Annotated in this window: 58 protein-coding genes and 1 tRNA gene (2 of these 59 only partly in view); 15 read left to right on the top strand and 44 right to left on the bottom strand. The window is 53.2% G+C overall.

Going from position 1 to position 57,297, the window contains the following annotated elements; all coding sequences use genetic code 11:
- The 3 genes in view from JFN93_RS19215 to JFN93_RS19205 are tightly spaced (at most 42 nt apart) and all read right to left on the bottom strand, a layout consistent with a single transcriptional unit that may run on beyond the window.
- On the bottom strand, nt 1-132 hold the 5' end (the start) of the coding sequence (locus JFN93_RS19215; protein ID WP_199385752.1) for a tetratricopeptide repeat protein. The gene continues 1,182 nt to the left of window position 1, outside the view; only the first 132 of its 1,314 coding nucleotides appear in the window; it begins with the start codon at nt 130-132; its stop codon lies beyond the left edge, outside the window.
- A gap of 25 nt (nt 133-157) precedes the next feature.
- Entirely contained in the window at nt 158-718 is a 561-nt protein-coding gene (locus JFN93_RS19210) for an Hcp family type VI secretion system effector (protein WP_199385751.1), read from the bottom strand.
- Between the two features lie 42 nt (nt 719-760).
- Entirely contained in the window at nt 761-1,591 is an 831-nt protein-coding gene (locus JFN93_RS19205) for a sel1 repeat family protein (RefSeq protein ID WP_199385750.1), read from the bottom strand.
- Nucleotides 1,592-2,170: 579 nt separating this feature from the next.
- On the opposite strand from JFN93_RS19205, the gene JFN93_RS19200 reads away from it, so the two are divergent.
- Nucleotides 2,171-2,521 (top strand): response regulator, encoded by a 351-nt coding sequence (locus JFN93_RS19200; RefSeq protein ID WP_199385749.1) that lies wholly within the window; start codon nt 2,171-2,173, stop codon nt 2,519-2,521.
- A gap of 90 nt (nt 2,522-2,611) precedes the next feature.
- Here the strand turns inward: JFN93_RS19200 and JFN93_RS19195 are convergent, their stop codons facing one another.
- The 10 genes from JFN93_RS19195 to JFN93_RS19155 all read right to left on the bottom strand — a co-directional run bounded on the left by JFN93_RS19195 (nt 2,612) and on the right by JFN93_RS19155 (nt 9,480).
- Nucleotides 2,612-3,085 (bottom strand): hypothetical protein, encoded by a 474-nt coding sequence (locus tag JFN93_RS19195; RefSeq protein ID WP_199385748.1) that lies wholly within the window; start codon nt 3,083-3,085, stop codon nt 2,612-2,614.
- 658 nt (nt 3,086-3,743) lie between these two features.
- Nucleotides 3,744-3,935, bottom strand: coding sequence for a hypothetical protein (locus JFN93_RS19190; protein ID WP_199385747.1), 192 nt, complete (start codon nt 3,933-3,935; stop codon nt 3,744-3,746).
- 16 nt (nt 3,936-3,951) lie between these two features.
- On the bottom strand, nt 3,952-4,086 hold the full coding sequence (locus JFN93_RS25835) for a hypothetical protein (RefSeq protein ID WP_268898843.1): 135 nt from the start codon (nt 4,084-4,086) through the stop codon (nt 3,952-3,954).
- A 381-nt stretch (nt 4,087-4,467) separates the two neighbouring features.
- Nucleotides 4,468-4,644, bottom strand: a complete 177-nt coding sequence (locus JFN93_RS19185) for a DUF1328 domain-containing protein (protein ID WP_199385746.1) — start codon at nt 4,642-4,644, stop codon at nt 4,468-4,470.
- A 106-nt stretch (nt 4,645-4,750) separates the two neighbouring features.
- A complete protein-coding gene (locus tag JFN93_RS19180; protein WP_199385745.1) occupies nt 4,751-5,080 on the bottom strand; it encodes a hypothetical protein in 330 nt (109 codons plus the stop codon).
- A gap of 88 nt (nt 5,081-5,168) precedes the next feature.
- Nucleotides 5,169-5,576: a thioredoxin domain-containing protein gene (locus JFN93_RS19175; RefSeq protein WP_199385744.1), complete on the bottom strand. Its 408-nt coding sequence runs from the start codon at nt 5,574-5,576 to the stop codon at nt 5,169-5,171.
- Nucleotides 5,577-5,711: 135 nt separating this feature from the next.
- Nucleotides 5,712-6,107: a response regulator transcription factor gene (locus tag JFN93_RS19170; protein ID WP_199385743.1), complete on the bottom strand. Its 396-nt coding sequence runs from the start codon at nt 6,105-6,107 to the stop codon at nt 5,712-5,714.
- A gap of 3 nt (nt 6,108-6,110) precedes the next feature.
- On the bottom strand, nt 6,111-7,658 hold the full coding sequence (locus JFN93_RS19165) for a sensor histidine kinase (protein ID WP_199385742.1): 1,548 nt from the start codon (nt 7,656-7,658) through the stop codon (nt 6,111-6,113).
- A 13-nt stretch (nt 7,659-7,671) separates the two neighbouring features.
- Complete coding sequence (locus tag JFN93_RS19160) at nt 7,672-8,709, bottom strand: ABC transporter substrate-binding protein (protein WP_199385741.1); 1,038 nt, start codon at nt 8,707-8,709, stop codon at nt 7,672-7,674.
- 321 nt (nt 8,710-9,030) lie between these two features.
- The gene (locus JFN93_RS19155; RefSeq protein WP_199385740.1) at nt 9,031-9,480 is read right to left on the bottom strand and encodes a hypothetical protein; all 450 of its coding nucleotides are present in this window, start codon (nt 9,478-9,480) and stop codon (nt 9,031-9,033) included.
- Nucleotides 9,481-9,766: 286 nt separating this feature from the next.
- Between JFN93_RS19155 and JFN93_RS19150 the strand changes: the two genes are divergently transcribed.
- On the top strand, nt 9,767-10,426 hold the full coding sequence (locus JFN93_RS19150) for a hypothetical protein (protein ID WP_199385739.1): 660 nt from the start codon (nt 9,767-9,769) through the stop codon (nt 10,424-10,426).
- 145 nt (nt 10,427-10,571) lie between these two features.
- On the opposite strand, the gene JFN93_RS19145 is transcribed toward JFN93_RS19150, so the two are convergent.
- Both JFN93_RS19145 and JFN93_RS19140 read right to left on the bottom strand, forming a co-directional pair.
- Nucleotides 10,572-10,943 (bottom strand): SpoIIAA family protein, encoded by a 372-nt coding sequence (locus JFN93_RS19145; protein ID WP_199385738.1) that lies wholly within the window; start codon nt 10,941-10,943, stop codon nt 10,572-10,574.
- 185 nt (nt 10,944-11,128) lie between these two features.
- The gene (locus JFN93_RS19140; protein WP_199385737.1) at nt 11,129-12,049 is read right to left on the bottom strand and encodes a radical SAM/SPASM domain-containing protein; all 921 of its coding nucleotides are present in this window, start codon (nt 12,047-12,049) and stop codon (nt 11,129-11,131) included.
- 430 nt (nt 12,050-12,479) lie between these two features.
- On the opposite strand from JFN93_RS19140, the gene JFN93_RS19135 reads away from it, so the two are divergent.
- The 7 genes from JFN93_RS19135 (at nt 12,480) to chrA (ending at nt 20,164) form a co-directional block, all read left to right on the top strand.
- A complete protein-coding gene (locus tag JFN93_RS19135; protein WP_199385736.1) occupies nt 12,480-12,926 on the top strand; it encodes a hypothetical protein in 447 nt (148 codons plus the stop codon).
- A gap of 894 nt (nt 12,927-13,820) precedes the next feature.
- Nucleotides 13,821-14,504: a response regulator transcription factor gene (locus tag JFN93_RS19130; RefSeq protein WP_199385735.1), complete on the top strand. Its 684-nt coding sequence runs from the start codon at nt 13,821-13,823 to the stop codon at nt 14,502-14,504.
- Nucleotides 14,501-15,862: a sensor histidine kinase gene (locus JFN93_RS19125; protein ID WP_199385734.1), complete on the top strand. Its 1,362-nt coding sequence runs from the start codon at nt 14,501-14,503 to the stop codon at nt 15,860-15,862. The genes JFN93_RS19130 and JFN93_RS19125 overlap by 4 nt, the downstream gene beginning before the upstream one ends.
- Before the next feature lie 27 nt (nt 15,863-15,889).
- Entirely contained in the window at nt 15,890-17,128 is a 1,239-nt protein-coding gene (locus tag JFN93_RS19120) for a hypothetical protein (RefSeq protein WP_199385733.1), read from the top strand.
- 78 nt (nt 17,129-17,206) lie between these two features.
- Nucleotides 17,207-17,935, top strand: a complete 729-nt coding sequence (locus JFN93_RS19115; protein WP_199385732.1) for a LamG domain-containing protein — start codon at nt 17,207-17,209, stop codon at nt 17,933-17,935.
- A gap of 188 nt (nt 17,936-18,123) precedes the next feature.
- Nucleotides 18,124-18,987 carry a DUF1259 domain-containing protein gene (locus JFN93_RS19110; protein ID WP_199385731.1) on the top strand — a complete coding sequence of 288 codons (864 nt, stop codon included), beginning with the start codon at nt 18,124-18,126 and terminating at the stop codon, nt 18,985-18,987.
- A gap of 46 nt (nt 18,988-19,033) precedes the next feature.
- Nucleotides 19,034-20,164 carry a chromate efflux transporter gene (gene chrA / locus JFN93_RS19105; protein WP_199385730.1) on the top strand — a complete coding sequence of 377 codons (1,131 nt, stop codon included), beginning with the start codon at nt 19,034-19,036 and terminating at the stop codon, nt 20,162-20,164.
- A 54-nt stretch (nt 20,165-20,218) separates the two neighbouring features.
- On the opposite strand, the gene trhA is transcribed toward chrA, so the two are convergent.
- Nucleotides 20,219-20,875, bottom strand: a complete 657-nt coding sequence (gene trhA, locus JFN93_RS19100; RefSeq protein WP_199385729.1) for a PAQR family membrane homeostasis protein TrhA — start codon at nt 20,873-20,875, stop codon at nt 20,219-20,221.
- 281 nt (nt 20,876-21,156) lie between these two features.
- Between trhA and JFN93_RS19095 the strand changes: the two genes are divergently transcribed.
- Nucleotides 21,157-23,016: an NRAMP family divalent metal transporter gene (locus tag JFN93_RS19095; protein WP_199385728.1), complete on the top strand. Its 1,860-nt coding sequence runs from the start codon at nt 21,157-21,159 to the stop codon at nt 23,014-23,016.
- A gap of 111 nt (nt 23,017-23,127) precedes the next feature.
- Here the strand turns inward: JFN93_RS19095 and JFN93_RS19090 are convergent, their stop codons facing one another.
- The 4 genes from JFN93_RS19090 to JFN93_RS19075 form a co-directional block, all read right to left on the bottom strand.
- The gene (locus JFN93_RS19090; RefSeq protein ID WP_199385727.1) at nt 23,128-25,554 is read right to left on the bottom strand and encodes an amidohydrolase family protein; all 2,427 of its coding nucleotides are present in this window, start codon (nt 25,552-25,554) and stop codon (nt 23,128-23,130) included.
- A 64-nt stretch (nt 25,555-25,618) separates the two neighbouring features.
- Nucleotides 25,619-28,426, bottom strand: a complete 2,808-nt coding sequence (locus tag JFN93_RS19085) for a hypothetical protein (protein WP_199385726.1) — start codon at nt 28,424-28,426, stop codon at nt 25,619-25,621.
- A 205-nt stretch (nt 28,427-28,631) separates the two neighbouring features.
- The gene (locus JFN93_RS19080; RefSeq protein ID WP_199385725.1) at nt 28,632-28,895 is read right to left on the bottom strand and encodes a group II intron maturase-specific domain-containing protein; all 264 of its coding nucleotides are present in this window, start codon (nt 28,893-28,895) and stop codon (nt 28,632-28,634) included.
- 108 nt (nt 28,896-29,003) lie between these two features.
- Entirely contained in the window at nt 29,004-29,732 is a 729-nt protein-coding gene (locus JFN93_RS19075; protein ID WP_199385724.1) for a hypothetical protein, read from the bottom strand.
- Nucleotides 29,733-30,533: 801 nt separating this feature from the next.
- On the opposite strand from JFN93_RS19075, the gene JFN93_RS19070 reads away from it, so the two are divergent.
- From JFN93_RS19070 to JFN93_RS19050, 4 genes are all read left to right on the top strand, one after another.
- The gene (locus JFN93_RS19070; RefSeq protein ID WP_199385723.1) at nt 30,534-30,749 is read left to right on the top strand and encodes a hypothetical protein; all 216 of its coding nucleotides are present in this window, start codon (nt 30,534-30,536) and stop codon (nt 30,747-30,749) included.
- Between the two features lie 366 nt (nt 30,750-31,115).
- Nucleotides 31,116-32,003, top strand: coding sequence for a DUF4062 domain-containing protein (locus tag JFN93_RS19065; RefSeq protein WP_199385722.1), 888 nt, complete (start codon nt 31,116-31,118; stop codon nt 32,001-32,003).
- 22 nt (nt 32,004-32,025) lie between these two features.
- Nucleotides 32,026-32,187 carry a YodC family protein gene (locus JFN93_RS26125; protein WP_199385721.1) on the top strand — a complete coding sequence of 54 codons (162 nt, stop codon included), beginning with the start codon at nt 32,026-32,028 and terminating at the stop codon, nt 32,185-32,187.
- Between the two features lie 851 nt (nt 32,188-33,038).
- Nucleotides 33,039-34,763, top strand: a complete 1,725-nt coding sequence (locus tag JFN93_RS19050; RefSeq protein WP_199385720.1) for a SulP family inorganic anion transporter — start codon at nt 33,039-33,041, stop codon at nt 34,761-34,763.
- A 204-nt stretch (nt 34,764-34,967) separates the two neighbouring features.
- Here JFN93_RS19050 and JFN93_RS19045 read toward each other — a convergent pair whose 3' ends face one another.
- From JFN93_RS19045 to JFN93_RS19010, 8 genes are all read right to left on the bottom strand, one after another.
- Entirely contained in the window at nt 34,968-35,306 is a 339-nt protein-coding gene (locus JFN93_RS19045; RefSeq protein WP_199385719.1) for a nucleotidyltransferase family protein, read from the bottom strand.
- Complete coding sequence (locus JFN93_RS19040) at nt 35,293-35,724, bottom strand: nucleotidyltransferase substrate binding protein (RefSeq protein ID WP_199385769.1); 432 nt, start codon at nt 35,722-35,724, stop codon at nt 35,293-35,295. Before JFN93_RS19040 ends, JFN93_RS19045 begins: the two co-directional genes overlap by 14 nt.
- 243 nt (nt 35,725-35,967) lie before the next feature.
- Nucleotides 35,968-36,993, bottom strand: a complete 1,026-nt coding sequence (locus JFN93_RS19035) for a tyrosine-type recombinase/integrase (protein ID WP_199385718.1) — start codon at nt 36,991-36,993, stop codon at nt 35,968-35,970.
- Nucleotides 36,994-37,343: 350 nt separating this feature from the next.
- Nucleotides 37,344-37,700, bottom strand: coding sequence for a hypothetical protein (locus JFN93_RS19030; RefSeq protein WP_199385717.1), 357 nt, complete (start codon nt 37,698-37,700; stop codon nt 37,344-37,346).
- Between the two features lie 76 nt (nt 37,701-37,776).
- Complete coding sequence (locus tag JFN93_RS19025) at nt 37,777-38,652, bottom strand: ArdC family protein (RefSeq protein WP_215907816.1); 876 nt, start codon at nt 38,650-38,652, stop codon at nt 37,777-37,779.
- 299 nt (nt 38,653-38,951) lie between these two features.
- A complete protein-coding gene (locus JFN93_RS19020) occupies nt 38,952-39,554 on the bottom strand; it encodes a hypothetical protein (RefSeq protein WP_199385716.1) in 603 nt (200 codons plus the stop codon).
- A gap of 108 nt (nt 39,555-39,662) precedes the next feature.
- A complete protein-coding gene (locus JFN93_RS19015; protein WP_199385715.1) occupies nt 39,663-40,034 on the bottom strand; it encodes a hypothetical protein in 372 nt (123 codons plus the stop codon).
- Between the two features lie 58 nt (nt 40,035-40,092).
- Entirely contained in the window at nt 40,093-40,929 is an 837-nt protein-coding gene (locus JFN93_RS19010; RefSeq protein WP_199385714.1) for a hypothetical protein, read from the bottom strand.
- Nucleotides 40,930-41,245: 316 nt separating this feature from the next.
- On the opposite strand from JFN93_RS19010, the gene JFN93_RS19005 reads away from it, so the two are divergent.
- Entirely contained in the window at nt 41,246-42,025 is a 780-nt protein-coding gene (locus JFN93_RS19005) for a ParB/RepB/Spo0J family partition protein (protein WP_199385713.1), read from the top strand.
- A gap of 69 nt (nt 42,026-42,094) precedes the next feature.
- Here the strand turns inward: JFN93_RS19005 and JFN93_RS19000 are convergent, their stop codons facing one another.
- The 16 genes from JFN93_RS19000 to JFN93_RS18925 all read right to left on the bottom strand — a co-directional run.
- Nucleotides 42,095-42,865 carry a hypothetical protein gene (locus JFN93_RS19000; RefSeq protein WP_199385712.1) on the bottom strand — a complete coding sequence of 257 codons (771 nt, stop codon included), beginning with the start codon at nt 42,863-42,865 and terminating at the stop codon, nt 42,095-42,097.
- Nucleotides 42,866-43,459: 594 nt separating this feature from the next.
- Nucleotides 43,460-45,034: a hypothetical protein gene (locus tag JFN93_RS18995; RefSeq protein WP_199385711.1), complete on the bottom strand. Its 1,575-nt coding sequence runs from the start codon at nt 45,032-45,034 to the stop codon at nt 43,460-43,462.
- Between the two features lie 455 nt (nt 45,035-45,489).
- On the bottom strand, nt 45,490-45,858 hold the full coding sequence (locus tag JFN93_RS18990) for a hypothetical protein (RefSeq protein WP_199385710.1): 369 nt from the start codon (nt 45,856-45,858) through the stop codon (nt 45,490-45,492).
- Between the two features lie 165 nt (nt 45,859-46,023).
- On the bottom strand, nt 46,024-46,497 hold the full coding sequence (locus tag JFN93_RS18985) for a hypothetical protein (protein WP_199385709.1): 474 nt from the start codon (nt 46,495-46,497) through the stop codon (nt 46,024-46,026).
- A gap of 545 nt (nt 46,498-47,042) precedes the next feature.
- The gene (locus tag JFN93_RS18980) at nt 47,043-48,320 is read right to left on the bottom strand and encodes a site-specific integrase (RefSeq protein ID WP_199385708.1); all 1,278 of its coding nucleotides are present in this window, start codon (nt 48,318-48,320) and stop codon (nt 47,043-47,045) included.
- Nucleotides 48,321-48,405: 85 nt separating this feature from the next.
- Nucleotides 48,406-48,482: transfer RNA gene (locus JFN93_RS18975), tRNA-Arg, on the bottom strand.
- 277 nt (nt 48,483-48,759) lie between these two features.
- Nucleotides 48,760-49,275, bottom strand: a complete 516-nt coding sequence (locus tag JFN93_RS18970) for an adenine phosphoribosyltransferase (RefSeq protein ID WP_199385707.1) — start codon at nt 49,273-49,275, stop codon at nt 48,760-48,762.
- Nucleotides 49,276-49,292: 17 nt separating this feature from the next.
- Entirely contained in the window at nt 49,293-50,306 is a 1,014-nt protein-coding gene (locus JFN93_RS18965) for a sigma-70 family RNA polymerase sigma factor (protein ID WP_199385706.1), read from the bottom strand.
- Nucleotides 50,307-50,351: 45 nt separating this feature from the next.
- Nucleotides 50,352-50,999 carry a protein-L-isoaspartate(D-aspartate) O-methyltransferase gene (locus tag JFN93_RS18960; RefSeq protein ID WP_199385705.1) on the bottom strand — a complete coding sequence of 216 codons (648 nt, stop codon included), beginning with the start codon at nt 50,997-50,999 and terminating at the stop codon, nt 50,352-50,354.
- Nucleotides 51,000-51,058: 59 nt separating this feature from the next.
- A complete protein-coding gene (gene surE, locus JFN93_RS18955) occupies nt 51,059-51,805 on the bottom strand; it encodes a 5'/3'-nucleotidase SurE (RefSeq protein WP_199385704.1) in 747 nt (248 codons plus the stop codon).
- A 693-nt stretch (nt 51,806-52,498) separates the two neighbouring features.
- Entirely contained in the window at nt 52,499-52,810 is a 312-nt protein-coding gene (locus JFN93_RS18950) for a SemiSWEET family sugar transporter (protein ID WP_199385703.1), read from the bottom strand.
- Nucleotides 52,810-53,547 carry an RNA methyltransferase gene (locus JFN93_RS18945; protein ID WP_199385702.1) on the bottom strand — a complete coding sequence of 246 codons (738 nt, stop codon included), beginning with the start codon at nt 53,545-53,547 and terminating at the stop codon, nt 52,810-52,812. The genes JFN93_RS18950 and JFN93_RS18945 overlap by 1 nt, the downstream gene beginning before the upstream one ends.
- Before the next feature lie 165 nt (nt 53,548-53,712).
- A complete protein-coding gene (locus JFN93_RS18940; protein WP_199385701.1) occupies nt 53,713-54,345 on the bottom strand; it encodes a DedA family protein in 633 nt (210 codons plus the stop codon).
- Nucleotides 54,346-54,518: 173 nt separating this feature from the next.
- Nucleotides 54,519-55,352: a L,D-transpeptidase gene (locus JFN93_RS18935; RefSeq protein WP_199385767.1), complete on the bottom strand. Its 834-nt coding sequence runs from the start codon at nt 55,350-55,352 to the stop codon at nt 54,519-54,521.
- Nucleotides 55,353-55,446: 94 nt separating this feature from the next.
- Nucleotides 55,447-56,391, bottom strand: coding sequence for a methylmalonyl Co-A mutase-associated GTPase MeaB (meaB, locus tag JFN93_RS18930; RefSeq protein ID WP_199385700.1), 945 nt, complete (start codon nt 56,389-56,391; stop codon nt 55,447-55,449).
- Between the two features lie 543 nt (nt 56,392-56,934).
- Nucleotides 56,935-57,297: the 3' portion of a cobalamin B12-binding domain-containing protein gene (locus JFN93_RS18925; protein ID WP_199385699.1), read on the bottom strand. 45 nt of this gene lie beyond the right edge of the window; 363 of the gene's 408 nt are visible here — the last part of the coding sequence; its start codon lies beyond the right edge, outside the window; its stop codon occupies nt 56,935-56,937.

The following is a 57,297-nucleotide window of genomic DNA, read 5'->3' as shown; positions in this document are numbered from 1 at the left end:
ATCGAGGTGATCCGGAGCGGCATCGAGTACGCGACGGTAGAGCTTTTCCGCCTCGACACCCGCCTCGTGATCTTGCAGCAGCCGGGCCAGGTCGAGCGCCTCGGCAATGGACAGGTTGATTCCTGCGGTCACGGCCCCTCCCCCCTCGGGATTTCCCCTAGTGCCCAGCGAGGGTGCCGGTGGTGGTCACGGCCGCATCCAGCGTGCCATCCTTTTTCTCCGGGCGGTATTCGAAGGTGTAGCGCGAAAAGGTGAGAGAGACGTTTTCGGTCAACCGCTCCTGCCCCCCGCTGCCGCCGGTAGTGATCGAGGAGATAAAGCAGTCCTCGAGCCTGATTTTGAGAAATTCGTTTTGCTGCTTGCCGGCCTTGCGGACCACGAAGACCGCGTTTTTGATGGGGATGCCGGAATGGGTGTTTTTGATCAGGATCGGCGAGGAGCGGTCCACGTACTTGGTGAAGGTGATGTCCTTCACGTCGGCGGAACCGGCCCCCCCGCCGCTGCCAATGTGCGAGGTGGCGGCTTGGGTTATCCCCCAGCTCCAGGAGAGGACGTCGATCTCGTCCCGGTGCTTGTCATCGGCGGACTCCCCCCTGATGCCGTCCATTTTGAGGAACATATCCGTTGACGCAGCAACGGAATATCCGGTGAGGGTCAATGACAGCGCGGCGATGATCGTTGCACTCTCAACAAATTTGCGTAGTTGTCGTTGTGACATGTGGCGCCCCCTTGAAAACTCGTGTGGTTGACCGTTATCGGATCACGGACTGCTTTGCGCGTTAACAACCAGCTGTTCGGCGATGGATTTTGCCACGACCCGGGTGATGCGGCACCACCCCTGGCAGGTGAGGGTCAATTCAAGCGACCGGGGCGACTCGGCGGAAGCGCCGCCGGCGGGGCGGTCGGGCACGGCCTGGTAGGCGATGGATTCGGTCCGGTCCGGCGCTGCCTCCCCCGCGGCACCGGCATCGGCGACCCGGGCGCCCAGGGCCGCAGCAACCTCACGGGTGCGGTCGGCGAGATCGGAGCAGCGGTCCGGACAGGCGACGATGAGCCGGTACTTGTCGTCGTGGGAAGAGCGGAAATGGACCCCCTTGAGGGAGGCGATCACCTCGAGGGGGATCTCGATGACCCCTTGGTCGCCGGTAGACGAAGCTGCGGCAGGCACCGCCGCGACGGCCGCGGCGGCGATGGGAAGAGCGGGAGGCGGGGCTTTCTGCCCGCCGGTCGCGGCCGAAGAATACATGGTGGTGAGCCGCTCGTGCGCCTGCTCGTTGCCGTTTTTCCAGGCTCCCCGGTAGTAGCGCGCCGCCTCGACTTCGTTCGCCGAAGTCCCCTCCCCCCGCTCGCACATCAGGCCGATCAGGTAGGGATATTCGCCCGATTCCGGGCTTGCCTCGGCAGCCTCGCGAAACGAAGCGAGTGCCTCGGCGAATTTCCCGGCGCGGTACAGATCCGCACCACGGGCCGCGGCAGCAGAGCCGGCATCGTCAGCGGCAAAAACAGAAGGGATGGGGAAGGCGCACAGGGAAAGGAGAAAGGCGAGCAGAAACAGCCTTCGGGCAGGTTCAAGGTATTTACGGAGACGCATGTTACCTCCTTACTACCTGAATCTCACTGTCATAGCTGCGAAGAACAAGACAAGGAGCGGTCAGTATATATGATCAATTGTTGAAGGTCAATCATGAGCAGATACTCCTTATGGATCTTTTTATCAGATTACGCCAGCAAGATCACCTCAATGCCAGTAAATCACCCATCGGGAACCTCACAGGTCAGCTTGGCCTTCATCAAACTACACCGTCGTCCCCTGCTGAGAGGGCCGTGGGGAAATTATTACCGTAGCATCTCGCCAAAGTGGAAAGTTTTCCGACACAACCGGTTGGCATTGAAAAATTTTGTGGTAAAAGATTCTGGATTGAGGAATGCAGCAACCAGAAGTAACCGCCGCAGTGACAGTTTCCCCCATGTGGCAATCCCTGCGTTGCTTTTAAGTCACCGTCAGCTTGCCTGATTCATCCGGCTGGGACCAATATCAGTGAGATAATGAGGGAAGAGCCCCAAGGCCCCTTCCCTGCCGCGGTTCTCTTCTTGGAAAGCTTTAGCATCGGTGGAACGGGTAAACCGTGAACCTTGAGGATTGGAACAGTCGGAGTTTCTGGAGGAAAGCATGGCCAAGCGTATCTTGATTGCCGAGGACGATGAGGTCACCAGGGATCTATTGCAGCACTTCGCCAGGAAAAGAAAGTTCGAGGTTGCCGCGGTTGGCAGCGGACTGGAGCTTCTGGAGGCGGCAACGAACGAAAGATTCGACCTGGTGATCACGGACCTGGTGATGCCGGAGGTAAACGGCGCCTCCGCGATGGAAATCATGAAGCTTCGGGGCGCCCAGACGCCGTTTGTGGCGCTGACCGGGGTGACCGAAAACGAGCTCGAACTGGTGCGCGACAAGTTCAGCAAGATCTTTTTCAAGCCGGTCGACATGATGGAGCTGTTCAACTACATCGAGACCGTCATCTGATCAGCCACCGGGGCGCGGCATGGCCCGGAAATTTTTAAGGGGAACTCCCGGCGCGGGGGTTCCCCTTTTTATTGCACTTTTTCCCGATGATCAGGACGCGGCCGAGCAGAGCCTCAACTGCTCCAGGCTCAGCCCCTCGGACAGGACCTTCTTCCAAAAGCCGCGCGAATTCTGCATCCAGACGTACTTGGTGCGCGGCACCATGCGCGCGGCCTGAATCCGTTGGCTTCGGGCCACCAGCGGATCGATCTTCGGCTTGCATACCGTATGGCCGGTGGGATCGACCTCGGCAGCACCGTTGTCATAGAGGAAGCTGCTCAGGGATTCCGGCCGGACCGCATACTCAGTCTGCAGTTTCCGGTTGTGGACCAGCTTGTTTATGTTGAGAGGCTCATGCACCAGCACGATGAAATCCCGATCGGGAAAGGTTTTGCATTTCATCTGCCCAAGGTCATCGAGCTTGATCGGCTTGCCGACGATTTTGGTGAGGGTTTTGAGGAAGATGTAGTCCTGGTTGATTTCCGAAGCGAAGGTTTCGTCCTGGTGCAGAGTCATAGCGTTCATGATAATCCCCCTTTTGTTCGATAATAGATGGCAACACTGCATCTTCGAGAAGGTCGGGATACGCCGAAAGAATGGAAGACTGCCCCGGACATACAATTTTCACCTGGAACCAACGCGCGACGAATTCTCAATTGAAAAGAATAAATTTAATCGCGAAAATCGCAGCCTTGGCTCCAGACAGAGCTCATTGGATCCGGCAAAGGAGACTGAGCAGCCGGTCGCTCAGTTGCCGGATTCTTCCGGGACTTCCTGCCAACGGAAGGTCTTGGATTCACCTCCTTTGAGTACGGCGCGACTACCGGATCACAATCAAGTCGGCTCTACCGACCGTAGCGGTCTCAAAAGCCACGGCTTCTGTCTGCAGACGGTTTTGCTATGAGTATGCAGGTCATTTTATCATCGTTTTGCAAAATGGTAGGTAGTGACAGCTACAGAATTGTAGCAGTTCAGACCGGTAAACAAAGCGGTTCCGGTCCTGGTTAATGAGACGACGGGCAATCGGGGCGGAAACGATGAGAAAGGAAATTGAGGCAGGAACGAGCGGGCGGCAGGTTTATTCGGGGAGCGACGTCGATTTCAGGGGCGCAAAAGAGCCTCCGCAGCCGGGGTCGCACCGCAACGAAGGCGCGAGCTGGATGCGGGGTGGTAACCGCGGGGTTCAGCGGATTTGCGCCGGTCTCACCGCTGCCGTCGCTACGAGGCGGACGGCACCGGAGTCGGCGGATTCAGGGGGGAACCAGGTCTTGATGATGCCCAGATACATCGCGCCGATGGTGAAGACGGTGACCCCGGCAAGGAGCATCCGTCGCCAGTCCCGGCGGCGCCGGACTCTTTTTCCGTTTGCGGCCATGGTAACCTCCTTGCGGTCAGGAAATCTGCGATTTTTCATCCCGGATCACCCGCCGGGGGGTGCTCCTTACGTTCCGGAGGAGGCGGGCAAAGCTGATGGCCAAGGTGATGATGCTGACCGCGGTACCGGCGGTTTTCACGATCTCTTCCATGACGGCTCCTTCCGGGCGTATTCAGCGCCGACGCTGCAGCTCCCGATAACCAAGGACCTGGAAAAAAAGACACAGCCCCCCCATGCTGATGATCACGCTGGATACCGTTATCAGAATTTCCTCCATGGCGCCTCCTTTTATCCCTGAGTTTAATGAACGTGATAGCCACTCATTAAGCGGGAATCGTGCCAAGAGGTGATCTCCCTGATTTCCACCGGTTACCGCACCAGGCAGCTCCGCTGCTGCCCAATAAAAGTTCTGCCCTGTGCCAAATATGAACTCGCCATTAGGAAGCCCTTTTAAGACAAGAAGCGCCCCGGGCGAAAAAAAAGGCGACCTGATTCGGTCGCCTTTGATTTTCCAGCCGCAATGCCCGGTTCCCTAATGGGTGAGCGGACGCCCTGTCCCTCTTCCCATGAAGAACATGACCAGGGCAACTACGATAAAGATAAAGAAGAGCAGCTTGGCAATTCCCGCCGCAGCGGTGGCAATGCCGCCGAATCCGAACACCGCGGCAACAATAGCGATGATGAAAAACACCAGAGCCCAGTACAACATGGCCGATCGCCTCTTTTATTTTGGATTGACTCCCCTTTTACCCATCCAGCATACTGCCGCCCTTACTCATTAACCACAGCTAAATTTTCCCATGGCCGCCACACCGCTAGTGCGGGACGGACAGGTTGACCTGGAACGCCGGCCGGCCGGTTCTCAGGTAGGCCTGTTCCTGACAAAAGGACCGGTCCTGAAAGTAGAGCAGTTCATGAGGTCGGCCGTCGTTGTACAGCACCTTTACGATGGCGGGTTTCCCGTTCCGCTCCGCGTAATGGAAAACGTGGTAGGGAATCCTCTTCTTGTCGAAATCCTGCGCCATCTCCATCGGCGATTTCGCTGGGACGCAGCGGGCCGAGTCCTGCTCCAACATGTACCAGTTGGCAGCCCCGACAGGAATGGCGGAAAAAAGAAACACCGACAACACGATGAACCTCTCCATGGCACCCCTCCTTGCTGGGGGCGAACATAGCACAAATCCGTGACATTGGAAACAGGTTAATCGCCTCCAATACCATAAAAATTACGCGTTATGACGTAACCACACAGGGACAGTTTTTGGGGTCCCGTTCGCCGACGTGCTCCAGCGAAAGACCGATCCAGTGGTGCACCTGGGTCACCTCGAACCCGGCCATCCGCTGCTCGCCGACCTGCATCAGCGGCCGCACAATCAAAAGCGGCTCGGCAACCATCAGTGCCAACGCCTCCTCCCGGCCCAACTCCCCCGGAACGATCTCCCCGCTTTTCACCCGCGGGTTGGTGGGATTGAACCACTCCACCACCGGCCGGGTACCAAAAAACTGCGCCAGCCGCTCCTTGGTCCACGGTTCAGCAAGGAGATTGCGCACCTCCAGCTCATGCCCCGAGGCCAAAAGAATCTCCTTCTGACGAGCGTTGCCCGCGCACCCCGGCTTTTCCCAAAAGATAACCAATGCCATGTTTCCTCCCGTTAACTTATTGTCGTTTAGATACAAAAAAGCCCGGCTCCCGTGAGGGATGCCGAGCTTCGTTGCTGGGCCTTTCATGCTGAAACTGTTTGTGGTCCGGTTGCGGAAAACCCGGGCCGGTCGGGCTCATCCCCGGCAGCTGGTTTCCAGGATATTCAAGAGATCCGTGATCAGGATCGGCTTCATCAGGCAGTAGTCGAAGAGCCCTTCCCGGCGCACCGCCGCCTGGTTGCCGGTATCCCCGCGCTCTCCGGTTACCGCGATGATTTTCGCGCCCGGTGCGACCTCCCGGATGGCCGTGGCCAGCTGGGATCCGGTCATCCTCGGCATGTTCATGTCCGTTATCACGATCTCCGGGCGGTGAGCAAGAAAAAGCTCCAGCGCCGCTTTGCCGTCGGCAGCCTGGAAAACCGACGCCGACGGGTACTTCAAGGCAAGCGTTTCCATGAGCAGATCAAGCGTAAGCGGTTCGTCCTCTACGATCAGTACCGACAGGTTAACGTTCCCGGTCACAGGTCCCATTCTTTACACCTCTATTCTGAATTCGGCCCCATCTCCTGAGTTGCGCGCGGTCAGGGTGCCCCCCATGTTGTTCTCAATGATTCCTTTGGCCATGAAAAGACCGACCCCGGTGCCGTACTGCGGCCCCTTGGTGCTGAAATAGGGGTCGAAGATCTTGTCGATGATCTCCTCGGATATCCCCCCGGCATTGTCGCTTATGGTAACGACACTGCGGCTCCCCTCGGCGCGAATCGAAATGGTGATTTTCGGCTCCCTGGTTTGTCGCTCCCCGAACGCATCCCGCGCGTTGTTGAGGATGTTGAGCAAGACCTGCGCGTACTCGTTGGCGAAGCCGGACACCACCGGGTCGCCCTGTTCCCGGACCTCGACGCCGATCCCCTGGTGCCGGAAGCTTTCCCCCACCAGCGATAAGGTCTTGGCGACCGCATCGCTTAGCTTGAACTCGGTGCGCTCCTTGTCCGCCTTGAAGTAATTGCGGAAGTCGTCGATGGTAGCCGACATGTGCTGGATCAGGTCCATCGAGGTATTGACGTTACGCTCCAGAAACGCCCGGTCGAAGTTCCCGAAATCGTAGCAAAGCAGCAACTGCTGGATGGTAATCCCCAGCGAATTGAGCGGCTGGCGCCACTGGTGGGCGATGTTGCCGATCATCTCCCCCATCGCTGCCTGGCGGCTTTGCACCAGCAGCAGGCGGTCCTTCTCCCGAAGCTCCGCAGTCCGATCCGCAACCCGCTGCTCCAGTTCGTCGTGGGCCTGGCGCAAGGCCAGCTCGGTTTTCTTGCGCTCTTCGATCTGCCGGGTGAGGTCCCGGTACAGGATCCCCAAGCGCGCCCCCATCTCGTTAAAGGCGACCGCCACCTCGCTGAACTCGTCGTCGCCTTCGGTGGGGATCTGGTGCGCCAGGTCTCCCCCGCCGATGGTGACGGCACCGTCGCGCAGCATGGTAATCCGTTTTCCGAAGGACCGGGTAACCCAGACCGAATTGGCGATGGTGACTGCCGAGACCACGATCAGCACCAGCAGGATCCCCCCGCCGGCAAGGAGCAACGACGACGTCAGGAGCCGCGCTCCGGAGCGTTGCAGCTTGTTGTCCAACTGGATCGTTTCGTAGATCCTGGTGTTGAGCTGAATGAGCAGCCGGTCCTGGACTTCCTGTTTGAAGGGATCAACGCTCGCGGCCTGCCGTTGCTGTTCCTGGGCGATGCGAAGGGTCTTCGATAGATGCCCGATCGAATCCTGGAGGGAGATCAGTTCCCGAATGGTCTTTTGGTCCTCGGCATCGGGGAATTCCTTCAGGGCGCGTTGCAGCAGCAATCCGATCTGCTTGTGTTTGGCCAGCAACTGGATCTTCGAGCGCTCGCTGCCGGAACGGTGCAGGTCGGTCCGCAGCATCAGGCGTTCGAAAGAGGCCCCGAGGATGGCGTCGGCAACATCGGATGCCTCAAGCGCGCGCTTGAGGCGCAGCGACGCGCCGACGAACACCGAACCAATGACCAGGATCGAAACGACCAGGACGATGATATTGATCTGCTGTCGTTGCTTTATTTTCATCGGCTAAGGCATCTCAGTTGATGATGGTGACTGCGGCGGGTTTCACCGACTTCAGGCCGTCCAGATAGAGGTAGTCCAGGTAATTGGGCACCGCTTTCTCCCGGGCACCTCCCTTGCGCAAAAGCCATTCCGATTCGTCTTCGAGCGAAAGGAGCAGAGCCTGGTCGAGGGTTACCGCAAGATGGGCCTGGTTCCAGTAGTCCCGCAGGAATTCGCCCTGTTGGCCGGTAAAGTCCGCCACGATCCGCTGAGCTTCGGCAGGTCTGTTTCTGGCGAAATCCTCAGCACGCAACAGCGCCTTAAGCACCTTGGTCACCATTCCGGGGTGGGCGCGAACGAACTCCGGGGTAGCCACCATGGTGAAATTGGCCCTAAAGACATCCGGGTCCTCGAAGGTGACCGATCCGGTGCCGAGGGCCTGCGCCGCTATCGTCGTGTAGGGGGAAAGGGTGGAGGCGGCATCCACGTCACCACGCGCCAAGGCATCGGGGATACTCTCTGCGTCCAGGTTCACTATCCTTACCGCCGCTACCGGAATACCGTGGGCAATCAGGTAGCTGTGCAGGAAGAACTCCGAAGTGGTGCCCAAAGTCGCGGCGATGGTCTTCCCTCTGAGCTGTTCAAAGGTGGGGATCCCGCGGTCGCGGCGCGCCACCACGGCGTTGCTCCGTTTCGAGGTTGCTATCGTCGCAATGACCGATATCCGATCCCCGTTCATGATGGAGTGGATGATCGGGGTTTCGGCCACGGTGGCAATATCCGCTTTTCGCTGCAACACATCCTCAAGAGCCGGCTTGCCGTAACGATGCAGATGCGGTGTCACATCGAGCCCCTCGGCGGCGAAGTACCCGCGGGAAAGGGCGATCTGGCAAAGGGCGGTGTCCGGCAGGGTGGCAATCGCCAAGGTTACCGGTTCGACGGTTTTCTGTTCCGACGGGTGGAGATTGCAGGCCGCGGATGCCGAGCAGGCCGCCAGCAGAAGCAGGGCCTGGAATAACCGGGTGACCCCGCCCTTTCCCCACGCCAACGGTGACCACTTGGTTCGAATCAAAAGAAGCTCCCGTGAAAAGGACCAGTAAAGAGCTGCCGCTGTAGTATCTTTGCCTGGGAAGGCGGGAATATACTCACTGCGCAGCACGTGAAGGTCACCAGTATAGTCGAGGATGGTACGAAGTCACCCATTTAATAGCACATTTTTGGCGCCTCCGCTCTTTCTATTCAATCAGAAAGGACGCAGGGATTGGAAACGCATCGCTTACCTGGCATCGGATTGGACGGGAAAAAAGAAGACCTTCCAGCTGGTACCGGAAGGTCTCGGTGGGAACTACTAAAGTTTTGTCATGCCGGTGATTTTTCGGCTGAGAGAAAAGGTTCAGACAGGAGGGACCAGGGCATCGAAGCTCTGCATCCAGCGGAAGCCAGCTCCGTTACTGGCGCCCCCCTCACTGGCCTGGTAAATGTAAGTGAAGCGCAGTTTTGTGCCTGGGGGAGCATGATCGTGAAGCCTAACCGTGAAAGGTGCCGCCTGATCCAGTTCCAGTTGGATCGGCACCACAAAGCCTACCGAAGGACCCCGCGCCTTCCCCTCCCGGTCGACGATGGCCACCCAGACCTCGACATTGTCCATGTAGGTGTAGCGAACGTTCTTGATTACCCCGGTCACGACCGCACCGGAGGGGTTGTCGGTTACGTCCCAGGCCATATCCATATCGAAATGACGGTAATGCCCAGGCAGGGTCGCGAGCCGGGTCAGGTTCGGGTCCGGTCCGACCGCGCAACCGGCGAACAGCATCAGGAAGACTAAAACGATTCGGAAACGCATCGGTACCCTCCTATGAGATGGAGTAACCTTCTCTTCATTGTATATCTTTCCTCCCATCGCCAGCAATCTTCCGGACGCCTTCACTCTCAGCAATCGACTCGAAGCCGTAGCCTTGACTCACCAGAGACGTCTCTTACACTTGCACCAGGGGATCTTTCCACCCCTCTCGTCCCTCTGTCCCGTGTCCTTCCTCCCAAGCACCGACCAGGCGCCCTCCCTAAGAGTCAAATACGTACCGGTCGCCACGGTAGCATCAGAGCAGAAGCAGGTTCACAGGAGGTGACAGATGGCATATGTGCATGATTGCCAAAGCATCACGGGAAGCCTTGCGGAAACCAAATCCACGGTTCGCCATGGCCTCAGCCTGCCACTAAAGATGCTGCTGTTTTTCTCCTGGTTCTCCCTGCCGGGCTGTATCGGCAACTTTCAACTCATATCCACCAGACAAGGCGCCACTACCGCAGGTTGGCATCAGTACGTAACGCCCCGGCCACCGAAGAATCCGGTGGAAGATGCGGTGTTAGAGGTGGCCGGAACCAGGAAATCGATTGAGATCGGTAACCAGGAGATTCTCTATATCTATACCGACACCACAAAACGGGACCCGGTGGATTGTATCGAGGTCGTGGAGAAAAGTACCGGCAACGTTGAAACTTCCCAAAGGAAGGTGACTCACTATCGGGTCTATAAAGGGCAGATAGCTGCGATGTCCGACCCCGCCAATGAGTTTTTCGTAGACGCCAACATGGAGCAGGCCATCATGCGCGCTGTCGCACAGACCTGGGCACCCAACCGGGTACTTTTTTACCAGGACGGGGATAAAAGCTACGCCATCTCGAGCAATGGCGTGGGGCAGTGCAGCGCGGAGGTAAGTATTTACAACGGGGACAAGGTCGGCAAAGTACTCATCGGGGTGAAAACGGTCAATTTCTGTTTTGCCCGGTGAGCGTCACACCTGTTTCAGAGAGACAAAACGCTGCGGGCCATTGAAACAAAAGAAGGGTTGCGGGGTAAGCCGCAAACCTTCTTTGTTTCCGGATCGTAGTGGCCGCCGCCATCCGTGGCGCCCCCCCGTGTTTTTGCCTGCCAGGCTACCGTTCCCCTTCAGCGACCCAATCAACCGCTTCCTGATAGAGTTCGTTGCCGTAAATCCGGGTATCTCCGGTCATGGTAAAGCCAAAGGCGGCAATGACATTGTGGACCCAGGTCAGGTCGGTCACGACCGCAATCCGCTCCCACTCCTTGCGGTGGGCAATCCCCAACCGCGCATCGTCCCAGAGAGCCTTTGCCTCGAAACCGGTGAACTCCGGACCCAGATGATAGAGAAAGTGGAGACGCCGATGCCGCAGGCGCATCTCCTCGACTGCGGGAATGATGATCGTTTCGTAGTCGGCAGCGGTCACCTGTCCCCGGGCGTTGAATCCCAAGACATGCTCCGGTAATCCCTCAATGCGCTCAACCATGTTTACCTCCCCTCAAGCTACAGGCCTGACGTTACGATCTTCTGGGAATTCCGGGGAACCTAAATATATTCCCACGAAGTGCTGCACGAGAACCCGCGTCCCCCCCTTTGCGAAGGGGGGTCAGGGGGGATTTGCCTCGGTAGACCACGAGTTGAAGGGGCATCCCGCAAACTGCGCAGCCAGATTCACCAATCGCAGAACCGGCAGATCTCCACCGCATCAAAATTCTTGTCGTAGTGCGATCTCTTGATCCGGCTCAGGGCATCCCCCGTCCACACCTCCCGGATCGACTGCTCCTTCAGGTTCCCCATCAGGTAATCGCCGTTAAGGTCCTGGGGGCAAAGCCCGACGTCGCCGTTCCATAAAACGATCATCCGTTCCCACAACTGGGTGCAGGTCCGGGTTCGGGGCACCTGGGGTAAACCACCCGAGACAAATGCCTCCGCCACGGAGCCGCCGTCGATGGCATGGTCCGCCACCCCGCGCCAGTACTTCAGAAACTGATCGCGTTCGTGGCGGTTCTCCTTGGATGCGTAGTAGACCGTCTCGATGACCGGACCGTTCACGCCGGACGCCTTGCGCAGTTCCAGGAAATCGTGGACATTTTGCACCACCGCTTCGTGATTGACCCCCCTCATCACCTTTTCGTGGACCTCTTTGGAGAAGCCCAAAATGGAGAAGGTGACGTAATCCGAGCTGGAAACGCCGCACTCCAAAATGGTCCGGGCCATAGCGCGGTCGAGCAGCGTGCCGTTGGTGGTGAGATGAAAGCCCATGTCCTTGGACTTCAGGTAGCGGATCATCTCCACGATCCGGGGATGCAGAAGCGGTTCACCATGCAAAAAGAGCAGGATACGCTTGATGCCAAGATCGGCGGCATCGTCGATGATCTTTTTAAACAGGTCGAAGTCCATGTTCCCCGGGGTTCTCGTGGAATCGGACCGGCCGCAGGTCAGGCAGTTGATGTTGCAGAAGGCGGTGGGTTCGATCTGGATACAGGGGGGGGTGTCGGTCCAGCGGACGATGGTCCCGGTCAATCGGGGCCACAGGAAGCGGATCTTTTCGTAGAAGTGCCGGATGTCTTTGAATGACCTCAGGAACCTCAATTCCCTCCGGAAAGCACGGAAGTCAGGCATCCTGAAGTTACGGGACGTCTCATCAGTACTCATAGGTTCTCCCGATGGCACCGTTGATAGTAAAAAATTTCTTACCAACTTCAATTGTAACCAACATGCCGCCCAGCACAAGGGAGCAAGAGAGGTAGGGCTTCTGTGCTATGAGTACCTCTCCTTCCGTATGACACCGTAATCACAGGACGGTACCGAAAAGCGCGCCCCAATCGGCTCTCCCCTGGTAAATTACTATGGGCCCTGGCTGGGCAACCGGGTCAAGATCCACAATTCTCTCCACGGCCCCTTGCATTTTCCCTCGTTACCCCCTATGCTTTTGGCCTACATTAGCTTGCTCCAATGTCCCGAGCAACACCAACCGTCAACCCACTTACTTCGTCGACGGCCGAAGTGAAGGAGGTGCGATGTGGCAGTGAAGCGTACCAGAATCTTGCGTGACTATCGTTTTTTTAAGTGCAAGAAGCTTAACGCGTTTAGCCAGCGGGTCAGGAAGGGCATGACCAATAATCCGAACATTCCTGATTCTTTGTGGGTGAACCACCCGGGCCTGTTGGCGCTATTTTTCGCAGCAGCGGACAAGCTGGACATCGTGTACCACGAATCACTTTTGCGCAGTATCGTCTCGATTGCCGCACGCGAGACGCTCGAAGTGGAGGTAATCGCCTACCTGGACCAGATCGCGTCGCTTCTCGAAGCAGCGGCAGTTCAGAATTCGGAAATGCTTCTTACCTCCGGGTTCAATCTGGCGAAGGAACGCCGGGGTCGCAGCCGGGCTCCGCAGCCCCCGGTGGCAATGCCATTGAAAGTCGAGGTTGCGAGCCAAAACGTGGCAACGGAGGAATCGGCCCCGTAGCGGCCGGCTCCAAGGCATCTTTCGGTAGAACCGGGACGTAGCGCAAGCGTGGGGTTCCCTCCGGGTACCCCTTTTTTTGCCTCAAATCTCCTCGCAATGCCGCGTCCGCTCGGCATAGCACCAAGCCCAGGGACGCCCCCTCCCCTTCCGGGTGCAGAATCATCCCCTCAAGCAACAATCAATCGCCACCGCATAATTACTACCACTCCGCATAAAGTAATTTACTCCGAGCACGAGGTACCTTCTTCAGATCGAGAAGTGACTTACTCTGAGCGCGAAGTATTTTACTTATCGCACAAAGTATTTAATTTTGAGTACGAAGTAATTTATATAGAGCTGTAAGTAATTTACTTCGAGCTTGAAGTAATTACCTTACCGCACGAAACAAATTACTTTTTACGAAAAGTAAATTATCACGAGTAAGAAGCAACTTACTTCGAGCCTACAAGGCATGTTATTTGCTGGAATCTTCCACCCACCGAAGCCATGGCAGATGATGAGATGGATGGCACCGAAGAGGTCCACCCAGATGGCAGCGGTATGCTTCAAGCGTTGCCACACCTCCCTCCCCTAACAACGCCTACCTTCCAGGCGACCGAAGTTGCCCCGCCGCAGGCAACCTCAGCAGGCCAGGTTGTACATTGTCCCCAGCATCGATCACTACCAGTCCACACTGGAGGCAATGCAACCGGTTTGGTTGATGTGCGCGAAAGTCTATCCACAAGAGGGGGCCTGACCATCTTGACTCCTTCCCCCTGTGTACGACAGTCATGGCTGTTTCAGCAATTCAACTAAACATACTCCACTCCCAACTAATTCTGAATTATTCTTCAGAATTTCTTCAGTTGTGAATCCGCGCCGTTTCCATAATATTGATAACAAAGGAGAGAACCGATGCACATTCTGGTGATCGAGGACGAGCCTAAAGTCGCTCAGGCCTTGAAACAGGGCCTGGAATCGGAACGGTATCAGGTCTCAGTCGCAGTCAGTGGAGAAGAAGGATTCTTCCAGCTCAATGCGGGGGTCTTCGATCTGGTGCTGCTTGACCTCATGCTCCCCGGACGCGACGGGCTGGAGATCCTGACCACTATAAGAAAACGCGGCATTGACACGCCAGTCCTGATCCTCACCGCTCGGGATTCGGTTGATGATCGGGTGCTGGGGCTTGATAGCGGAGCCGACGACTATCTGGTGAAGCCCTTTGCCTTTCCTGAATTGCTGGCCCGGATCCGGCTCATCCTGCGCAGGGAAAAGAAAGAGCAGGTACTGAAGCTCGCGCTCGCAGATCTTGAAGTCGACTTGGTGACTCGAAAGGCGGTGCGTGCCGGTATGGAGATCGAGCTGACGACTCGGGAATTCGAACTGTTGGACTACCTATTGCGCAACCAGGGGAGCATCGTTTCACGCGAAATGCTCTCACGGAATGTCTGGCAGGTGAAGGACCGCTCCACGCCCCTGGACAACGTGATAGACGTGCATATCGCCAGGCTCAGGCGCAAAGTTGACGGACCTTTTGCTGTGAAGCTCGTCAAGACGGTGCGGGGCCTGGGCTTCATGATGAACGAGGAAGGTTCATGAGACGGTGGCATGGCAGCATACGTCTGCGCCTGACCCTTTGGTACGCGGCGGCCCTGGCAACCATCATCCTCTGCTTCGCCCTCGGCGTCTACTGGTCGGTGCGCTCCAGTCTGCTGCGGAGCCTGGACGCACAACTGAAGCGGGACCTAGGCACGGTCTCCCGGGTGATCCGAGACGAGCCCAACGAGATCAACGAACTGGCACAGCACGGATCGGTCGACCTGTTCCAGGTGCGCGAGGAGAACGTGGTCCTCGCGGAGACCGGCGACTGGAGCAAGGCCGCACTGGAAAAGGCCAACGCAGCCACGCTCCCCGGTTCTTGGTCTTGGATGGCGCCCAGCGGCCTCAGCTTCCGAATCGAATCCGTATCCGTTACCGCGCCGGGACATACCTACCAAGTGTCCGTAGCGGAGGACGAGCAAAACCTGCGCGCCAGCCTGAAAAGCCTCGGCTTCATCCTCGCTCTGGGGATACCTGTGGCGCTGGCGCTGGCACTGATCGGCGGCTACCTCCTCGCCGGGAGGGTCCTGGCCCCCATCGGAGCCATGGCGGCCAAGGCAAGGGAGATCACGGCCGATCGGCTCTCGGAGCGCCTGCCGGTGGAACATGACGACGAGTTCGGTCGGCTGGCCAGAGTGTTCAACGACACCTTTGCCCGGTTGGAGGAGTCCTTCGAGCGGCTACGCCGGTTCACCTCGGATGCTTCCCATGAGTTGCGGACGCCGCTCACCGCCATCCGAAGTGTCGGGGAAGTGGGCCTTAGGAAAGGAACGGACCCGGAAGCCTTGCGAGAGGCGATAGGGAGCATGCTTGAGGAGGCCGACGGGCTGACCCGACTCGTGGACAGTCTCTTGACCATTAGCCGCGCCGAGGCGGGGACCCTGCAACTCAAACGCGAGCCGACCGATCTTGCCGCGCTGGCGAGGGAGGTCGTCGATTGCCTGGAGGTGCTTGCTGAGGAAAAGGAGCAGGCCATCCACCTAGAAGCAGCCGAGGAGGTAATAGCAGACCTTGACCGCAGCACGCTGCGCCAGGGGCTCCTCAACATCATCGACAACGCGGTCAAGTATGCGCCGCGGGGGGGCCAAGTGTGGGTGCATGTCTGGGATGCGGGGGATGAGGCGTTTCTCGAGGTGCGTGATGACGGACCCGGCATCGCCGCTGAGCATCAACCCCGGGTGTTCGACCGCTTCTACCGGATCGACAGCGGACGCTCGCGAGAGGTCGGGGGCACCGGCCTGGGGCTCGCCATCGCGCGTTGGGCGGTTGAGGTAAACGGCGGATGCATTCGATTAACCAGCCAGCCGGGCCACGGCAGCACCTTTACCATAGTGGTGCCCAAGCTGGCACGAGCTTAACTTACCAGCCACAACGAGGAGGAGAGAATGAGGAATACCGTCACCGTGGGAATCAAGACCGGCATCGTCACCGTCCTTGCAGGCATGGCACTGGCTGCCACAGCCTTCGCGGAGCCGATGACCTTCCCGGAAGGTACCGCAACACCTTCCGAAACCTGCGGTGGATGCCACAAGGCCATCTACCGGGAGTTCGCCTTCGGATTCGGCAGCGACATCCACTACAAGCCGACCACCATCCCGCAGAAGGAAGGCCAAAACATTCCCATGCCGGCCGGGGTTTCGGCGACGGCAACGGCCCATGCCTTCGCCGGAGCTGAACAGTACCCGATCCACGCCAGGGAAGCAGAGGAAGAAGGTCGCTCCTGCAACGTCTGCCATTATCCCGAGCCGTTCGTAATTCCCGCGATGGACGTAGCGGAAATGACCAAACCCAAGGCGCGGTCCAAAGAAAAGGAAGCCGCGGGCATCACCTGTGCGAGCTGTCATCTGACGCCGGAAGGGAAGATCAGAGGCCCCTACGGCGTGAACGCCCCCCACGAGACGGTGGCCGATCCGGCCATCCGGACCTCGGCCATGTGCGCCTACTGCCACAGCATGGGGAAACGGGTAATCGGCAAGCAGACCCAGACCTTCCTGGAGTGGCGCGAGGACTTCAGCAAGCCCGGGCTTGGCAAGCAGCAATGCCAGGACTGCCACATGCCGCGCACCATGCGCAAGGTCGCCGAAGACTTCGACAACCCTGAGCGCGCCGTGGCGCGGCACCTTTGGACCGGCGGGCGTTCGCAGCAGCGGCTGGCCAGTGCGCTCAGCATGGCTATCAGCCAGCCGGAGGCGGGAAAATCTCCTCTTGCCTTCCACGTCATCAACATCGGCGCAGGACATTCGGTGCCGACCGGATCCAACCGCAGGGCAATCTACCTGAACGTGGTGGTGACTGACAAGAAAGGGAAAAACGTGGCTTCCAAAGAATGGATGTTCGCACCCTCCTACGGAAACCGCCCGGACGATAAGAAGTTCCTCGAAGAGGACAAGAAGCGTCCCGATGCGGTTGCCGCCAGCCAGGCCGATGCCCAGGGTCCGCACGAGGCGAACATCCGGGCCGGCGAAGAGCGCATCCTCCCCTGGACCCCGGAATTGAAACCGGGCGACTATACCGTGAAGGCCCGACTCATCTACGACCTGAACCGGTACAATGCACGCTCCTTCAAGGGGGATCAGACCGAGATCAACAGCACGACCCTCACCATCAGGGTGAAAAAAGGATAACCATTATCATGCCGGGGCCTGCGAGTTGCACGCCCCGACGCTTTCCAGGAGGTACCAGCGAGGATCGGGGAGAAACTCATGAACCTAACCAAGAAGGAGATCTGGGCCGCGCTTGCCGGCGCTCTTGCGCTGCTCTGGATCACGGTGCTCCCCGGGTTGGCCAAGGGTGTCCGGACCATTGATTTCGGCCACGACACTCCGGGAGCGGAGGCCAAAGCGTTCAGCTCGCTGGTGGGCGTGTGGCATGTGGATAAGGACGGTCCCCGAACGGTGTACGCGGTAGACGGCCGGAACTGGGAACAGGGGGTTCTGGCCCATGGTGCCGCAGAGAAAGTAAAGGCGCTCTATGGAGCAGGAAGCGCAGAGTTCCTGCACAGCCTGGAAAACTTCCGCTACTTCCCGCTTACCGTCTTGAAGGAGGTCAAGAGCTTCAAGGAGGGGACCGTCGAGGTCTCCTTCAAGCCGGTCAGCGGCCGTATCGATCAGGCCGCCGGCATCGTCTTCAACTTGAAGCCCAACGGAGATTACCTGGTCATCCGCGCCAATGCGCAGGAAGGGAACATGGTGTTTTTCAAGCTGGACCAGGGCCGGCGCTCGACGGTGCAGTGGGCCGGCAAGGTATCTGTGCCCACCAACCAGTGGCAGACGCTCAAGGTGGTGGTCAGCGGCAGGAAGATCGAAGGGTATCTGAACGGCACAAAGTACGTGGATTATCTCTGGACCGAGAAGGTCGACGGGAGGCTTGGTCTCTGGTCCAAAGCCGACTCCTATGTCTTCTTTGACCGGGTCATAGTTGCCACGAAATAGGCTGAGAGTGAGACTCTTTTAGAGGGGTTAGCATGGATACGATTTTTATAGTTGGTGGGATATTTGTGGTAGTTGCGGCAATAATACTGATTACTTTCCAGGTTCGGTCGTTTATGAAATCGAAACACAATAAATAGACACAGACCGCCGCATCCCTGCGGAAAACGGGGGTGAAAGAGAGGAACAAAATGAAACGCGCATTGTTGCTTCTTGGCATCGTGCTGTTTGGTTTTACCTCTGCCTATGCCAAGGATGTCGATTGGAGCTCAGTAGAAAAGGTATTCGCTCAGAAGGGGAAAGCCCAGGGGAACGCGTTCAAGGTCACCTTCCCGCGCAGCGATCTGTCGGTGCTTATGGGCGAGGTCAAGGTTGAACCGGGACTAGCGCTCACCTCCTGGATCGGCTTCGACAAGATGGGCAAGAACGCCATGATGATGGGCGACCTGGTGCTTCTGGAAAGCGAGGTGGGGCCGGTCACGGCGAAGCTCGTCGAGCACGGTCTTAAGGTGACGGCGCTGCACAACCACCTGATCGGGTCGAACCCGCCCGTCCTGTACCTGCATTTCGCTGGTGAGGGAGATCCGGGCAAGCTGGCCGCGGCCATGTACTCGGCACTTTCGGTGACGGCAACCCCGATGACCCCGCCCAAGACGGCCGCAGCGGCGACCTACGACTGGAGGAGGGTGGAGGCGATTCTCGGTAGGGAGGGGCAGAAGAAGGGAGACCTGCTCCAGTACAGCATTCCGCGCCGGGAAAAGGTGAAAGAGCACGGGATGGAGATCCCGCCCTTTCTCGGTGTTGGGCAGACGATCAACCTCCAGGCGGTGGGTGGCAAGGTGGCAACGACGGGAGACTTCGTCCTGATCGGCAGCGAGGTGAACCCGGTGGTCAAGGCGCTCACCGAGCATGGCATTATGGTGACCGCCGTGCACAGCCACATGCTGTTTGAGTCGCCGCGCCTGTTCTTCCTGCACTTCTGGGCTTACGACACCCCGGAGAAAGTGGCCACCGGACTCAAGGCAGCGCTGGGCAAGGTGAACCTTGCCAAATGACATGAGCGCGAGCGACGTTGGCAGAAATGCAGAACCAGAGCACGGCTTGGTTCCGGTCGGGCTGTGGGAGCTCGTGGTCTACTTCCTGCGCCTGGGGGCAAGCGGATTTGGCGGCCCCATCGCACTGGCGGGGTACATGCAGCGGGACCTGATCCCGCGCCGCTGGATCACTGAAGAGGAGTACCGCGAAGGACTCGCCTTCTCGCAGATGATGCCGGGGCCGCTCGCCGCCCAGCTCGCCATGTGGATCGGTTTCATCCGCCACGGGGTGGTCGGGGCCTCATTGGTCGGCCTCGTTTTCGTCCTGCCTGCTTTACTCATCGTGGTCGTCATAGCCTGGCTCTACGTCGCCTACCACGGGCTTTCAGTGGTCCAGGCACTTTTCTACGGGATGGGGCCGACCATCATCGCTATCGTGGCGCGGTCCGCCTACCGGCTGGCGCTCACCACCGTAGGCTCGGACCGACGGCTCTGGGCGATCTTCGGCGTAGTCGCCCTGGTCACCGTAGTCGCCCGTACCGAGGTCGCCCTGCTGTTCGTCGCCGCCGGACTCATCGGGGTGCTGCTTTACAGCCCGCCGGGGAGTTGGCGCAAAGCTACCGTGCCCCTGGTGGGGTTGGTAGCTGCGCCGGGAACGGCGGGCCTTTTGGCTATCCCGCTGCTTCTGGAGCTGGGAGCCTTCTTCGTTAAAGCCGGCGCCTTCACCTTCGGCAGCGGGCTCGCCATCGTCCCCTTCCTGCACGAGGGGGTCGTTATGAAGCACCACTGGCTTACCGAGCGGGAGTTCTTGGACGCGGTCGCCGTGGGTATCATCACTCCGGGGCCGGTGGTAATCACCGCAGCCTTTGTCGGCTTCCTGGTCGCTGGGTTGTCCGGGGCGGTGATTGCCGCGGCCGGCGTCTTCCTGCCGGTCTATCTGTTCGTGCTCTTCGTCGGTCGCTACATCGTGCGCTACCGGGACAAACCCGCACTCAAAGGGTTCGTGAAGGGGGCGACCGCCGCAGCATCCGGTGCCATTGCCGGGGCGGCGGTGATCCTGGGGGAGGGTTCCATCTTCGATACGTGGACTGCAGTCATAGGAGTGGCGAGCATTTTGATACTCTGGCGCTTCAAACCACCCGAACCGCTGCTTCTCGCGGTAGCGGGGGTGATCGGAATCGTGCTGTACGGTAGGTGACACTACGTGGTCTCCGGATGAGATGGCAGATCGCCTCCGGGACAGATGGCATCTTCAGGCAGCGTACCAAAGTACGGCGCAGTAATGGCATGCGGTACCGGTCATGACAAACAAGTGCCAGATGAAGTGGCCATATTTTATGCGGGATTCCGCCGCGAAAAAAATAACGCCCGTTGTGTAGGCCATACCGCCTCCACCAATCCAAAACAGACCCTCTAAAGGCATCCGGGTAACCAAAGTGGGAATCCCGATGAGAATGAGCCACCCCATCATCAGGTACAGGCCCGTGGAGATAACGGGATGCAATAACCGGTTCATCACCTTCAGCCCTACGCCGACACCCGCCAATCCCCACACGAGTCCCAAAATCATCCATCCCCAGGTGCCGCGCAGAACGCCCAGTGTGAAGGGTGTGTACGTACCAGCGATCAGGAGAAAGATCGCTGAGTGCTCAATGACCTGAAGCGTGCGTTTCGTTTTGCCCACAGGGAAGGCGTGGTACAGGGTAGAGGCAAGGTACAGCAACACCATGGATGCGGCGAAAAGACTCGCTCCCATGATGAACCCGGGAGCCCCGCGTTGAACGGCGTGCGTGATAAGAGTCGGTGTTGCCATCACTGCTGCGACCAGTCCAATGGCGTGGCTAAGACTATTGGCGATTTCTTCCTTTCGTGACTGCTCGCGCGTGGGTACTGGAGCTGATATCTCCATGGCTTCTTCTCCAACAGTTAGAATTTTCGCCCTTGGCCGCCGTCCCCTACCCGCGTTGAATGGCTGCAACAGAATAATAGCGCGCATTGCTCGCCGTTGCATAGGCCAGGCAATGAAGGCAGGAGTGACTACATTCACTAAGGCACCTTATTGCGGTTCGCCTTCTAAGCAGTAACCTTGGGCACAAAAGGTTAAGCGGTAAGTTGCTACTTCCCTGAGCATCCTTGTGTGGGCGGCGATTACGCAGTCAGCGATGGCTGGATCATTTTGGCGATATTTTCATGATGGAAGATGTACCTGCCAAGAAGGAATCATTCCACATGGGAAAGAAAAAGTCTGCGACAAACCAGGATAACCAGACTCGCCAAGGCACTCAGAAGGAGGCCAAGAAGATTGAGGTCGGCATGGTGGTAGAGGCCGATGAAGGGGATCTTGGGCAGGAAGACATAACCGAGGCCAAAGTGACTGACATAGTTCATGGTCAGGCGGGAGATGTCGAGACGATAGTCGCTAAGAAAGGTACTTTCTTTCAAAAAGAGATTGAAATTCCATCGGAGCGGATCCAGTCGGTAGTGCAAAGTACGGGTGAAGACAAGCCGGGCGAATCGCCGGGTAAAGTCGTTTTCTCGGCGAGCGAAGCCGAGGTTGAAGCGTTGACGCCCGTCGGACGGGAAGCGTTTCCTTCCGAAGAGCCGTCCATTCCAAAAAACGGGGACGATCTGCTTGATCAGACAGCGAAAGCTCTGCCAACTGATGTTGGCCTGCGTAGCCTCGAAGAGGAGGCAAATCCGGATACGGATTCAACTGATCAGGAGGCAGCTCAACACGGGGCGCTGGAAACGGGAGCGATCGAGGGAGAAGATCGTGCAAATGCCGCTGTAGCTGGTGGCGACAAGGTCAAGATATTCCAGGTGCTGGGGCCGGGTCTTTTGTCAGGCATGGCAGGTAACGACGCTTCGGCCGTGGCATCATACTCCCTGGATGGCGCACAAAACGGTTACGGTCATCTCTGGCTCATGTTGCTGTCCACGCCGCTACTTCAAGCGGTTCAATTCGCAAGTTCCAAGATAGGGCGCATTCAGCAAAAAGGCCTGGCAGAGATACTTCGGGAGCACTACGGAAAGAAACTGGCAGTGCCCGCGGCACTGCTTCTGATTATCGCGAATATTGCCTTGATTGCTGCCGATTTGGTGGCTATCAGCGCTGGCCTTGAATTGATAACGGGCATCCGCTGGCTCTGGTTCGCACCACCAGTTGCCTTTACGCTGTGGTATGTCACGGTGTACCAGGACTTCGACGCGATAAAGAAAATATTCCTTGCGATGAGCATGATTTTCGGGGCCTATATCATCACCGCGTTTTATTCAAAGGCAGATTGGCCCACGGTACTAACAGGTACCTTCATTCCGCAACTGGATCTCAACTTTGCCTCTGTTAGTACCGCAGTAGCCCTGTTGGGCGCGACTATTTCACCATATACTATTTTCTGGCAGGTACAGGGGGAAAAAGAAGAAAAGCGCTCCGGTTCAAATAAGAAAAAGTTCCATTTCGCCGCCATCGACATAGCTGCCGGCGTAATCAGTGGCAACTTGATTGCCTACTTTATTATTGTCTCTACCGCAGCAACATTATTCACCAATCACCAGCAGATCCACACGGCGCTCGATGCAGCCCGAGCCTTAGAACCGTTGGTCGGCCCCTTTGCCAAGTATCTGTTTGCCATGGGTCTGATAGGTGCCGGACTTATAGCCATACCGGTGCTCTTGGCCAGCGCATCTTACGGCGTAGCGGGAACCATCGGTTGGCCGTCCGGGTTATCAAAGAAACCTTGGCAAAACGAAGGTTTTTATTTGATCTTGACGTTGGGGCTGGTTGTGAGCCTACTCCTGGCACTGATTGGTCTGGATCCGATGCAACTCATGTTCTGGGCCAATGTGCTGCAGGGAGTACTGTCACCAATCCTGGTGGTATTGCTTCTGTTGATCGGCAACAACCAGGTGATAATGGGAAAGGACAAACTGGGGTGGTTAACCAATGTGGGGTTGGTGCTTGCGGCGCTCGTCATGTCCGCAGCTTCGGTACTCCTTTTCTATGGGTTGGTAACCGGACCGGGTGGCGGCCCGCCGCCTTCCGGGTCTTAGGAATTGCCCCGACCGGAGAAGTTCGGTGAGTCCCAAACTACGGGGATCTAATTGCAGTTACCTGAAGACCTCCCGGTACAGGGGAAGTTCCCTTATACGATAAAAAACCAATTATGGCTCTTCAGTAACAAAGCTGTACATTTTTGAATTCCTGGACAGCTTTAGGAGCCACCTTTCTATTAGATCCCTATCAGTACCTAATTTTTCAGCAGCACGAGCTAAAAAAGCGTATTCCATTACCAATTCAGTTGCAAAGATACCAGGATCATCAGAACCAACAACAATTATAGGTCTGATAGCAGATTTATCAGTAAATGGAGGGTCCCATCTAAAAACAGGATGATCAGAGGTAGTATCAAAAACACTAATACATAAATTAGAGGTAGGATTGATTTCTATCGCAATTTGTTTTTCCTTTATAGAAATAAGCATAAAATCCTGAACTTCTGTGATTGAATTATTCCAATCAGCATTACAAAGAACGTTTATAATTTTTTCTCGTTTTTTCCTTACATCAATATTTTTCGAATACAATTCATGTAAGCGCCATGCTACCCTATTGTTATCTAGTTCGATTGATTTTTCCACATACATACCAGTTACCGTTTGCGGTACCGAGTCCCCACGCAGTTGCCATGCCTCCAAAAGTTCAGTAGGAGTTGCTGAAATGTTGTAAATTTGATAAGACAACTTTTCAATGAATGAATCCAGACTGTGTATTAAGGCCACGTTGCCAGTCTGCACTAGACATGATCTAAACCAAACGAGATTGTCAAGCCACTCTCCAGAAGCAATAAAAACCTCTCCTCCTATCCAGTCCACCCAGTTACTGTATTTAAGGCCGAGTGCTAAGGCATGCCCTAACCGATCGCCACTTCCCATACGCAGAAATTTAACAGCTTCATCAACTGTTCGCATACCTGACAATATATGCGCAAAATCTTCTCCAGCGTGATAAGTAAGACCAAGACGTTGTGAGGAGATAGTGCCTGAGTCTTCATAACCATGGCAAACTACGGGCTCATCCCTTAGATATTTCACCGTAGGAGTGAATGCCTCAGGACGTGCATGGTATTCCGAATTAGCAACATCCAATCCCACAATCAACTTTCCATAAGCAGAGGAGTTTCTGATTCTGTTTAAAGATAATCCAGCAAACCATGCCTTTGTTCGAGTTTTAGAGTAGGGAGCTTTGACAAAATTTGGAGTACCAGAGTTGTTTTCTTTATATCTTATAAAGTGAGGGACAACTCCAATCTTAAATTTATTAACTGAAAAGGTATTGGAAGAGGAAGCAAGCAAATTTCCATATCTAGGTGTTAATGTACTAGCGTGTGTGAATCTATTTGCCGAAGTTGGTAAATCTACCAACTTTCCATAAGCATCACTCAGTTCTTTTAGCTTATGCAATAACCCTGATGGGGATACTCTTACTTCCAACTTACTAACTCCACCCGTACGAGCGGCTTGCGTCATTCTGAATGTGTGATATTTATTTTCATCCTCCTCAATAGAACGCAACGTATTTTTTGAAAAGGTATCGAATCTATTGAATCCCTTAGCTACGACTCTTGGATGAATGTATTGCGCCCAAATTATATTTTGTATAATTAGATAAACATGCATGAGTACATGAAAATGTGGGTCATTTGCATTGATAGCAGCTTGAAAGGCATGACACAAAAAACCTCTTTCAGATATTACTGCCTTATTTTCTACCCCGACAAGAACTGCGGCTGGATCACCTTCAATAAGAGGGTTGGGCTTTAAAAATATTGATTTATTAACCGGTTCAGGGGGAAGAGTTTTAATTGAACTCAATCGCATTCTTATAACATCCCACTTCTCTATACCCCATTCCTTTCCTCTGGCATTACGATTATCTAAAAAATTAACGATTGCATTCCTAATATCACGGGCTGAATACAATAAGGGGATGATTTTTGAGTCCTTTGCCATCCTTGGGTTTTGCAGTAATCCTTGCCATAGCAAATGCGGTAAAGACGACCCGTTATGATGCCTATGAATTTCAGAAAGACCATTGTTTTTGAGTTCAGCAATAAATGGGCTGGTGATCTCTGGAAACAATGGGCCATGCCAATGTGATAAAAGAACAGAAAATGGCATATTACGTGCTAACAAGCTTTCATGATCAAGACATTTAATTGTCCAAGCATAACATAATATTGGATCTGTGTTAATTTCACCGAGAAGGTGTTGAAACCTTAGAATTTCGCCAAACTTTAAAGACACACAACCGTTTTTCCATTCATAAAAGTCTCGAGCAAGCTTACTTAGAACCACTTGATACAAATGCAAATCACTAAGGTTTTGAGTAAAATGGCTAACACAGTTGGTCATTTCTTCAACAGGAATAGAAGGGAAGTTAGCCGCAGAAGTAACGGTCAGATATGATTTGATCTTGTTTGTTAAAACTTCATATGAGGCTGAAGACGCTGCCCAAAGTTCAACAGCCTCCAAGATTGAGGAATCACTGATAGCAGTAACGGCAAGGTTTTGAGTTCGCGTTAATTTCATAAATTTTCCACAACAATATTACCTCGGTTGGCACCGGGGATTTCTACATTCGGGCTACTCCCAATCAAAATAAATCTTTTACATCGTCCCCGTCTGTTCCACTCTGCTCCTGCTGCTCCTGTTCCGCTTCTCCTTCAGGTAATTCAGTTAGTGGACCAGCGACTGCGGCAGTCTCAGGAGAGGGTTTGGCCTCTACTGTTGGAGGGAAAATGTATCCCCATACAGGATCTAATGACTTCTTTGTTTCAATAATCTTTGTAACCCCTTGTGGCGGAGTTGCCATTAGCGAGCAAAGCTGGGCGTAAACCGATGATGGAATTAAAACCTTTGCACTAGCTTTCCAGAAAGTATCATCTTCACTTAAATGATTTAATTCAGCATTCAAATATTCCCGTACCTCATCAATGTCTCTGATAAATGGTTGGAAAAGCGGGCAGCTCATCCAGGTGTATGTGAACGGCAGAGATTTGTACCCATCATCGATAAAAACTGATCTTATATTATCTACAAATGTTTTTTCTTTGCTTACTACACTGCTAAGAGATATGTTTCTTGATATGTTTCTGTAAATGCATTCTTCTACCAATATCGAATTAATGAATGACATTACCCATTGTCTAAGAACAAAACCAGCTGACCAATGCCTTGTAGGAACTTCAGACTTGATGGTAATAAAATTATCTTTAAGACGGACCATTATCCTAGCAATAATTGGGGGAGGCAAAATATCACTTACTTTGAGCGTTTTTTTCCAAGCAATCAACACTTTGGCCCATTCGACTACAATCTCATCCTTAATTGGAGCAATATCTTCCGATACAACATCGGATTCTTCTATGCCTGCATCTCCAACCTCAGAATACACAGGGTAGGTACGACGTTGCAAAATTTGTCGCAGTGTCGCATTAGCTGCTTCTTCATCTTCAGCCCTTAATAGATCATCAAGATGTCCCATGCCAACAATAAAACTGACATAAAACTTAGCTCCACTTTTAATTGAGGAATATCTATTACTAAAAAATTCAAGCAAAAATCTAGCATTTTCAGTAGCTGCTACATCAAAGTTTTCTAGCGATGGAATCACATCCTTAACATCAATCTTAGATTTACTTTTTTCCTTGACACAGAATTCATGTAGAGCATCTATCCAAGGTTTATTCCCATATTCAGAGGCTTTTTCAGCAGTAAACCCAACCATTGAGCGTTCTAAATTTTGTTTTTTACGTTTTTGCGTCAATTGAAAATATTCGTCACCGGTTGTTTGCCAATTTGTTTTATCGTGACAAAAAGCAATCAATCGGTTAGCAGTATCACCCGTCCTTTCTTCTAAATTCAAATGAAGGTAATTTATAGTGCTTTCTGACTCTTTGCCCCGAACCATATAATCAACGCTGTAGCATAAATATGCAGTCTTAATCGCATATTCGAGAACTGAAAATGGCGAAATCTTCCAGGATATAAATAAAGCTCCTTGCAACAATAAACCAATATGGTTATTTACTTCATCAACCTCCCCAGCATACCTAGAGTCCAACCTCCATAATTCAGCGGTGTCCATTGAATGACTAAGACAATACCGAGTCAGCCACTCTATGCCTCCACTCTCGCCTACTCTTGCAATGTCCTCCACATTTACACCCTTTTTGTAAAGTTCATCTCGGAAAACCTCCGACAACTCCAACCAATAACCACTCTCATTCTCTACGTTGCATTCAATTATCTGCCTTAAAAAACGCAGAAATCTGCGTGAATTAGATGGAATCAGTTTAGCAGGATGCCATTTTAAGGGGTCAAGACAGGTGACCCCACTCTCAAATGCCGCAGGTAACCCAAAATATGTTTTACTGAATTTAGAAAAAATATCAGATAGCGGCCCATTGCTTGCGACATCAATGATATTCCTTTTTGCTCGGGCATTTTGCCAAATTTTATGAGATATAGGTGCTAACGTGATCCTGTTATATGGTGGAAGTATTTTTAATAGATATTGCGATGTCAACTGATCAACTTGCTCACGATATTTTACTATCTTAGGGTAGTCCTCTAAGTCATTTTCAATATCCACAAGCGGCTTAATCTTCGACCATTGCTCATTTCGGCAAAGCATCTCGTACAGGTCCAGATTTCCTGATATTACGGTTATTAAGTACGGGTTCGCCAAGTACATTCTCAAGGTTTCTAATACGGGCCAGCCTTTTTGAAATGCCGTGTCCACATCATCAATAGACAACAAAAAAGCTTTTTTATTTAGTAGATTGGCACTAGATCTTACAAATAATGAAAATGCTTCAGCAAGCTCTCTTCCTGAATCGGCTTGCATTAATATTTCATACGCGAAAGAATCAGCGTCGTGAACTGCATCTTTCCAAAGAGAGTGCTGCACTTCTTTAGGAGCTAGCACCCTGAATTTTTTACACAGCTTTTGAAGCGCCTCATTCCATTCGTTAGTCTTGTTTACGCCGACTAGGGCTTTTAAAATAGCACTTGTGACAGTAACAAGGAATGTCTCTGTGTCCTCCATTAGAGTCGGATCCAGAAGATCTAAAGTCTGTAATTCTTTTATATTTTCTTGAACTTTTGATTTTAACGATAGAATAAAACTAGTTTTACCAGCCCCTCTCGGTCCCAATATAGTAATTGCGTCATGGGTATGGTTAGGGCCATCATCTTTTAGATTATTTGCACCAAGTTTTGCGACTAAACTTTCGACTATAGATACAGCCTTTGTCAGTTCATTTTTATAAAATGTCGCACCATCGTTAAATGATGTTGCATGCTCCGACTCTGTTAGATTAATAGTTATACTATATTTAAAACTAACACTCACAGCGTTCCCTCCACGGTCTATTGATTTTTGAAAGGTTGCGTCCATCAATCCGCTGCCCACAACCAAGAATCTGAACTGGATGTCACGGTCGTCATTCAAAGGTGGTACTGGTCATTAAGATACAAAATTACCTTGCCTTACTTCTACCGGGGGAAATGCCTGGTAGAGTAGAGAGCAGGTTTCACCCTGCCCTCCCTCATCAAACCGTGCGTGCGGTTTTCCCGCACACGGCTTTCCGATGTTCTTCACCCTAAGGCGTGCGCTCTCTCGTCCAAGCCGCTGAGGTCGGCACTTTGTACAGGCTATACTTCACATACAGTGACCTGTTTGGAAACTTGATGTATCCCGTCATACGATTCCTGACCTTATGCCGTTTCCGCAGATGCGTGATCAACCGCTGCTCTACATGGTTGCGCACCTGCCCCAGCACCTGAGTACAATTGCGGAAGTGGAAGTATCCGACCCATCCGCGAACGGTGGCGTTGACCTCTTTCACTACCCGATCCAGCAGCATTATCGTCAGGTCCCTACTTGAAGTCTATAGGGGACGTTGTTAAGAACTAAAATTTCGACTCCGGCACCCTCAAATCTAAAAATCTTAACAACGTCCCCTCAGGGGGTTCTATTGGTCTGACTTTGCCTGTTTAATCCCCTCTGCAATGTACTCCTTGGCGCGGTTGCAATGTTCAACTGCGTTGTCGCTGCATGACACACACATCTTTAACTCTATCGCCGCCGCGCCAAGAGGTACCTTCACCTCCATTGACGGCAGCCCATCAGACTCCCGTTGGTATTCATCGGCGACGGGCTGTAGCTTATGCATCATCCTTGAGCACGTGGCTATGTCTTCCAATATTGGGGAGGACCGGAACTGGTCCATTTTCCTTCCCTGCTTCTCCATAGCTGATAGCTTCTTTGCAAACTGTAGCGCTCGGTGCTTCGCGGCGGTAACTGACCGTTCGTTAAACTTTCCAATACGCCCGCCCTTGATGGTCAGCTTCACTGTGGTTTCCATCAAGTCTTTGGCAGTGTGCCATTCATTCGCGGGGGGTCCTGGCTTTAAGGCACTAAGCTCCGCGTGATAACTTCCATCACGAAACCCTGCAACAGGCCCATAAGCACCGCCGTCGAAGCTTCCATTTCTGACAACAGCATCACCTTGGGCCATAAATGGCGAGGACTTCCCGACGACGGTAATAAAAATGCGACTACCATCAGGGAGATTAGTTTTTCCAGCTATATGCAACCTTTTGCCAACCATCTCAATGTTCGGGGTAATGAATTGCCCCTTGCCATACGCCAACACAGGAAACACGATAAAAAAAGCGAGAAATCCAAGACACCTCACCATACCTTCCTCTCCAAGTGACACCCGGTATCGGGTGTACATACACATTTGAAAGCGCAACGTCTCTATACCAGTTGGACATTTTCCCGCAAATCCTTATTGCTCTCTATACTCACCCTGAACCTTTTGCTGGCCTGGAGAAATTCCGGCGACACAATACTAATTCAGGTAGCGGCGGGTCACACTTGAACAAGCGGAGAAGGCAACAGCGGAATAACTGCTGTCTGATTCGTTTTCCGCATTACAATCGCCGGAACAGCTTTCCCTAAGGCTGCAGAAATGAGTACGCTCTGCGGCGCGAATACCGAAGTTATACCAGCAAGTTTTGCTTATCAAGAAGTTTCTAATTTGATCAAAAAAGTGCAGCAGTTAGAAACCTGGAGGAATGCCGTCAGACCTACAGCTGAAGAGGCGAATAAAGCATCTCCCCACAACTCCGTGACGGAAGGGACCCCACCGTCATCGCCTACCACTCTATGTGTATATTCTCTCGATACTGCCAATATCAAAGTTAGTGAAACAGCAGCGGGAAATATCCATCGAGTGATGGCTCTCTTTTCAATGTAAAAACGGCCGGTTACGTGTAAAGGTTCCGGGTTGTCTCGGTAGGTGGGGGGGATGCCGCCGTATATGAAAAACATACGTTTGTCGGGGGAACGACCTGGGGTGCGGTTGTAATTCGCCGAACAGTACCTCGTAAAAACAGCCAGTTATGCGAATAAATCCGGCTTGGCCGAATCCTGGCACGCCTACTGCTATGTAGAGGGCAAAGGCAGTTAAAGAAAACAAAACAGGAGGAACGCCATGAAAGCCCTTATCAACGCCATCATTGCAACACTGGTAGCCACCCCCGCTTTTGCAGCGACCGGTTTCGAAGATCATAGCGGCCTCCTTTGCTGGGCATTCCTCGGGCTCTGCGCGATGATCGTAGTAGGTCAGTTGATCCCGGCAGTCATGATGCTCCTCGGCGCCGCCAAAGGGGTCATGAAACCCAACGAAGCCAAAGAACACCACGCCTGACGACCCCGCTACACCGCAGGAAGATGAAAAAGCCGCTCGAAAGAGCGGCTTTTCATTTTTGGTCGAGGGGATCATCCAATTTAATCGAAATAGTGCAGCGATTAGAAACCTGGATGAATGCCGCGCGCAAAGCAAAGGGGAGTCAAAGCATACTTAAGCCCCTCCTCTGCTTTCTGTTGTGGTGGTTTGCTTCGGTGTCCAAATAGCTGGGACACCCCGTTTGTTCAGTCCGGGTACTTGCGGCAACGGTCAGAGACCGGCCCCTGTAGCGCTGGGATTGCCAGCGGGGCTTTACTTTCTTCTTGTTGAGATAGTGGGAATATGGTAATTATAACTCGTTAAATTTTCAGAATTGCGGAGAACAGAATGGTTGACTTTATCAGAAAACGCTTACAAGTTTTCGTTTCATCTACCTACTCTGACCTAATCCATGAGCGTCAGGCGGCGGTAGAGGCTATTCTGACTGCTGGGCATATCCCAGCAGGAATGGAGTTGTTCAGCGCGGGCGACGAGTCGCAGATGGAAGTAATAAAGCAGTGGATTGATGAATCAGATGTTTACCTGCTTATCCTGGGCGGTCGCTATGGCAGCATTGAGCCTAAAAGTGGCAAAAGCTATACCCAACTTGAGTACGAATATGCACTAGATCAAGGCAAACCAGCTTTTGCTTGTGTAATAAACGAGACTACTGTCGACAAAAGAGCTTTGAACTTGGGATGCTTGGACCTTGTTGAAAGAGAGAATCCGCAAAAACTAAAGGAATTTCGAGACTTTGTTCTTGGCAAGATCGTTAGGTTCTGGGATGATGTCAAAGATATAAAACTTACCATAGGTGAAACGCTTGCTCACCTTTCTAGAAGAGAGGATTTGGTAGGTTGGGTTCGTGCTACAGAACAGGTGAACGTACCTGCTCTCGCAGATGAAATAGCAAGACTAAGCAAGGAAAATGCTACATTAAGAAATCAACTTGAGCGTAGTAAGTCAGACGTTATTATTAAGGGTCTAACATTTGAGCAAGTCAAAGAGATACTGAAAAGTAAAAACCTCCTTGATTTCATTGTAGATAAAAGGATTAATCTTGTGCAAGGTTTAAAGATGTTTGAATATCCTGCTGAGGTTCAGCAGCTTGTAGCAATGGGCTTGGCCGAAGTGAACCACACGCTAAAGAAACACGTATTTACTGAAGCAGGCTTCGTATTTATGAACATGATTGAGTTAGAGCAAATAACAAAATCCAAATGTGTCCAAGACTAATATTTTGAAGGGAGTAAATCAAATGGAAAACTTTGCAGCTGGGTCAGTGGTTCAACTTAAATCGGGTGGTCCTACAATGACCATTAAATTCATTGAGGAAGGTGATGCATATTGTGAGTGGTTTTCTGGGGATAAGGTAGAAGGCCATAGCTTCCCTGTTCAATCACTGAAACCGGCACAGTAAACTGAGAGTCTTGCACTCAGCCGCTCAAATAGAAACCGGTGTGCATGAGGCGTCCGCCCGTCCTGGCCCTGGCGATTCTCCCCCATATGAGTGGGCCGGGTTGGCTCCGGGAATACTGAGCCGAGGATGCGGTCTCGGCAATAAGCCCGGACTATAGGAGGTCTAGGGTTCTATAGAGTCCCTAGAGAGGCCATCATTGCAACACTGGTAGCCACCCCCGCTTTTGCAGCGACCGGTTTCGAAGATCATAGCGGCCTCCTTTGCTGGGCATTCCTCGGACTCTGCGCGATGATCGTAGTAGGTCAGTTGATCCCGGCAGTCATGATGCTGCTCGGCGCCGCCAAAGGGGTCATGAAACCCAACGAAGCCAAAGAACACCACGCCTGACGACCCCGCCCAACCGCAGGGAAGTGAAAAAGCCGCTCGAAAGAGCGGCTTTTCATTTTTGGTCGAGGGGATCTTCTAATTTAATCAAAATAGTGCAGCGATTAGAAACCTGGATACATGCCGCGCGCAAAGCAAAGGGGACAGCCTGCTTTTTCAAAGCAAGCTGTCCCCTTCCTGTAGGCCCCGGACAATGTCTTTAGGGAGGAACTCTATGAGCAATAGAATTGATATTACATGGTTACCAGAACCTGAAGAATAAATTTATCCTGCCGGGGATCTTACCTTTCCTTGATTTATGATAAATAATAGGTAGATGACCTTGTGGACTGAACTGCACAAGACGCCTATGATTCAATTCAAAGCAAAGGATATCTATCAGGGCCTCGGGGTTGTCCCTTTTGGGAGTCAGTAATTCTCATTGAGGTAGATGGATTTACCCACGGACGATCTGCTAAGGAAAATCTATGGCAACCGCGCCTAAAGTGAGCTTCCGACTCCCATTCCTTCAGGGCATTCTCCCGGTTGATCGCTCTCAGGTGAGGGCCGATATCGTCGCCGGCGTCACGTTGGCGGCCTTGGCCATCCCCGAAGTTATGGGGTACACGAAAATTTCCGAAACTCCGGTAGTCACCGGCCTCTATACCATTCTTATCCCCATGATCCTCTATGCGCTTTTCGGAGCCTCCCGCCATCTGGTGGTCGGTGCCGACTCCGCCACGGCTGCAATTCTGGCCGGCTCCCTGACCGGTATGGCGACGCCAGGGTCGACCGAATGGCTCGCCCTGTCAGGCACTCTGGCGCTGCTGACTGCCGCCTTTCTGTTTTTGGCCAGCCTCGCCCGACTGGGGTTCCTGGCTGATTTTCTTTCCCGTACCGTTCTCGTTGGATTTTTTACCGGGGTAGGCATTCAGGTCTGCGCGGGAGAAATTTCCGGCATGCTCGGGCTGCCGGGTGGAGGACACGGCACCATCCGCCATCTCATCGCCGACACGCAGAACATAGGCCAGGCCAGCCCGGCCGATTTCGCGATATCGGTAGCCGTACTTGTTATCGTCGTCGGTTCCCGAAAGTTCTCCAAGATGATCCCGGGTGCCTTGATTGCCGTCGTCGGTGCCATAATCGCCACCTGGGTTTTCAACCTCGAAAGCAAAGGGGTCCATGTGCTCGGCCTCATTCCGAGCGGCCTGCCAAGGATAGGTCTGCCGGAAACGATAGGGAGCTGGGCCCTTCTTCGGAAACTCCTTCCCACCGCCTTCATGATGTTCGTGGTCGTCCTGGCCCAGAGCGCCGCCACCTCCCGTGCCTATGCGACTCGCGAAAACGAAGATTTCGACCAAAATGTCGACCTTATGGGGCTTTGCCTTGCCAATGTTGGCGCCGGTCTGTCTGGGACGTTCGTCGTCAACGGTAGTCCGACCAAGACCCAGATGGTGGAAAGCGCAGGCGGGCGCAGCCAGTTGTCGCAGCTCACCACGGGTCTTCTGGTCCTCATGGTGCTGCTTTTTCTCACGGGTCCTCTGGCGTACCTGCCGACCGCCGCCCTCTCAACCATAGTTTTCCTGATCGGCGTGGAACTCATCGATGCCAAAGGCATGCGCCGGATATTTGCGGCGCGTCCCTGGGAATTCTGGGTGGCCCTGACCACCGCCTTGTCCGTTGTATTTGCCGGAGTGGAACAGAGCATTTTGCTGGCCATTGTCCTGTCGCTCATGGTCCACACGCGTCATGGCTACCTGATGAACAACATGATCCTGGTCCGCGATGAAAAAAACGGGTTGCGACAGCAGAAGGTTACCGCTCCCGAACAAGTTCAACCTGGCTTGATGATCTACCGCTTCATGCACAGCATGTACTACGCCAACGCCCATGTGCTGACCGGAGAGGTCATGGAGCTTGCCAGGGGGGCGACCCCCGCACTTGTCTGGTTCTGCATTGATGCGGCAGCGGTTGACGATGTCGACTTCACGGCGGCCGAATCGCTGCGCGATCTTTACGGTTCTCTGGCCGAAGCGGGGGTTCGGCTCGTGTTTTGCGAACTCATCGACGAAGTACAGGCGGAATTTGACCGGTCCCAACTTACCGACCTGCTGGGGAGGGATGCTTTTTTCCCGACACCTGCCGCCGTTGTGGCTGCCTACGGTCTAAGAGCTACTGATGAAATATCAGCCCCTCATGGAGGCTCAAAATGACCTAGTCAGGTGACCGCTCTTACCCACAGATTCTGCGGGAGAACCATCATTGATGCCGTGCTGAATCACGTCAAGAAAGGCATTATCCGCACCTACAACCGCCGCCGTTCGTTGCCCCCCCTTCCCCCCTTTGGTTAACGGAGGGATACCGGGTCGAGGATGATCCGGAATGAAAAAGGCCTCGCGCAACCGCAGAGGCCTTTTCTACGGTGAGCATCGATCCTTGCTGCCGTCCGGCTGGATCAAGAAGGTGTCGCTTTTGAGGATTTCCCTGCGAAAGGATTCCGGCAGGATGGCCCAATCAAGAAGATCAACCAGAATGGGGAGGTTGCTTTCGGAAAATGCCTCCCGAAGTGCATCAACTCCGTAGACGGGGCGGTCCGGGTCATCAGGGTTACGGACACAGAGATCCAGGTCGCTGCCATCGTGCGCCGTGCCGTTGACCCGGCTTCCGTAAGCAAAGACTTCGGCGTCGGGGGTGTACCGAGCGGCTAAATATCGTACCGTTTCCAGCCACTTCGGCCGAAGATCAAGCGTCGGCATGATTCAACTTCTCCCTCAAGACCGACTCAAGGCGCTGTGCATCAGCTATGAACGACGGCAGTAGTTTAAGAGTGTCCTCGGCAAACCCTATTCCATAGTCGTGCGCGGTGTTGTTCCGGTTGTCCCGATAACCAAACCAGCGCTCCACCTCTTCTGACACCATCAAGCCGTGCTTCACCGCATGTCTGAGGACATCTTTGTACGTCAGGGCATCAACATCCCGGGGACGAGCAGTGTAGGACTTCAACGCCTTTCGCAACAGCTTTCCCGCCGTATCCAAGGTCAGCTCAAAGCCCTTGACCACCGCATTTCGAAACACCTCAAACTGAATGCTGTCCACCTCGGTCAGTCCCAGCTGAGCGAGTGACGCCTCAAGAGTTTGAATGCCCCGGGCAAATTGGTCTGTGTTGATAGTCATCACATTTCCCTCCGGGGTGGAGATAGCAAAAGTACGAAAAAAAAAGGGTTACAGCGTAATGCCATAACCCTCGTGTTTTTAGTGGCGTCCCCGAGACGATTCGAACGTCCGACCCCTTATGCTCGGAGACAAGCTACGTCAACTATATGAAACCATTAGCTTTCCACATAGAACAAGTATCGTAATAGCTGGAGCCTCTTAGCTCCCGATCAGCTGCTTTTATACCCAGTTTTATACCTAACTTCAAGTATTTTCTTCGCAGTATCGTTGAGACCTTGGCACCTCAAGCACCTCCACGGCCTGTACCAACTTGATCGGGTTTAGATGGCTGTACCTCTCCGTGATCTGTACCGAACTGTGACCAAGCCACTCCTTGACCACCATGACATCAATGCCTGCATTAATGAGCCTACTTGCACAGGTATGCCTAAGAGCGTGTAGCACGAACTCCTTATCACCATCCAGCCCCATCCCTGCCCTACACCACTGCCATGCTCTCTCCATCTCGGCTTTCGATATCGTAAAGGGCTTCACCTTGTTCAGATGCTTCCGCTGCTCAAGGATCGTCCTTACCCTCGTGGTCATTGGTATGCTCCTGGGCCTATCTCCCTTATTGATCCAGATGGATATCAAGTTGCGCCCAAAGTTAACGTCCTCATACTTTAGGTTCAGTAGCTCCGATAGCCTCATGCCAGTATCCACCAGGACCACCACCATATCAGCAGCCTCCGTATAATATGGTCTCTTACCCTGCCCCTCTGCTCCACGTAGCAGCTCGATAGCCATTTGCTCCTCATCTTTGGTGAGCACTCGTATCCTTCCGTTGCGTTCCTTCTTGAGCTTGATGTGGTCCACCTGGAGCCTGAAGTGCTTCATGATGGTCTTTAAGGTAGCAAGGTAGCGGTTGACGGTGGCAACCGATACCCCGCTGCTCTCCAGCTTCCTAATGAGATCCTGAACAACATCATCTCCTACCGAGGACAAAACCACATTGCCCGTCACCTCCAAGAGCTTCCTTGCTCGCTGGTAGCTCCCGTATCCATCCTTGTTACTCTTCCACTTGCTGTCATATATTTGTTCAATAGCATCAGATAACAGTACGTTAGCTGTTTTCTGCCCTTTAGTTGTACCAGACAGCACTCTTGCACGTTCTTTAGCTTCCGCTTGCTTAGCTTCACGTTTACTTTGCTTCTTCGTTGAACCATAGTATCTATTCCCATCAATAACGAAATCAAATACATAGACTTTTCCACGACGATATACTGACATAATGTGTCTCCTTTGAACGCAAAAAGAGCCGTTGGGCTCTTGTGGATGATGAACTTGTGTGTTGGATTAACTATAGGATTGAGTAGCTTAACGAATTACGTCGGCAGGCTTCCATATTTGACCTACAGCAGGACTTTATGCATCTGAACACACTACCCACTACCCAGCCTTATATAGAGCATCTTTAATAGCATCTCACCACATCCAGAACACATAATGCTTGGCGCACTCTCTTTAGCAGCAACAAATACTTCCTTGATGACATCAATCTTACCGAACCGGACAGCATGAACAGTATCCTGCGGTCTAAGTATGCGGGAACAGTACTCACATCTCATTTTCCACCTCCATCAGCTCAGACAGCCAAACAGCACTGCGGCTATCCTCGTTGGCTCCATGTTCTTCCATTGGTCACCGAACTTCTCCTTGATCTCCTGGGTACCATGCAGGTACACGCTGTTGATGGGGTTATGCTCCCTTCCCCCCATGTAGCTGTTGAGGCCGATGTATCCCTTGCTCTCGTTGATGTTGAGCACGTAGGTTCCAACACCGAACTGGAAAGCATGGACCGTATCGTTTTGACCAAATGGGAGGTAATACCTGTTCTCCATGTGCTTGATAGTGATACCGTTGAAAACGGTCCCATGGTGTCGGTAGTGGTATCTGACTTTGATTGCTGGTGTGATGTCTTTCAGGATGGTTAGCATATGGGCCTCCAAAAGACGAAAGGGCGATACCGTAGATAGGTAGTCGCCCTTTTCGCCTCTGCTATGTTGGTGATCGTTAGTCGGTTAGGTCTTCCTGGTGGGATACGTTGAGGATGTAATCTGAGGCTTTCTGAGCTTGAGCTGCTGCATGAACCAGGAGGGTGCGGTCATTACGTAGACTTTTCAGCCATCCCTGTATATATGCTGCTGAGTTCTCAAGGGTCTTCTGTTCGATGCCAGCATGACCACATAGGAACGCTGCCGACATTTCACAACAGAGTTCCTCTTTACTGTATGCATGCGATCCGAAGTACGATGGCTCCAGTATCCCCTTCCGCCCTACCCTGCTGGCATGGCCGGTGCTGTGCGATAGTTCATGGAACAAGGTGCTGTAGTATTCCTCTGGCGATAGGAACGCTTCAGGTCTTGGCATCTTCACGTAGTCCAGTATAGGCGAGTAGGCTGCTACGTTGCCACCATGCTTGATCTCTGGTCTGTATGGCATCCCTGCTACGATCTGCTCTGCTCTCTCGATGGGAGTGAAGGCGTTTACGATCTCCTCGGTCTTAGGTGCTTCAATCCCCGATACCTGCTCCAGGTTGAACACGTTATAGAATCTCAACAGTGGAACCTTGCCACCTTTACCATCCTCGCTACCGATTCCATCAGCATCAGCATCCTTACGGTCCATCCACTTCCAGAATACCACCGGAGTTGACTTCTCACCTTTCCGCACATGCCCACCTCTATCAGCACATTGCTTGAAGGTTAGCCACCACGGACTGCTGTACTCCTGGCATCCCAGCAGAAACACATTTACACCTCTGTACTCGCGCTTGCTTACAAGGTTCATTGGCGTACCACTTCCTGCGTTCCAAGTCTTCCTCCACGGCACTGTTCCCTTCCCCAATAGCTCCATGATCCTTTGGTTCACTGCATCGTACACGTTCATAATTTCTCTCCTTTCTACGTATTCCACCTCGTCAGGTGGTGCAGTCAGACTGCTAGCGGAAAGAAGAAAAAGGCCATACCTCGTTAGAGATATGGCCTTTTGATGATTTGAAATATATGATGACAAAGTGATGCCGGGGTTGCAAATAGTCTACAAACTTAGGAGTCCCACTATTTTACCCTGGCTTAATATTACGACAAGTCAAATCAGTGCTGATACTGTGCCAAAGCATGACACAAATGAACTTACAACAAATAATGTCTTAAGATACTCATAACCACCTCACTTTAGATCAACGATCACTCCTGATTCGTGCGTAGATCATCCAAGAATCCAGATACACCACAAAAGAAGGATTCAATTTCAGACATTCTTTCTTTTAGATGACGAAGATTCAATCTTTGCTCTTTACCAAATATAAGAGTTAGGTTCTTTGCAACAGGATATCTAAACGAATAGGAAGATTTATCAACTCCAGCAAACTCTCTGATATATTTTTCTACGACCTTGACAGTTTTTTGTTCATGCGCCTCTATACTCTTGGGGAGCAGTCTTACAAACTCTCTCCAACTGGCATCTAAATCATGATTGAGCTGCTTAAGTCGCTCTACCTTCTCATCACAACTTCCATCTCCAAACTCAAGAATTAATTGTTTTAGAGACAGTTCAATAAACTGCCGATATAAAAACAGTACTGGGAAAATCACTGTATCCAATCGAGAGGTATCACAACTACAAATAGCATCATCAACAAGGCAGTCAGCGGCTCTTTTGTACCCAGCGCAGTATCCGTAGAACTGCTGCCACATATCTCCCCATCCAAAATGAGCAAATTCAAAATAATCGCCACCTTGCACAAAAAGTTTCTTATACTCATCTGGCCACGGCAATGGGTCATCCATCACTTGCTCCCATTTAGTCTTGTGTGTGCTCGTCAAAAGGGCTGCCTGCTCCTGTGGCTACAGGAATCATTCAATCAAGTCCTTTATACAAACTATCATTGTAGTTCATTATGTCGACCTCCCGAGGATCCTCGCTAAAAAGGACCTCTTTGGCTGCACAACCTGGGCCGACTGTCCCACAGATTGAGGGATTATCCCTGTAGTCATCGCATGAAGCCTGATCAAAGCATCACATGCCCTAAACCACTCCTCCCGTTCTTCGAGGGAGGGAGGCTCACCCTCCATTTCTGTCTCAGATATAATAGTTGGCTCAGCAATCATATCTTGCAGATTGCTTAATGAGAGATATGCCTTAGCCCAATATTCCTTCTCCTCGGCTGTGGACAGCTTGGTGTCTATACCGTTTAAAAGATCCAAGAGAAAGTCTATCTCTTCCTGATAGGTTTCATTCGCAAGCTCCATAAGTTCCGTCATATCCATTATGTCCCCCTTACGGCGTCATGCGGGTTACTATCACATACAGCAACTTTCAATAGGTCTATTTCAAACTCCGTACACTACCAATAAACAACACTTTATACGCACCATTTTCATCGTAACCAAGCTCCACGAACTCAAAACCTGGAAGCAAAACACCTTTAGATTTGCTTTCGACAAGATCAGACATCAATTCGAAGTTGCTCACTAGCGTGCTTGACTCTATCTTTACGCCTGCCCTTTCGATGGCTTTGACCTTAGCATCAATCATGGCTCGTTGAGAATCAATCTTGATATTTCGTTGAGTTGCCACGGGGCTATAACCAAACACTTTAACTGGAATACCTTCACTGTTATCATAATGACGGTCGCTAACACCATCAGGAGTATTTACACTTAACTCTTTCATTGATACTTGAGAAAGAGATGAGATCAAATCAGCTATAGCAATGTTGTATGAGTCTTGCGAAACAGCTTCAGCGGTAGAATATCCAGCCATATTGTACTGGTGTGCGGCACCGGTCAAATCCCATTGCCCAATTAGCCTTTCATTTTCATCAAGCAACTTAGCTCTGAATCGAGAAGATGCATTCCAGTTTGGCGCAGTGAAAAAAGAACCATGTTGAATGATATCTATGACTAAGCGATATCTGATCTTGCTGTTTGACGGAGCCTGTAGCGATAAAGTTGATAAAACTTGATCCCGCAGAACAGCTTTAAGACCATCACCTGTCGAGTCAGCGCGAAGATCGTTCACTTGAACATCCACAATATTTAAAGCTAACTTGTTGCTATACGCTGCAGGTCTGGGTGTAAACTGCATGGTCTGCGCACAGGCAACGCACATGAGACATAGCAGCGAAAGACCTACCATCTTAAACAAGGTCTGCCGGCTCATGCTCCCTCCTCTAATCAGATTTATAACTTACATACATATCTACCATGGCCTACCATAAACAGCCTTTAACGCGGAAACATACCATGAGACCCTACTGCACACCAAGCAAAATCATCATTAATGAACCGGTTTATACCACACGTAATCAGTAAGACCCTTCAGCTACCTATCCAGGCGCCAGCTCTCCTAATCCGACCTACAAGCCACGAACTCACCTCCACCCTGCCCATCCCATCGACATCCAAATACTTATTGCAAATGTAACTAAAAATGTATATTTACAATCAGCTTTCAACCTATTTTGGAGGTTTCCACAGTGACTACCGAAACTGCGCACAAACCCAAAACATACAAGAAAGGCACCGTCTATCCTCTGCCCGTCACCCAGCTTCAAGTAGACCTTGACCAGCCACGCAAATCCATTGACTCTGCTGAACTGGAAGCACTCAAGCGGTCAATTGAAGAGAAGGGACTACTCTACCCTGTTCTGTTCCGTGTAGATGAGAACAACAACTTCATCCTGGTCTCTGGTGAGAGGAGATTCAGAGCTTTTGAGTCTTTAGGTAAAGAGACTATCCCTGCTATGCTGGTCGGTAGTGAGAGATATGATGAAGTAGCTCTTGTAGACAACATATTAAGGGTTGATCTGCACCCTGTAGACGAAGCTGAAGCTCTCGACAAGCTCAGAACCAAGTACGACTACACACAAGAACAGTTAGGCACCATGATCGGCAAGGCTCAGAACACTGTTGCTGACATACTTGGGTTGATGAAGCTGACTCAAGAGATACGTGATGATGCAAGACATAGGAAGGAGCTTAGTAGGAGTGCGTTGTTGAAGATAGCTCGCATGAGAGCCAATGGCCAAAGGAAGGCTTATGATGCTCTTGTAACCTCGTTATCAACTCCTAAGAAGGAGATCAAGAGACCCAGGCTCAACATCACTAAGAAGACCATCACCTCTACCGACAACACCCTCAAGTGCGTCAAGAGCATAGACCTGGATAGCCTTGGTGGTGACAGGGAGGCAGTGGTCTCCAAGCTACAAGAACTGTTGCATGAGATCCAGAATAAGCTTGGCAGTATAGGTGGTTAGGTTATATCGGTACACCGATAACCATTGAAAACTGACACCAAATTGGACTATCATCATGTGTTGATAGGACTATTCTGTGTCGCCTCCTGAGACACGATCTATCATGTCAGCAAAGCAGAAATAAGCACGGGGTACATATATCCACCATGAAACTTCACGGACAGTTCCATCTTCATCAATGTGCCGATCAGTGTCAACTCGGACACTCCACTGACGCTCTTTTACATCATCAGCCATAATGCCGTAAGCCTTTAGCTTCCTTGCCCAAGGACCGAGACATTCACCTAAATCAAGAGGCGCTAAAGACGTGTCTGTGCCACCCCAACTCAAATCAATCTGCTCTCTATTCCACTGCATTTGCAATCCATGTTCGTCTATCTTAACATCCTTGTGATTCACATCCAGCACATATTCTTTTTGATTTCTTATGAAACGAGCAAAAGCAGTAAGCTCATCATCGGACATGCTCTCAGCTGCAAGTAGCACATTCTCTTCTTCATCACTTGCTGTTTGTCCAGCTAAAATGAGTTTACAGGTCATCAACCCAATTATCCGAGGACCGAGCTTTTTAGATTTTGACAAAGACACCCTACGATATGCATCAAACAACACCTCAGATTTGATATCATCTTCCAACATATCTCTCAGCATCGAGTCTACCTTGTCAGAACAACCACCATCTAAAAGCTCTGCTTGAAGCTCACAACAAAGTTGGTACAAAAATTCTTCAGCCCGTTGTTTTGACCACCGTGCTATGACCTGTGTGTAAAATTGTGAAGCGAGACCATCAATCAGCTTACCAGCAACATATCCAGCCACAAATGATGTGTTTCCTTCCATACCCCCCCCTGGTAGATCGACAACCAACCCACACCTTCACGTTATAGCTTTTGAACCATGCTCTTATACCACAGCGGCCTGCTCAGGGGGAAGCTCTCATACATGGGCCAGAAACGATGGCGGGGTCGAGGACTATTTTTTGGGAGTCCCGTTTCCTTTATCTTTCCACCCTGGCTGTCTATTACGACAACCAAAAACAGCATCCCCACTGCTCCTATGCTGTCTGGTCCTCTGGAGATATCAGTCAAGCATCTCGTTTAACGTAACGAAGAAACAACTTCCCCTCTCATAAAACCACTTCTCAGGCTTCCATATTTACCTTGTAGCCGGTCTTTCCATCGCAGGCCATACCCTAGCACTCTTTTCACCAAAACTATCAACAAGACCTTAACAACCAACATCTTAATTGCTCAAAGAGGTAGACTCTGCGAGCTTGGGCAAGCAATGACAGCCACACCAACTCAACAACGCAAATCTGAGCAACTTTCTTCGATAGTACAAATAGTTATTGGATAATGTAACCAAGAATGGTGTTAAAAGGGGGGCTGCCCCTGAGAGCACGACTACATGAGGAGCCTTGAGCTCCTCTGCTATCTATACAGCTTCTTGATCTATGATCTTTCTACATTCCACATTACACTTACAATCGACAGCATGAAGATCTATCTGATACAAGTAGTCTGGAATCTTATTGGTTTCTTTGAAATATAGCATACGCTGCTTAAGATGCTCATCGGCTATAGAGCCGATATTGTATTCATAAGATCCTTGCTCTTCATTGTAAGTATTACGTTCGGAGTACTTAAAGACAACGATATCATTAATATCCATGTTGCTTTGCGATCTAAATGCATCTCTCATAATGGTGGACACTTGATCTTCATGCTGTCTGGGAAACACGAAACTGTCATGTATTGAGAGTACCGGTATTTGCTGACGAGTCATTATCCCAATGACTCGCTCAGCAATCTGTGAATCTTCATACTGAAGTTTGATACCGATCCCACTGAAGAAGTATTTACTGATTGGAGCGTGAAACTCCATCATAGCTTTAGCAGCCTTGTCGATATTGGGGAGGTCTTTCTCGTCTGGGTACTTTTGAGGCTTCTTCTTAAAGTCTTTCATAAAAGCAGCTTTGATGTTAGTTCCAGGTTTGGAGTTCAGGAGGATCAAAGTTAATGTTTTGAATATATTACGTATCTTTTTGGTCTGCTCGTATCCAGGTACACGATAAGGATCTTCAACACCATAAGGTCTACCCTCCTTAGCGTATAACATCTTTAAGTGCATCCCCTTAAAGTCGTACTCCATTACTTCCTGATTGTTAATGATGATACGGGTTCTAAGATCCTCAGGAATCCCCATCCAGAAGCCACCATAGAACCTACCACCTTGTGTAAAACTTCCATTACTAAAGATCCTACAGACTGCCTTACGTGACATATCTACATGAAGACACTTTGTTGATACGTATCCATCTAAATCAAGATCAAGATATGTGCTCCTCAGAAGACCGTTGTAAGCAAGCACAAGATTTCGTTTCCTACAAGCATCGTTGTAACTATTGTCAGTAAACTTCACCTTCTTCTTTTCACTATCCTTAAGAATAATCACATCACCTCTTCGTAGACCATTCAACAACTCTTTTGAGAATCCGAACTTCCCAAACAAATCAACAAGCTTCTGCTCAGCCTTGATACGAGACCTCTTAGCGACTTTAACTCGTTCATCATGAAACCCTCTTTTGTAGCTTACGTAGTCTTGGACTATAAGGTAATCAGATATCTTTTTCATGGGTCTGTAAGCAATCCGATTTACATTGTACTGAAAGGACTCCACGTACCCTGCTGGTCTTCTTGAGTATGCTACCCACTTCCTGGGACTGACAAGCCAACACTTATAGAGATTCAGAAGCAATACAGTCATATTAAGAACGGCCAAATCAAGAGCATGTCCCATCTCACTACATAGATGCTGCACTACCCCCTTGACTCTTTCATCTTCCGAATAGAGGTCCACATCGAACGGCATGTAGTTGTTGTAATCCGGAACGTCATACTCCTCCTGCAAGACTTCATCATCTTCTGCTGTATCATTTTCAACAATGATGGATTCACCTTCCATCTGCACTCCAATCTCCGTTATGGATTCCAAACAATCGGGTTTCATGATTTTCTCCAGACTTGACGACATCGAGCGGAACCTCACCCCAACAGTGTTGCAAAAACACTACACCAAATGGTCACATTTGGCACTTTACGGAGACCAGCATCATGGTCAACTATCTATCCTCCAAATGCAGCAAAGACACCTGCATCAGCACCAGTAGAGGATTCGGAGTATCTCATCGGCTCAAGTGGGTCGATGTTTTAGGACTTCACGTAAAAGATTAAAATAAGTAAAAATAAGTGAGAAATGACTGTAAAGACAACAGGTTTTTGACGGCAAGAGCACTACACAGAATGACCCTCTTTTCCTTTCGTTGACCTAAGTCCATCCTCAACAGGAGCATCACCACGGGCTCCACATTATGCGGTCCTGGCATCCTGACTGGATTAGTAAGTAAAAAAGGGACTGCGCCCATACCGGCACAGCCCCCATACTGAGACTCTTTCGTAAGTTGCTTAAGTCCTATTGGTGCCACTCTCAGCCTTGAAGGCATTAGCCATCCACCTTTCGGCTCTGGTTTTGGTCAGAGGAGTCTTACAAGACTTCACCCAGGCACTGGAAGCGTGAATCCGCTCCTTCATCTTTTTCTCTCTGTTAGCAGGATCAACCGTACAGCCATCAGCCTGCTTGATCGCCCGTACCGACCACCACTTCTCAGCATTGGTATACGCTTGCTTCAGATCCTTCTCGTTCAGGGTGAGCAGCTCAGTGATGGCCCACAACTTCTTAGACCACTCTGCCTCAAGGCCAGAATCGACCTCAGCGGCTGCCTTAAATGCGCTAAGAGCTTCTTCAACTTCTGCTATGGTTGCTGAACATTCCATGATGTACCGGGTCCTTTGGCCCTGTCTTTCTGGTTGCATTACGAGGAGGTTTCCCCCATAATGGCAGCGGTTAGTGTTCGGTCCCAAGCCACATTGACCTCGCCCTATCGACTGTTGGCGCAGTCTTTAGGGCTTTCTTATTACCGGCCTCCTTACCAGTATCACTTATATATCAAGCACTTCCACAAAGAGATTCGGCATGGCCTTGTCAGCCTGACTGAACAACTCAGGTGGCAAGTCCTTTCCCTTCAAGTCTCCTATGGTGTCGTAGATCTCCTTACTGCACTTACACATATCCTTGGTCAGATCCTCAAACATAATGTAAAGCAGAAACTTCCCTTTCCTTGAAAGATAAAGAGTATAAATGGTAGAGACTCCCTGAATATGCTCCACCTTTGCTTCTGCCAATTGCTTTCCAGAAAACTTGAAATACTGGCCCTTACTATACTGGTCTCGATAATACTCCTCACCTTCGAAGAGCTGCACCTCTTTGAATCCGAACTCCTGCATTTCCCACTTAGCTACAAAGTCTTTCAATCCCTGGATGAGGACTGACGATATAGACTCACCAGCAATCTTCTTCGCCTTCTCGTAAACCAACAGATCCTCTTCGGACAGGTAGAAGGTCTTCTTGGGCATAGCGTCTGCTCCTCGGTCTTGGCGTCGGTACAACGTGATGTACGTATATACCGACATCGGGTTACGGGTCAACAGTTTTTTCAGTGCACCACAAAAAAAGTCGCGCAACGGATAGGTCATCCGTTTCATCACCTCACAAATACAGGTACTTATCGATACGTGACGGGATTACTGATGGGGATTTAGCTACAGAAACCGGACCAAGAGGACCAACGGGAGAGCATTTTTCAGGAAGGGAACCACGGTACAGCAACCATAAACTCCGACGCTCGGCGATGAGGGACAAACGGATTCATCGTTTGTATCCGAAGAGCGAGCAGGCAAGCGAAGCGCGCCAGCATAGCACCACCGCACCTTACATCCTTGGCACGATAGCTGCGAATCACCGCCTTCCCAACTACCGATACCGGAACAACTACCACAACACCAACGCCACCGGAGACACCCAGGAGAGCGATGCCCCTGGTTTGTCTACGGCTAGCGTCATTAGGATACAGAGAGCCGATCATACCATCGGCAGCAAGGAGCATATCGGCTCCCGGGTCCTACACTTTCCACTCGGGTATATCTACCCCATAGTCCAGCTGCACCAAGGCGTCTAACAGCACCTTCGGCTGGTACCGCTTGCCATACCTACCGCTGGTGATAGTAGCGTGGGCATGACCAAGTATCTCTGCAATGGCAGCTTCGGAGACACCTTTCTGCTTGAGCGTATCGGCCACGCTGTGACGCATGCTATGGAAAACCTTCTTCGGGTCTTCAGTCACATACTCCCGGTTGTACCTCGCGTACCACTTGCCAATACCGTTCGTGTACCCATGTAGCCGTATTAGCTCCAGGTTCATCCACAGTCGAGGTTGCTTGGCTACCTTAAGAGCATCATAGTACCGGATCAGACCCAGTTCTATCAACTTAGGATGAATCGGTATAACCCTGGCACTGGCATCATTCTTGAGCCTCTTGTCACCGGCACCATTGATATCGAAACACCAGCAGTCGTCTATTTTCACCACGTCTTCCACATGGAGCTGGCATATCTCATTTAGGCGAAGGCCAGAAAATAGACCGATAAGCGGTATCCAGTACCGCTCGGGTATCGCAGGGTCCACGGGCAAGTTGCTTACTATATTTCCAATATCACTGAGGGTATATGCACTCCTTTCCTCATCTGCCCTTTGCTTCGTTGCCAACTGCAATCCGGTAGCTGGGTTCCTCGGTATCATCTCCTGCTCATGGCAATACTTCAACAAGCTACCGATCCTCGCCACATGCTTGTTGACGGTCTTGGGATTCATGCCGTCACCGGTATTCGCAGCAATGACATCCTTAACGGATTGTCCACGGTACTTGTGGTAAAAGTATGGCGGCACCTTCAACAGGGATGATCTCAGGTCGATCAGCATGGGTCTGGTGATGGTGGCGACATCAACGTCACCGATAATGTCCACCAGCAGCTTAAAGACCCCTTCCACCTCCAACGTCGTCTTTTCAGTCCAGCCAGCCTTTTTCTCTGCCGTGTATGTCTTTATCACTTCTGATAGCCGGTTCTCTGCCTTGACTCTCGGTTCCTTCTGCACTGGCAATAAGCTATGCACAACCTGCTGCACCTGTTCCGGGGCCAGCGTACCAGTCCTTAACAAGGCAAAGGCATTGTGGGTCTTATACTCATGGTTCCACAGCATCACCTTCGCTGCATGTAGTTGGCTGGTCTGCAAAGACTTCTTGATGAACTTGCTAGGGAAAAGATGGGACAGGTCGGCAGGCACCTTTATCTTGTAGTAGAACCGGCGGCTGACCCTTATGAGGTGTGTTGGATACGACAAAGCCTCTCGCTCCTTGTATACCTAAATGTATACCTGAAGCTAAGAGGCTCTGTTTTTATGCTGCCAATACAGCTACTTATGAAGGTGGCGTCCCCGAGACGATTCGAACGTCCGACCCCTTCCTTAGGAGGGAAGTGCTCTATCCTGCTGAGCTACGGGGACAAATAAGACGAACTTTATACTATATTCCGGCGGCCTTTGGCAAGGCTTTTCGCCCTTTTAAGCACACCGCAGAGGGCGCTGAGGGGCGCAGAGGAAAGCTTCTTTCTTTTCGAAATCCCTCTCGCAGACGATGCCCACCTGGTTTTCCCGCCCTACAGTACCAAGTTGGCGGCAGCGCTAAATCCCCCTAAATCCCCCTTCGCAAAGGGCGACTTCATCGGATAGATTCAAGGGTTTACTCTGTGCCCCTCCGCGCCCTCTGCGGTGGGCTTCAACCCTAGAACTTAAGCAGGGAGAAGGTTTTTCCTTCGGGAAGTCTCTTCTTCCCTTCCAGGAACTCGAGCTCGGCCATGAAACAGCACTCGAAGATCTCTCCCCCCAGCTCGTTCACCATGTCGACTACCGCCGCCATGGTCCCGCCGGTCGCCAGAAGGTCGTCGGCGATCAGCACCCGCTCACCCTTCTGGATGGCGTCGGTGTGGATCTCCAGGGTGTCGGTCCCGTATTCGAGGGCATAGCTTTTCCGGAAGGTCTCGGAAGGAAGTTTCCCCGGCTTGCGCACCAGGACGATCCCCGCCCCAAGCTTGTAGGCGAGCGCCGCGCCGATGATGAAGCCGCGCGCCTCGACCCCTACCACCTTGTCGATCTTCTCCCCGATGTAACGGTTGGCCAGAAGGTCGACCATGCGCTGGAACGATTTCGCGTCGGCCAGCAGCGTGGTGATGTCCTTGAAGAGGATCCCCTTTTTGGGGAAGTCGGGCACGTCCCTGATGATGCTTTTCAGATCTTCCATGTGTCTCTGCCGCTCCTTTACTTTGCCGGATTTACGGTCGCAGTGGTGGCCTGGTTGCGTCCCATGGTGTCGGTCGCTTCCAGGATCTTTCTCAGTTTATCCAACGATTTCGCCTCGATCTGCCGGATCCGCTCCCGGGTCACCCCGAAGCTCCTCCCGATGGTATCGAGGGTCTGCGGGTCCTTGTCGTCGAGCCCGAAACGGAGGGTGAGGATCTTCTTCTCGCCGTCGGACAGGGTCTCGAACCACTTGGACACCAGTTCGTACTTGTTGAGGTCCTCCAGAAGGACGGCCGGAGAGATCGTGGAGGTGTCCTCGATGGTGTCGATGAGGAAGTAGTCGTTGTTCTCCCCCATCGGCCGCTCGATGGAATAGGTCTTTTTCAACAGGACCATGAGCCGGCGCACGTAGGCGATGTTCACGTCGAGGGCGTCGGCCACCTCCTTCACCGTCGGCTCGCGGTTCATCTTCTGCACCAGTTCGCGGGTGACCCTGAGCATCTTGTTGATGTCGTCGGAGACGTGCACCGGAAGCCGGATGGTGCGCGACTGGTTTACCAGGGCCCGCTCGATGGACTGGCGGATCCACCAGGTGGCGTAGGTGGAAAAACGGCACTCCTTGGAGAGCTTGAACCGCTCCACCGCCTTGATGAGCCCCATGTTCCCTTCTTCGATGAGATCGAGGAACGGCAGCCCGCGGTTGATGTACCTTTTGGCGATCTTCACCACCAGGCGCAGGTTCGAGACGATCATCCGGTCGCGGGCCGCCTTGTCCCCCAGGTCGATCCGGGCCGCCAGCTCCTTCTCCTCGTCGGCGGTCAAAAGCTTGGTCTTCTGGATCTCGCGCAGGTAAAGCTTGATAGCGTCGTCGAAGTGCTCGACGGCAGCCGCCTTGATCGCTTCCTCCTCCACTTCGTGATGCTCTTCCTCGGCCTCTTCCTCAACTTCTTCCAGTTCGATAGCATCCGGTTCCGCTTCAGCTTCGTGGAATATCGGTTCCTGAACGTCTTCAACCAGTTCTTCGTTTTCCATGACTGACTCCTTCGGCCACGGGGCCCATGCAAGTTTGCTTCGGGTTTACGAGTCCTCGCTCCAGCCGTTCCTGCCGATCAGCCGCACGAAGCGGCAGTCCAGGGACTGTTCCGTAACCACGGAACCGTCGGCATTTTTTACCACCCGCACCATCCGCTGGTCGTTGCGGTCGCCGACCGGGATTACCAGCCTGCCACCAGGTGCCAACTGCTCGACCAGGCATTCCGGGACGTGCGGAGCCCCGGCAGTAACGACGATGCCATCAAACGGAGCCTCCTCGGGCCAGCCGTCGGTGCCATCGCCGATCTTAAGGTTCACGTTCAAAAGACCGAGCCGGTCCAGCACCTTACGCGCCTTGAGCGCCAGCGGACGGATCCGCTCCACGGTGTAGACCCGGTCGGTAAGGGTGGCCAGAATCGCGGCCTGATAGCCGGACCCGGTCCCCAATTCCAACACCCGCTCCTTCCCCTTGAGCTCCAAAAGCTCGGTCATCCGCGCCACGATGTAGGGCTGCGAGATGGTCTGTTTCTCCCCGATGGGAAGCGACGTGTCGCTATATGCCTGCGAGGACATCGCCTCCTCGACGAAAAGGTGCCGCGGAACCGAGAGCATGGCATCGATCACCCGTTGGTCCGTGATGCCACGTTTCACCAGCTCCCCAACCATCCTTTTCCGTGCTACTGCAAAATCCATTAAATCCCCCGTTATTTAGGCCGGGGGAATATAACAAAGCGCCAGTCAAAAGTCCAGCTTCAGCGCAGCTCCCAGCCCTTCAGATGGTCCAGGGAGGCGTAGTTGGTCAGGTCGAAATGAAGCGGGGTGACCGAGATGTGACCGCGCGAAATGGCGTGGTAATCGCTGCCCGGAATGTCCTGGAAACTCAGGTCGGCGGTGCCGATCCAGTAGTAGTTCCGCCCCCGGGGATCGACCTTGTCCACGATGGTCCCCTCGTAACTGCGTCTTCCCTGGGTGGTAACGAGCGGCGGCAGCAGCTGGGCCTCGGGAAGATCGGGGACGTTCACGTTGAGGAAGGTGTCCTGGGGAAGCCCCTTCTCGTGCACGGTTTGGGCAAGACGCAGGGTGAAGGTGGCGGCCGCCGCGTAGTTGTCGCCTTCGCTTCGGGTCACCAGGGAGACGGCAATGGCGGGAATCCCCATCAGGGTGGCTTCCATCGCGGCGGCAACGGTGCCGGAGTAGGTAACGTCGTCGCCCAGGTTGGAGCCCCGGTTGATTCCGGAGACGACCAGGTCGGGCTTGAAGGTAAGGAGGCTGTGAATGCCGAGATTGACGCAGTCGGTTGGGGTGCCGTCCACGGAATAGACGTTATCGGAGATCCGGGCGGCACGCAGGGGGTGATGGAGGGTCAAGGCATGGGCGATGGCGCTGCGCTCCCGATCCGGGGCAACCACGACCACATCGGCCGCGGCGGAAAAAGCAGTAACCAGTGCCGCGAGGCCTGCGGCGTGAACGCCATCGTCGTTGGTAAGTAGGACTTTCAACTTCCCCTCCCAGTCAAATGCAATAGCAAGATGCGTGGCAAGAGTTCGGCCGGCATCGGCGCCCGGCGCCAAAGAGGCCGGGCCAGTCGGGAAGTTTCCCCGACGAGTGAGGAAGCATCGAGCGCAAGCGGTTAACGATACTGACAGTGCGGCGGCCGCAAGGAAGCTGAAGTTTAACGTATGAGTATCGGCAAAGCAAGCTTCATTCAATGAACCATAACCAATGAGGCCAAATCAATGCCAGTACAGCTATGACGTCCGCCACCCAGGTAAGCGACGGTACCGTTGGGGTAGCGCCAACAACCGTTGGGGCGTAGCTTGCTGCACCCTTCGTCGCCAGGAGGGAAATATGGCAATCGGGGTTGCGGTTGATCGCGACAGGAATGTCGCTCCTACAAGAGCTGGGCGACCTCGTAGCAAGCTCGGGCAGTATCCCTGCCCACCGGCATCTGCCTTTATTCGCGCCAGGAATGGCGCTCCCACAGGGTAAGATCCTGCAGTCCCGGAATCAAGGGTTTCCCCTATCCTGCAGTCCCGGGATCAAGTTTTTCCCCTTTTCTGCAGTCCCGGAATCACGGTTTCCCCTTTTCGCTATTCCAGGCCCCAGAACCCGCTTCCATCAAGGTCACCCATTCTATGGTGATCGCGACAGGAATGTCGCTCCTACATGCCAAGGGACCCGTTAAGGTCCGATCAGCCGTTGGGCTCGGGATCTTCGACGGCGGCGGGCGCCGGACGGTCCAGGCCGGCTTGGGCGAAGCGGAGTTTCATCACGATGAGGGAGGAGTAACAGAGGATGGAAATGCTGTTGGCGAGAATCAGGGGAAGGTCGCTGATGCAAAGGCCGTAGACCAGCCACAGGAACATCCCGGCGATCAGCATGACCAGCTGCCACATGGAAAGGTCGCGGGCGTGCCTGGTCCGGTAGGTCTTGATGACCTGTGGAATGGCAGCACCGGTGGTGAGCACCCCGGCAAGCATGCCGATAACCCCGACCAGGTTCATTATTTCCCCTTTTTACCTTTGAATTCGGCGGCAGCCCAGTCGATCTGCGAAAGCATCCCCCGCAGCGAGGATACTTCCCGCTCGTCCAGTTCGGCCCGGGCAAAGATCCGCCGCATGGTACGCATCATGTGGTCGGGGTTTTGCGGGTTGAGGTAGCCGATCCGCAGCAAGGTCCGCTCCAGGTGGTCGTAGAACGGCTCCAGGGATTTGGTGCCGGCCAGTTCCCGCAACTCCGAAGGGGCGGCAGGCGTGTACCCCATCAGGAACTCGTAGCAGAAGATCAGGACCGCCTGGGAAAGGTTGAGGGAGCCGTATTCGTCGGCGGTGGGGATGGTGGACTGCCAGCGGCAGATAGCGACCTCGTCGGTGGTAAGCCCGCTGTCTTCCCGGCCGAAAACGAGCCCGACCCGGCTGGTCGCGGAGCAGGTGGCAAAACGCTTGACGATGTCGGAGGGGGTGCTGATCTCGTTGCGGTATTTCCCGTGGCGCCGGGTGGTGGCAACGGAATATTCGCAATCGGCCAGGGCATCCTCCAGCGAGGTGAAGATTTTGGCGGATTCCAGGACGTCCTTGGCGGAGACGGCGAACATCGGGGCGTCCGGATGATCGACCCGGCAGGGATTGACCAGGCGCAGGTCGTAGAGCCCCATGTTCTTCATGGCGCGGCAGACCATCCCGATGTTGCCGGGGCTCTGGGTCCCGACCAGCACGATGCAGACTTTATCTTTGAGTTCCATGCAGGCTACCTTTTGAAGTGTGAATTAAAGCAGGAATTTAAGTCCCCCTTTGCGAAGGGGGATTTAGGGGGATTTGGATTTTTCAGGTTACCTAGAAAGGCAAATCCCCCCCGCCCCCCTTCGCAAAGGGGGGAGATCAAGGATCTTATCAGCGGACATCGGCGTTCAGCGGCGTTCATCGGCGGACTGGCTCTTCCGGGCCCGCATCCGGCGCAGCCTTTTTCGTGCCTTGTTCCGGTGCATATAGTGGGCAAGGAAATGGGACAGCCACATGAGCCCGATCAGTCCCGCCAGGACCAGGAACATGTACGGTTCGTACTGCTCCAGGTCGTCGACGATCAGCGCGGCACCCTTGCCGAACAGAAAGCCCGCCAGCGCGAAGACAGCGGCCCAGGTGGAGGCGCTGATCGCATTGAACCACAGGAAGCGCCGCGCCGGGAAATCGGTCATCCCCAGTACGATCGGCAACAGGATCCGGAAACCGTAGGTGTAACGGGAAATGAAAGCGACGAAGGAGCCGTAGCGCTCGATGAGCTTGAGCGCCTTGCGGAACTTGCGGGACAGCCGGGTGAACACCCTGAGCAGGAACGGGCCGTTTTTACGCCCGAGGTGGAAGTAGAACTGGTCGCCCAGGAAGGAGCCGGCGAAGGCGGAAAGGATCACCCCGAAGATGGAGAGATAGCCCTGGCAGGCAAGCAGGCCCGCGAAGATAAGGACCGCCTCCCCTTCCAGAAAGGTACCGATGAAGAGAACCCAGTACCCGTGTAGCTGTAGGTATTCCTTCAGTAGCTGCTGCACGAGAACCCCGGGACAAACATCGAACGTTCAACGTTCAACGTTACGTTCTGCATGAAGTGGTGGCGTGCCTTGGTGCCGGTGCTCCATACTAGGCTCGGTACGTAGCAAAGGAAGTAAAGCGACCGCTTTTCACGTTTGAACGTCGAACGTTGAACGTTGAACGTTGAACCGCGTTACATGTACCTCGGGTTGCTCCCCCGCACCTCGACCATCGGGGCATCCTCGATCTCCTCCAGGGAGCCCGGATCGTCCTCAAAGTCGTTCTCGCCCACGGCCCACTCGTACATCTTCTCCGAGTCGAGCAGTACGGGCTGGGTCGGCACGCCGTACACCCGGTTCTGCATCCCTTCGTCGTAAAGACCGACGCAGCCATGGGAAGCGGGCTTGCCGGGAAGGTCGCGGGCGTGGATCCAGTAGGAAACGTTGTCGGCACCCACATGGAACCGCATGGCGTTGTCCATGGGATACTGGTCGGACTGGTCTTCCGTCTTGTAGAGCGACGAGGAATGGGTCTGGTCGCGAGCATCGATCTGGAACAGCCCGGTCGGGGTCTCGTGGCCAGTGGCCCCGGTGGCAGCGGGCATGGAGAACTTCAGCTTCCCGTGCTCGTAGGCACCCATCCACTGCTCGGTCAGATCGATCAGGATGTACTTTTCGTATTTTTGCGCCGGCGGGTACTCCGCCGGAAGCGGCGTGTAGCTGCGGCAGGCGGCCATGTCGAGCGGGACCTTGATGGTCATCCCGGGGTAGACATGACGCCGGTCGATCCGGTTGAAGCGGGCCACGTAGACCCAATCCTTGCCGAAAAGCGATTCGAGGGTCTCCTCCGGGCGGATGAAGTGGCGTTTCCAGGGAATCTTGGCGAGGCTCGGATACTCGACCCGGGTCAGGTCCTCGTGAGCGGGGTCCTGCGGGCTGGCACCCGGCTCGGCGACAGTGACCGGGTGGTAGACAACGATTGCGGTAGCAACGGCCAAACAGAGAAAAAACAACACCTTGCGCAACATCGAACGTAACATCTTGCAAACTCCCGACCTGAAACAACTAATGGGGCCTGAACTGGCCCCATTACCGGGTTGATAGCACCTTTAGACCCGGGGGTCAAGAAAAAGCGTGTCGCGAGAGGATTTCCTCCACCGCGGTGTAGGGGTCCTTGGTGCGCTCACGCATCCCATCCATGATCTCTTCGAAACGGCCATCCTTGCGGATCACGTCGAGCACGGTGGCGAAAAGCTCCTCACGCAGGGTATCCATGAAGATCTTGTTGTTGCGCTCCTCATTGAGCCGCAACAGGCGTCCCGAACTCTTCAGGTAGGCACGATGCTTCTCGAACTCGTCGATCAACTCGTCGATGCCGACCCCGCGGGCCCCCTCGGTCTTGAGGACACTGGGATGCCAGGCACTGGGATCGCTCTCCTTCATCTCCAGCATTGCGGAGAGTTCCCGGACGGTGCGGTCGGCCCCTTCCCGGTCCCCCTTGTTGACGATGAAAAGATCGCCGATCTCGAGGATGCCCGCCTTGATGGCCTGGATGTCATCGCCCAGCCCGGGGACCATGACCACGGCGGTCGAGTGGGCGGTGCTCACGATGTCGACTTCGTCCTGCCCTACCCCGACCGTCTCGACGATGATGACGTCCATGCCCATGGCATCCATCACGTTGACCACATCCATGGTGGAGCGGGACAGACCGCCCAGCGCGCCGCGGGTGGCGAGACTGCGGATGAAGACACCGGGGTCTTCGGCATGCCGGTTCATCCGGATGCGGTCGCCGAGGATGGCGCCGCCGGTGAACGGGCTGGTCGGGTCAATGGCAACGACCCCGACCAGGCTCCCTTTTTTCCGGTAGGCCTCGATGATCCGGTCGACCAGCGTCGACTTTCCCGCTCCCGGAGGACCGGTGAGCCCGATGATGTAGGCACTGCCGGTATGCGGGTAGAGCGATTTGAGCTCGGTAACCGCACTGGGGAAACGGTCGTCGATATCACGCATCAGCCGGGCGGCGGCGCGGATATCGCCGTCAAGCACGCGTTGTGCAAGCGTCATCAGTAAATCTCCTTGGAATATGCCACGCCGGTGGCATCACAATCCTGGCGGTCTCGGCGAGGCCAAACCAGCTTCACAGGGTACACCTTACCGGCGGCAAAAGGCAAATAGATCCATCCTTTGCAGCTTTGCTGGCCCGAATCGCCCCCGTGTAGGAGCGACATTCCTGTCGCGATCCAGTCCCCGCAGATAAGAAACGCAGCGGCCTGCCCTGTGGGAGCTTCTTTCCTGGGGCTAACAACCGGTAACTCTGTCACCGCCTGCGGCGGATCGCGCCTGGAAAGGCGCTCCCACAATAGGAAGCCTGGAAAGGCGCACCCACAGTAAAAAGGACGCCCATCAGTTTAATCATTCCCCTGTTCCCCAGCCTTGGGAACGCATCCCGGCCGAAGCTTCGCCCGACTTCCGGCCGAAGCTGGAGCTTCCCGATGTTATGGGTTCCCAAGCTGAAGCATGGGAACCAGAAGGAGCAGAGGGATTTTGAGGGAAGGCAGGCAGGCAACGTGATGAGCCGGAGGCGTTGCCGCCTCCGGCTCAGGTGTTTTAAGCAGCGCGGGGAACGATGGTTTTGCGGACCCACTCCACGATCGCCTCGGTGGAGGTGCCGGGGGTGAAGACCTCGCCGATGCCGGCAGCTTTCAGCCCCGGGATGTCGTCGTCGGGAATGACCCCGCCGGCAAAGACGGTAATGTCGCTGGCACCCTTCTCCTTCAGCAGGGCGCAGACCGAGGGAAGCAGGGTGTTGTGCGCGCCGGAAAGGATGGAAAGACCGATGCAGTCGACGTCTTCCTGGATGGCGGCAGCGACGATCTGCTCGGAAGTCTGGTGCAGCCCCGTGTAGATGACCTCGAAACCGGCGTCGCGGAACGCGCGGGCGATGATTTTCGCGCCGCGGTCATGTCCGTC

The sequence above is a fragment of the Geomesophilobacter sediminis genome (genome assembly GCF_016458275.1).
GTDB lineage: Bacteria > Desulfobacterota > Desulfuromonadia > Geobacterales > Geobacteraceae > Geomesophilobacter > Geomesophilobacter sediminis.
The sequence above is the reverse complement of the archived record's forward strand: the minus strand, read 5'-3'. Positions and strand labels throughout refer to the sequence as shown.

Excerpts from the sequence above, each read along its gene's own strand:
- JFN93_RS19210 (WP_199385751.1), bottom strand. The coding sequence starts at position 718 with ATGTCACAACGACAACTACGCAAATTTGTTGAGAGTGCAACGATCATC.
- JFN93_RS19205 (WP_199385750.1), bottom strand. The coding sequence starts at position 1,591 with ATGCGTCTCCGTAAATACCTTGAACCTGCCCGAAGGCTGTTTCTGCTC.
- JFN93_RS19200 (WP_199385749.1), top strand. The coding sequence starts at position 2,171 with ATGGCCAAGCGTATCTTGATTGCCGAGGACGATGAGGTCACCAGGGAT.
- JFN93_RS19195 (WP_199385748.1), bottom strand. The coding sequence starts at position 3,085 with ATGAACGCTATGACTCTGCACCAGGACGAAACCTTCGCTTCGGAAATC.
- JFN93_RS19190 (WP_199385747.1), bottom strand. The coding sequence starts at position 3,935 with ATGGCCGCAAACGGAAAAAGAGTCCGGCGCCGCCGGGACTGGCGACGG.
- JFN93_RS25835 (WP_268898843.1), bottom strand. The coding sequence starts at position 4,086 with ATGGAAGAGATCGTGAAAACCGCCGGTACCGCGGTCAGCATCATCACC.
- JFN93_RS19185 (WP_199385746.1), bottom strand. The coding sequence starts at position 4,644 with ATGTTGTACTGGGCTCTGGTGTTTTTCATCATCGCTATTGTTGCCGCG.
- JFN93_RS19180 (WP_199385745.1), bottom strand. The coding sequence starts at position 5,080 with ATGGAGAGGTTCATCGTGTTGTCGGTGTTTCTTTTTTCCGCCATTCCT.
- JFN93_RS19175 (WP_199385744.1), bottom strand. The coding sequence starts at position 5,576 with ATGGCATTGGTTATCTTTTGGGAAAAGCCGGGGTGCGCGGGCAACGCT.
- JFN93_RS19170 (WP_199385743.1), bottom strand. The coding sequence starts at position 6,107 with ATGGGACCTGTGACCGGGAACGTTAACCTGTCGGTACTGATCGTAGAG.
- JFN93_RS19165 (WP_199385742.1), bottom strand. The coding sequence starts at position 7,658 with ATGAAAATAAAGCAACGACAGCAGATCAATATCATCGTCCTGGTCGTT.
- JFN93_RS19155 (WP_199385740.1), bottom strand. The coding sequence starts at position 9,480 with ATGCGTTTCCGAATCGTTTTAGTCTTCCTGATGCTGTTCGCCGGTTGC.
- JFN93_RS19150 (WP_199385739.1), top strand. The coding sequence starts at position 9,767 with ATGGCATATGTGCATGATTGCCAAAGCATCACGGGAAGCCTTGCGGAA.
- JFN93_RS19145 (WP_199385738.1), bottom strand. The coding sequence starts at position 10,943 with ATGGTTGAGCGCATTGAGGGATTACCGGAGCATGTCTTGGGATTCAAC.
- JFN93_RS19130 (WP_199385735.1), top strand. The coding sequence starts at position 13,821 with ATGCACATTCTGGTGATCGAGGACGAGCCTAAAGTCGCTCAGGCCTTG.
- JFN93_RS19125 (WP_199385734.1), top strand. The coding sequence starts at position 14,501 with ATGAGACGGTGGCATGGCAGCATACGTCTGCGCCTGACCCTTTGGTAC.
- JFN93_RS19120 (WP_199385733.1), top strand. The coding sequence starts at position 15,890 with ATGAGGAATACCGTCACCGTGGGAATCAAGACCGGCATCGTCACCGTC.
- JFN93_RS19115 (WP_199385732.1), top strand. The coding sequence starts at position 17,207 with ATGAACCTAACCAAGAAGGAGATCTGGGCCGCGCTTGCCGGCGCTCTT.
- JFN93_RS19110 (WP_199385731.1), top strand. The coding sequence starts at position 18,124 with ATGAAACGCGCATTGTTGCTTCTTGGCATCGTGCTGTTTGGTTTTACC.
- trhA (WP_199385729.1), bottom strand. The coding sequence starts at position 20,875 with ATGGAGATATCAGCTCCAGTACCCACGCGCGAGCAGTCACGAAAGGAA.
- JFN93_RS19095 (WP_199385728.1), top strand. The coding sequence starts at position 21,157 with ATGATGGAAGATGTACCTGCCAAGAAGGAATCATTCCACATGGGAAAG.
- JFN93_RS19090 (WP_199385727.1), bottom strand. The coding sequence starts at position 25,554 with ATGAAATTAACGCGAACTCAAAACCTTGCCGTTACTGCTATCAGTGAT.
- JFN93_RS19085 (WP_199385726.1), bottom strand. The coding sequence starts at position 28,426 with ATGGACGCAACCTTTCAAAAATCAATAGACCGTGGAGGGAACGCTGTG.
- JFN93_RS19080 (WP_199385725.1), bottom strand. The coding sequence starts at position 28,895 with ATGCTGCTGGATCGGGTAGTGAAAGAGGTCAACGCCACCGTTCGCGGA.
- JFN93_RS19075 (WP_199385724.1), bottom strand. The coding sequence starts at position 29,732 with ATGGTGAGGTGTCTTGGATTTCTCGCTTTTTTTATCGTGTTTCCTGTG.
- JFN93_RS19070 (WP_199385723.1), top strand. The coding sequence starts at position 30,534 with ATGAAAGCCCTTATCAACGCCATCATTGCAACACTGGTAGCCACCCCC.
- JFN93_RS19065 (WP_199385722.1), top strand. The coding sequence starts at position 31,116 with ATGGTTGACTTTATCAGAAAACGCTTACAAGTTTTCGTTTCATCTACC.
- JFN93_RS26125 (WP_199385721.1), top strand. The coding sequence starts at position 32,026 with ATGGAAAACTTTGCAGCTGGGTCAGTGGTTCAACTTAAATCGGGTGGT.
- JFN93_RS19050 (WP_199385720.1), top strand. The coding sequence starts at position 33,039 with ATGGCAACCGCGCCTAAAGTGAGCTTCCGACTCCCATTCCTTCAGGGC.
- JFN93_RS19045 (WP_199385719.1), bottom strand. The coding sequence starts at position 35,306 with ATGCCGACGCTTGATCTTCGGCCGAAGTGGCTGGAAACGGTACGATAT.
- JFN93_RS19040 (WP_199385769.1), bottom strand. The coding sequence starts at position 35,724 with ATGACTATCAACACAGACCAATTTGCCCGGGGCATTCAAACTCTTGAG.
- JFN93_RS19035 (WP_199385718.1), bottom strand. The coding sequence starts at position 36,993 with ATGTCAGTATATCGTCGTGGAAAAGTCTATGTATTTGATTTCGTTATT.
- JFN93_RS19030 (WP_199385717.1), bottom strand. The coding sequence starts at position 37,700 with ATGCTAACCATCCTGAAAGACATCACACCAGCAATCAAAGTCAGATAC.
- JFN93_RS19025 (WP_215907816.1), bottom strand. The coding sequence starts at position 38,652 with ATGAACGTGTACGATGCAGTGAACCAAAGGATCATGGAGCTATTGGGG.
- JFN93_RS19020 (WP_199385716.1), bottom strand. The coding sequence starts at position 39,554 with ATGGATGACCCATTGCCGTGGCCAGATGAGTATAAGAAACTTTTTGTG.
- JFN93_RS19015 (WP_199385715.1), bottom strand. The coding sequence starts at position 40,034 with ATGGATATGACGGAACTTATGGAGCTTGCGAATGAAACCTATCAGGAA.
- JFN93_RS19010 (WP_199385714.1), bottom strand. The coding sequence starts at position 40,929 with ATGAGCCGGCAGACCTTGTTTAAGATGGTAGGTCTTTCGCTGCTATGT.
- JFN93_RS19000 (WP_199385712.1), bottom strand. The coding sequence starts at position 42,865 with ATGGAAGGAAACACATCATTTGTGGCTGGATATGTTGCTGGTAAGCTG.
- JFN93_RS18995 (WP_199385711.1), bottom strand. The coding sequence starts at position 45,034 with ATGAAACCCGATTGTTTGGAATCCATAACGGAGATTGGAGTGCAGATG.
- JFN93_RS18990 (WP_199385710.1), bottom strand. The coding sequence starts at position 45,858 with ATGGAATGTTCAGCAACCATAGCAGAAGTTGAAGAAGCTCTTAGCGCA.
- JFN93_RS18985 (WP_199385709.1), bottom strand. The coding sequence starts at position 46,497 with ATGCCCAAGAAGACCTTCTACCTGTCCGAAGAGGATCTGTTGGTTTAC.
- JFN93_RS18970 (WP_199385707.1), bottom strand. The coding sequence starts at position 49,275 with ATGGAAGATCTGAAAAGCATCATCAGGGACGTGCCCGACTTCCCCAAA.
- JFN93_RS18965 (WP_199385706.1), bottom strand. The coding sequence starts at position 50,306 with ATGGAAAACGAAGAACTGGTTGAAGACGTTCAGGAACCGATATTCCAC.
- JFN93_RS18960 (WP_199385705.1), bottom strand. The coding sequence starts at position 50,999 with ATGGATTTTGCAGTAGCACGGAAAAGGATGGTTGGGGAGCTGGTGAAA.
- JFN93_RS18950 (WP_199385703.1), bottom strand. The coding sequence starts at position 52,810 with ATGAACCTGGTCGGGGTTATCGGCATGCTTGCCGGGGTGCTCACCACC.
- JFN93_RS18945 (WP_199385702.1), bottom strand. The coding sequence starts at position 53,547 with ATGGAACTCAAAGATAAAGTCTGCATCGTGCTGGTCGGGACCCAGAGC.
- JFN93_RS18935 (WP_199385767.1), bottom strand. The coding sequence starts at position 55,352 with ATGTTGCGCAAGGTGTTGTTTTTTCTCTGTTTGGCCGTTGCTACCGCA.
- meaB (WP_199385700.1), bottom strand. The coding sequence starts at position 56,391 with ATGACGCTTGCACAACGCGTGCTTGACGGCGATATCCGCGCCGCCGCC.